This is a genomic window from Pseudomonas sp. 210_17 TE3656 (assembly GCF_054821965.1).
The window spans coordinates 5350126-5407796 of sequence record NZ_JBTRBC010000001.1; the positions used below are offsets into that span (position 1 = coordinate 5350126).

Here is a 57671-nt window from a genome sequence, read left to right on the forward strand (position 1 = left end):
GACTGGACTTCTCCCGCCTACCAGCCCTTCACGCCATGCATATCCGGCAGCCTGTGAGCGATGCCTTTGTGACAGTCGATACAGGTAGCCTCGCCTTTGGCCAGCGAGGTGGAGTGCATGGCCACAGCGCGCTTGCTCTGGCGGGTGAAGTCCATGAACTCGAAGTTGTGACAGTTTCGGCATTCGCGTGAATCGTTGGCCTTGAGCCTGGCCCATTCATGCTCGGCCAGCTCCCGACGCAGGGCGACGAACTTGTCGCGGGTGTCGATGGTGCCGAAGATCTTGCCCCAGACCTCCTTGGAGGCCTGCATCTTGCGCGCGATCTTGTGCGTCCATTCGTGCGGCACGTGACAATCCGGGCAACTGGCGCGCACGCCAGAGCGGTTGGTGTAGTGGATGGTTTCCTTGAGCTCGACGAAGACGTTGTCGCGCATTTCATGGCACGACACGCAGAACTTCTCGGTATTGGTCATTTCCAGCGCGGTGTTGAAGCCGCCCCAGAAAATGATCCCGGCAATGAAACCGCCAAGGGTCAAAAAGCCCAGGCTGAAATACACGCTCGGCCGACAGAGGATGCCCCAGTACTCCTTAAGCAGGGCGAACAGTGCTTTCATGGCGCCTCCTCAAGGTTTCTTCGCGGCGTTGGCGTCGTCTTGCAGGATTTTGTCGATGGTTTCGAAGCTGTTGCCCACCAGCGGCTGCACCTCTTTCTGCGGCACATGGCACTGGTTGCAGAAGTAGCGGCGCGGCGATACCGCCGCGAGGGCCTGGCCGTCGCGGTCCATGTAATGGGTGATGCTGATCATCGTCGCCTGGCTGCGGGCGCTGTTGGCGCGGCTGTGGCACGACAGGCACTTGTTGCCGTTCTTGTCGATCTGATAGCCGCGAATGCTGTGGGGAATGGTCGGCGGCTGGTCAGGGTAGTTGCGCTCGCGCTTGAGGTCCTTGTTTTCATCGTTGGCAATCGGTGGCGCCGGCATGCTTTGGGTCAGGGTACCGCCAGGTCGGCGACCGTCCGGGCCGGGGGCATCGAGCGGGTAGTCGATTTCGGCAGCGATCACCACGCCGATCGCAGCGAGCAGGCACAACGGCAGGATTCGAAAGGTCATGACGGTGCTCCTCAGGCGACGCTGATCAACTCGATGCGTATGGCGCATTTTTTGTAGTCGGTCTGCTTGGAGATCGGGTCGGTGGCATCGAGCGTGACCTTGTTGATCAGCTTGTTGGCATCGAAAAACGGCACGAACACCAAGCCTTGCGGCGGCTTGTTGCGCCCGCGGGTTTCGATGCGCGCGCGGATTTCGCCACGCCGGCTGATCAGTTTCACTTCGCTGCCGCGCCGTGCATTCAGGGCTTTGGCGTCGTCGGGGTGCATGTAGACCAAGGCATCGGGCACCGCCTTGTACAGCTCTTCGACCCGCTGAGTCATGCTCCCGGTGTGCCAGTGCTCAAGCACCCGGCCGGTGCTCAGCCAGAACGGGTAGTCGGCATCCGGGGCTTCGGCCGGCGGCTCATAGGGCAGGGCAAAGATAATCGCCTTTTTGTCCGGGTAGCCATAGAACTGCACGCCACTGCCGGCCTCGACGTAGGGGTCGGTGCCCTCGCGATAACGCCAGCGAGTCTCCTTGCCGTCGACCACCGGCCAGCGCAGTCCGCGCTCACTGTGGTAGCGATCAAACGGGGCGAGGTCGTGGCCGTGACCACGGCCGAACTGGGCGTACTCTTCGAACAGGCCTTTTTGCAGGTAGAAGCCAAACGCCTTGGCCTCATCGTTCTTGTATCCGGCTTCCAGTTGCTCGACCGGAAACTGATCGACCTGACCGTTCTTGAACAGCACTTCGAACAAGGTTTTGCCCTTGTATTCAGGCGCCTTGGCCAACAGTTCGGCAGGCCAGGTTTCATCGGTGGTGAAGCGCTTGGAAAACTCCACCAGTTGCCACAAGTCAGACTTGGCATCACCGGGCGCCGTGACCAATTGGTGCCAGAACTGGGTACGACGTTCAGCGTTGCCAAAGGCGCCTTCCTTTTCCACCCACATCGCGCTGGGCAGGATCAGGTCGGCGGCCTGGGCCGAGACGGTGGGGTACACATCCGAGACGATCACGAAGTTCTCGGGTTTACGCCAGCCGGGCAGCACCTCCTGCATGATATTGGGCCCGGCATGCATGTTGTTGCTGGCCTGGGTCCAGTACACATTGAGCACACCATCCTTGAGCATGCGACTTTGTTGCACCGCATGAAAACCGACCTTTTCCTCGATGGTTCCGGCCGGCAGCTTCCAGATTTTTTCCGCAGTGGCGCGGTGCTTGGGATTGGTCACCACCAGATCGGCGGGCAAGCGGTGCGAGAAGGTCCCGACTTCACGGGCGGTGCCGCAGGCGGAAGGCTGGCCGGTGAGGGAGAAGGGGCTGTTGCCCGGTTCGCTGATCTTGCCGGTAAGCAAGTGAATGTTGTAGATCAGGTTGTTGGCCCAGACCCCACGGGTATGTTGGTTGAAACCCATGGTCCAGAACGATACGACCTTGCGTTTCGGGTCGGCATAGAGTTCGGCCAGGGCCTTCAGGCGTTCCTCTGGCACGCCCGATTCCTTGGCGGTGCGTTCCAGGGTATAGGGGCGGACGAAGGCGGCGAACTGTTCGAAGTTGATGTCGCTCCAGGTGTTGGCCTTGTCGGCGTTCTTCGCCTTGGTCTCCAGCGGGTTGTCCGGGCGCAGGCCGTAACCGATGTCGTCGGCGCCCTGGGCGAAGCGAGTGTGCTTGCTGATGAAGTCCTTGTTGACCGCGCCGCTTTCAATGATGTGATTGGCGATGTAGTTGAGGATCAACAGATCGGTCTGTGGCTTGAACACCATGGGGATGTCGGCCAGTTCGAAGCTGCGGTGCTCGAAGGTAGACAGCACTGCGACCTTGACCTGTGGCTGACTCAGGCGCCGGTCAGTGACCCGGCTCCAGAGAATCGGGTGCATCTCGGCCATGTTCGAGCCCCAGAGCACGAAAGCATCGGTGGCCTCGATATCGTCGTAGCAGCCCATCGGTTCATCCATGCCGAAGGTGCGCATGAAGCCCATCACCGCCGAGGCCATGCAATGGCGGGCGTTCGGGTCGATGTTGTTGCTGCGAAAACCGGCCTTCATCAGTTTGTTGGCGGCGTAACCTTCCCACACCGTCCATTGCCCTGAGCCAAACATGCCGACCGAGCCTGGGCCTTTGTTCTTCAAGGCTTCCTTGAACTTCGCTTCCATGATGTCGAAGGCTTTCTCCCAGCTGACTGGCTGGAACTCGCCCTGCTTGTCGTACTGGCCGTTCTTCATGCGCAGCAGTGGCTGGGTCAGGCGGTCGTTGCCATACATGATCTTCGACAGGAAGTAGCCCTTGACGCAGTTCAAGCCGCGATTGACCTCGGCCTTGACGTCGCCATGGGTGGCTACCACGCGATTATCGCGGGTGGCGACCATCACACTGCAACCGGTGCCGCAGAAGCGGCAGGGTGCCTTGTTCCAGTCCAGGGTGACCATGTCCGCTTCGGTAATCAGGTTACTGGCGGTGGTATAGATCGGCAGGCCGGCCGCTGCCGCAGCAATAGCGGCGGCCTGGGCTTTGGCGAATTCACGGCGGGTCATGCTCATTCGATCTCTCCTGCAGGGTCGAGGAGTTCGTGATAGATCAACGCCGCATTGAGTACGCCCGGCAAATTGTTGATCTGGTCGATGCGCTGCAAAATCTGGTTTTCATCTACCGCCTCAAGCACCACCACCAACTTTCCGGCGCTACTTTCCTGATGCAACTCCAGGCCATCAAGCAGGCGCAAGTTGGCTTTGACTGCATCAAACAGTTCCGGGCGGGCAAGTACTACAAGGCTGGCAATATGTCGGGCTTCGTCCATGCAGTGGCTCCAATAGATAGCGTTGGCGGTCTATCAGTTGGGCGGCCCTGGCGGGCCGTAGAGCATTTGTAAAAACCAGATGATGAAGCCGTAGCCACCGACGATCGCCACCGATAGCAGGGGGAACAGGCAGGCGACAAGGAAGATGAACAGCAGGGCTTCCTTGCGCCGTACAGGTTTTTGTTCTTCAGCCGATGGCATTGGATGCTCTCCAAGCAGACTTGGGTTGAGCGTAGATCACCGCGGTGAAGTGGCTAAATCATTGCAGCTGAATTAGACCGGCGGCATTACTGTTGCAGGCCAATGATTTCGCCAGTTTGGCGAGCGCTCCAGTAATGCTATTAAGAATAATTATTGTTTATTGGCTGGCCCACGCTGCATTACTTCAGACTGCTCTTCAGGAATTGTTCTCGGTCTTGATGCATCTGCAAGTGGGTCTTTCCAGCGGCATACTCCAGACCGGCCAGGCCCATTTTCAGCGCAAGCTCGGGATGCCGCGCGGCATGAAGAATAGCCTCTGCCAAGCTGGATGAATTCCCCGTTTCGAAGATAAGCGCGGTGTCCTTGTCGGTAATATCCAGGATGCCGTAAGTGTCTGAGGCGATAACCGGGGTGCCTTGGCTGAACGCGTCGAAAATGATCCTCGGTTGCTCCTGCTTTAGCGTGGGAACCAGCACCCAGTCGTGGTGTGAGACGACCGTGAAGAATTCTTCTCCGTAATTGACGTTGTCTTGATACTTCACGGTGACGCCACCATGGCGTTCGCTTGCAAAGCGCCGGCAGTTTTCTTCCAGATCGCCCGAACCCATGATGGTGATGTTTATATTCACGTCGTGGGGCTTCAATTGTTCGATGGCGGCGAGCACAACAAGCACGCCTTTGTCGGCGACGAGGCGGGAGGGGAAGAGTATGTTCAGTTTGCCATCGGCTTTGTCATTGAATCTGCGCTTGACCGCTTCCGGATTCGAAAAATTGCTTTTATCCACCCAGGTTGCAGGGTTGATAAGTGTCCGGCGTTTCTCGTTGCCGAGAAAATAATCCCGGTAAAATGACTGGGTGAATATTCTCGAATTTGCCGCCCTCAAACAACATCTCAACAGGGTTTTGTGGGCGTAATGTTCAATTGTTTTTCGGGGGGTTTTAGCCTCGCCCTGACCCAGCATCCAGAACGACGACTCAATGACGATAATCCATTGAAAGGGCATGAACGGCTTGAGCAGTAACAAATAAAACGACAAGGGGAACGCCCAGCCGGCACCATCGGAATGAACGATTTTTGCTTGCTTGCAGGCCTTGATGACAGTGACAAAGTTTGGCAGGAAATTTTTTAGTACCGATAGAATGCCACGGTCATTTTTCAGCTCGAAAAGCCACTTTATATCCAGATCGCTAATGTCTTGCAGGCCCTCCAGGCTTCTGCTTTTGACAACCGGGCAGCAGATGCCGAAGTTTTGTATGTAGTTCAAGTGCAGTTTCAGGTCTTTAGCCCACAGAGGGTCGGTAAATATTCTTCCTTGGCTGTCTTTCTTTATCACTATCCTGGTGAACAGGATGTAGGGCTTTTTGATCATATTCCCCTCACATGGAGCTGCTGACTGCTGCAAGTGATCTTCCCTACGGTATCAACCACTTCATGTGATGAACAGGCTGTCAACGAGGACAGCAAAGATGCCATAAACACTGATTTACCTGAGTTTCGCGTCGACGAGCCAATCGTTTGTTTACCCATAAACCTGAAAGCCTGCGCCACCTGTTTGGCCAAATGTGTTCATCCCGACAGTGGGCGCAGGGAACGCAGTCCAGTGTCGTGTGCGGGCCAGCACAATGATGTCCAATTGTCATCGTGACAAACGAAAGGATAGCCATGCCCTACAAAATCGGGAGGGGCCGTCAGCTTTTTTTTAAACGGGACTGCCAGGCTCCCGGTGGGAGCGAGGCTTGCCCCGCGATGCGATATATCTGACAGTTCGCAATCGCGGGGCAAGCCCGCTCCCACCGGGAGCCTGTGAGGCTAGAACTTGACCTTGATCCCGATCATCCCTTCGTAGCCGTGGCTATCGTTATCCAGCCCTTTTTCGTAGCCGGCAGAGACGTGGATCGTAGTCTTCTCGCTGGCTTGGTAGTCCACACCAAGGTTTACCTCAGTCCAAGTGCCGCCCAGATCAGTAGTGAAGGGGACAAAGCCGTCATTGGACGAGAACTCGGTTTTCGGTGAGCTTTTGAACTCGTGCCAGATGCTTGGGCGCACCCAGATGTTGGTGCGGTGCAGTTTGCCTTTGTCGTCCTCACGGAACATGTCTTTGTCGATGCGTACCCCCAGACGGCCTGTCAGCGAATCGACGTCTTCGTAGCGCACCTCGGAGGCGGCGTCGTGGCTGTCATTGATCTTGATCTTGCTGACAATCACCTGGGCTTGTGGCTCGATCTTCAGCGATTCGTCCTTGTTCAGCTTGAACGGATAACCGGCTTCCAGCGACGCGGTGATGCCTTTGCCCTTGGTTTTGAAGCGCGGCAGGTCTTGCGGGTTGGCCTGGATATCGAAGTGGTTGAATTGCAGCACACCGTCCAGGTACCAGCCTGCCGGGCCAAAGTGCGTCCAGTAGCCACCCAGGCCAACGGCGCGGACCTTGGCGTCGCCAGCGGCACTGCCATCGGTGTGGTCGATGTCACCGGCGATCTTGCCGGCGGACAGCGAGATCCCGGCCTGATCGGTACTGCCATCGGTGTCTTCACCGTGGTACAGGTCGATACCGACCTGGAACGCTTGCTGGCTGTAGTCATAGCGGCTGCCGTTGCTCAGGTCCTGGTCGCCCTGGCCGTAGATCAGGCGGCCCCAGCCCAGCGATGGGCCATAGTCGCTTTGCGCTTCGGCCGGGAGCGGGTCGACCGAGTTACGTACTTCTTCGCCCATACGTTCGTGCAGGGTGTCGACCAGCATGCGGCTGTAGCGCAGGGTCATGCCGGGGATGGCGCTGTACAGCGAGGTTTCCGGGCGGTAGTTGGGCACCTGAGGTGAAGGTTGAGTCGGATTGACGACGGGCTTCGGTGCTGGATCGACGGGTGCAGGGTCAACTGGAGTCGGATCAACCGGGGTAGGGTCAACTGGAGTCGGGTCAACCGGGGTAGGGTCAACTGGAGTCGGGTCAACCGGAGTCGGATCGACCGGAGTGGCATCTTTGGTCGAACGCAGGTACCAGGCCTGGGCATTGCTGTCGTCCAGGCTGGCGCGGTGCAGGGTGTACTCATACGGGCCAGCCTTGACCCGGCTGAGCAGTCTGAACGCTTGCTCCTGGGTGGTGCCGCCGTTGATTGCATCGACGACCTGGATACCGTTGCCTTGAGTCAACGCGCCGGGGCCTCCGGCGTTCTTGATCTGCAGGTTGCTGCTGCCGCTTGCCTGGCCGCCATCGATGACCAGTTTGTCGGAGGGCGATTGATCGTCATACAGGTAGGTATTGAGGGCGATGGTACCGTTGTTGCCCTGGTATTGATTGGCCGTGAGGGTCTTGTAGCTGCCACCGGAGGGCGCGCTGAAGTCGATCAGGCTGTTGTCGTTGCTCAGGCTGCTGAGGTTCGAGTTGCCGGTGAGTTTCCACAGGCTGGTGTCACTCATGCTCAGGTTCGAGGTGCTGCCCGATGCGGTGGTGGCGGCACCGTTGACCTGGGAGCTTGCCAGGTTGATGGTGGCCAGGCCCGCCTGGTTTGCATTGGCATCGACGTGCAGCCATTGGCCGCTGCCGCCTGCGATCACGTCCTCGAAGTTGATGTCACCGATGCCGTCCACGGCGACGGTCGCGCCGTTCTGGTTATGCAGCACCGTGCTGCTCAGGTCGGCCTGGCTTGCTCCAGCGCTGCTGCCTTGCAGGTACAGGGCGGCGGCATTGCTGCCAGCGGCGCTTACCGTCGACTGCTCGGCGCTGAGCTGGCCGCCGTCTTTGACCAGCATGCCATGGGCGTCGGCGCCCTGGGTGATGACGCTGGCCTGTTTGAGAATTGCCGAGCTCGGGGCGCTGCTGACCAGTACGCCATGGGCGCCGATGCCGCTGGTGCTGGCAACGCTGTTGTCGGCTTGCAACTGGCCGCCGCGTTCGGCCTGCAAGGCGGCCGAGTTGTCGCCGTGGGTGCGGATGCTGGAGTCCTTGAGCTCCAGGGTGGCGCTCAGGCCGTCCTTGAAGTTGCGGCTCACCCGGGCACCACTGGCGTTGGCGCCGAGGGTTTCGATCGTCACGCTGTTGGCTTCAAGCGAGACGTTGCCGGGTTTTGGGCCGCCGATACCGGCGTACAGGCCAATCGAACGAACGCCTTCAGTCTTCACCGAAACGCCGTTGAGTTGCATGCTGCCGCCATCATCCACGGCGGCACCGTAGGCCTGCTGGCCCTTGGTCAGAAGATGAGTGCCGTTGGCGATCAGCAGGGCGCCTTCATTGCGTGAGGCCAGGGCATGCGGGAAGGTCAGGTTGGACTGCACGGGAGAGCCGTCGCCGGAGGTGGTCACGGTGCCACCATTGAGGATCACGGTGGCGTTCTGGTTGGCGACCACGCCCATGGCATTGTCGTTGCCGGAGGTATAGACGTTGACGTTGTCGGCGGTGATCGTTGCGTTCCCGGCACTGATCCCGGTCGAGTAGTTGCCTTCGGTGCTGACACTGCCGTTGCTGATCTTGATGTCTGCGCCAGCGCCTGCGCTGATGCCATAGCTGGTTCTCTGCGAGGTGCGTACCTGGCTGTCACTGAGCACCAGGGTCGAGCCTGCGCCGTCTACCAGCACACCAGGCGACCAAGGGCCGATGGCGTTGATAGCGTCGACGGCAATCTTGCTTTGACTCACCTGAGCCTGAGCGCCGCCGGTGATGTTCAGGCCGATCGAGCGGGCGCCGAGTACCGAGATATCGCTGTCGGACACCACGGCCTGGCTGCCGGCGCCTTCGACTGACACGCCGTGGCCATAGGTGCCCCGGGCGGCCAGGACGCTATTGTCGATCACCAGACTGCCGCCGGCCATGGCCCTGGCCGCTGCGGCAGGGTTGCTGACAACGCCGCTGCCAGTGACGCTGACGTGGCTGTCTTTCAACGAAATGCTACTCGCTTCGGCGCGGGCACCGCCGACGTAGTTACCGCTGGCATTCACGATCAGGCCGCTACCGCTGATCTGCGAACCGCCCAGGGCGTGCAGTACCGCCGTGGTCGTGGTGGTGGTCGCCGCATTGGTGGAATTGAAGGTGCTGTCGCTCAGGGAAATTTCACTGCCACCTTCGGCACGGGCACCGCTGGCTGCTGCGCCGCTGGTGTTGACAGTGATGTCACTGGCGCTGATATGGCTGGCGCCTTCGGCTTTCAGGCCATGGCTGAAGTTGCTGCCGCTGGCGGCGCCACTGGCGGTGACGGTGGTGCCTTTGCTCAAGGTAATGCTGCTTGCGTCCTTGGCCAGTACGCCTATCGATCCTTTGGCCAGGGTACTGATGGTGCCGCCACTGAAGTTGATCGCGCTGCCTGCACCGCTGGCCAGCAGCGCCACATTGTTGGTACCGGCAGGGCTACCCATGCTGACCTGGCTGTTATCGAGGCTGACCACACCGCCATTCTGCGCGGTGACGCCGGTCATGTTGCTAGCAGTCAAGGGCACCCCAGGGGCGGACTGCGGGAGCATCTCGATACGCACACCACTGCCGCTGATCTTGCCGGCGTCAGCCAGCAGGCCTTTCTGGCCGTTGGCGGTAGCACCGGTCACGGCACCGTTGACGACACTGCCTTGCTCGAAGCTGATCTGCACGCCAGCAGCGGCTTTCACCCCGATCGCATTGGCCGCTTTCAGTATGACGCTGGAGCTGTCCGCAGCACCGCTGCTGATGCCGATGCCATTGGCCACGGTGACAGTGATAGGTGCAGGCACACCGAGCAAGCCCATCAGGGCAACGCGGCCGATGCTCAAGCCGGCGGTGGATGGTTGTGGTTCTTCGCGAAGTTCGGTCGCTACCACCGTGTCTTCTGCTTGCGCATCCTCGATGGGCAGGTAGCACAGACTGCCGAGGATCAGGCTGATGGCCAGGGCCAGACGGTTGTGTGCCAGGTGGTCCAGAGGCAGTGCACTTTCGTTGATGTGTTTCATGGCAACCTCCAAAAATGTATGGAGGAAGTTTCTGCCTAGGCAGCTATTTACTCTGTAGGAGTGGCCTTAGCCGTTTGTAGGAACTTCACTGAAGGCCGCGCTGGTCTAGGCTTGTTGATCAGGCCGGCGTGGCCTGCAAGGAGGCGCCCAATGAGTCGGGTTATGATCGTCGAGCCGCTACCGTTGTTGCGTCTGGCCATTGGCCAGGTGCTGCAACGCCTGGGGCACCAGGTGGTGGCCGAAGTCGAAAACGGTCAGGATGCGCTGTTGCACGCGCGCACTGATGCCCCGCAGCTAATCGTGCTTGAACTGGCGATCAGCGGTCTCGGCGGTCTCGACCTGATCCGCCGCCTGAAGCTGCGCGACCCGGCGCTGCAGCTGCTGGTGTACACCGGACAAAGCAGTAGCCATTTCGCCCGGCTGTGCGTGCAGGCCGGGGCGGACGGGTTTGTCAGCAAGCACGATGAGCCGCTCGAGCTGGAACGGGCATTGAGCGCCGTGGTGCATGGGCGCCGCTACTTTCCCCGGGACGCGTTGAATACGCCGGCCCCGGTGGGTGGCAAAGAGCTCGACACGTTGTCGGCGCGGGAACTGACGGTGCTGGAGCTGATCAGCGAAGGGCGCTCCAATCAGGCCATCGCCGAGCAGCTGTCGATCAGTTACAAGACGGTCAGCACCTACAAAACCCGACTGCAGGAAAAGCTCCAGGTCGATTCGCGCCTGGCGTTGGCGACCATCGCGCAACGCAATGGCATCGGCCAGTCGGGCGTGATGACGCCGGTCGAACCTGAGCTGCAAGCTGAAATGCTGCATGAGCCGGCGCAACAAACACTGTTGCGGGCCATGCTGGACGCCTCACCCAATCCGATGTTCGTGCGTGACCGGGAGGGTCACTTGTTGATGTGCAATCAGCCGTTTCTGGCGCAGCACCATACTTCCCGGGAGCGGGTGCTGGGTGGGCGGCTGACGGACGCCTTCTGGTTCACGCCCGAGCAAGGCCGTACCCACCAGGCCCGGTATGAAGCGTTCATCGAAAAAGGTGAACCGTTCAGTTCGCAGAGAACCTTCGAGTTCCTTGGCGAGCCGCATTTTCTGCAGTACTGGGCTGAACCCTGGCGTGATGCCAGTGGCAACGTTGTGGGTATGGTGGGCAGTTTTGAAGACCTGACGGACCGGCAGATCCTCCTGGGTCAATTACGCGATGCCCACGAACAAGCCCGGGCCAGGTACCGGGAAATCACCGGTTTTGCCCGGGTGGTCCATGAGGATCTGAACGAACCGCTGCAGCGCCTGCAATCCGGCCTCGGCAGCGTGCAATTGCCGCTTTCCGGCCAGGTCGCCTTGCAGCGCTTGAGCCTGCGACTGCAACAATTGGAGCAGTTGGTCACTCTGGATCAGTTGCGCCCACCGCTGGTGCCGGTCCAGCTGGACATCGTTCAGTGGGTGGAAGCGCGACTTGCGGCTTTCAATGCGCAGTTGCCTGCCGGTGGGGCAATCTCGACGCTGGCCCTGGAAGGGGTGACGACCAGGCAGTTGTGGATCGATGGCGAGCGTCTTGGCATGTTGTTCGACAGCTTGATCCGGCACCTGAGTGAGGAAGCCGTGCAAGCCCCCCTGCGCATCAGCCTGGCCACGCGGATGCAGGTCACTGGCGTGGTCACCCTGAACCTTGCGGTAACGCTCTTTCAGCCCCTTGCCCACCGCCAAGGCATTGCCTTGCAACTGTGCCGAAATCTGACTCAGTCGATGGACGGCAGCTTTCGCGACGTCCACGAGAACGGCGAAACGGCGTTTCTGATCGAACTTGAATGCCCCGCAGCACTGCCAGCCTGAGTGCTGCGGGCAGTCCCTTCAGAATCCGCTCTCACGCAGCAGCACCGCCGCCACATGCACCAGTCCCTCGCCCAGCCAGCTGCGGCGCTCGCCGGCAATCTGCAACCTGCCGCGGGTTTCGCGCAGGGCAGGCGGGGCGCCGTCGAGCTGAATCAGCACATGAAACAAGGGCGGGGTGGGCAGTAACTCCTTGCCACGGCTGGCAACCGTCAACGGCCCGCCATAGCGTGAAGCGAGCATGGCGTGGTGCAACTGGCTCACGCGGGTGCTGCCGATGGCCAGTACGGTGCCGTTGATCGGGGTGGGTTGCCCTTCGGGGTAGAAACGCACGGCGCCGCCCTGTACCAGGTGTTGCACTTCATCCTGGTCAACGTAGGCATCCACCTGCCAGCGGCTGGGATCAATCAGAATGCCGATCGGCTCACGGCTGTGTATCCACTGGCCAGGTTGGCGGTTGCGGTCCAGGTCCAGCCATTGCCCGGCGAAAGGTGCCTGCAAGGTCAAGCGCTTGATCTCCGAACGCGCCGCACGGGCTTCTTCGAATTGCACATCGAGGCGCTGGCGTGTGGCGATGGCCTGGTCGGCCCCTGACGGGTCGGCAATCAAACCACCGAGCCGGGCCTGGTAACTCCTGGCGCTGGCTTCGCTGCTGGACAGCCGTGAGGCAATATCCGGCTCATCGAGCGTGACCAGGGTTGCCCCGGCCACCACCGGGCCTGCCGGATGCAGGGCCTGCAAGCGTGCCGGGTAGGGGGCGAAGACACGCAACTGGTGTTCGGCGCGGGCCACGCCCAATGCCTGGACCTGAGTGCGCCAGGGCACTGCCAGTAACAGCAACAGCAGCGCTGCGACTGCCCACCAGGTGCGTCGATGGCGGGTGTTGATGCCTTCACGATGGCTCCACCAGTACTTCAGCTCGCGCCAGACCGGCATGACAATGAACCAGGCCACCTCGACGGCAAACAGCAGGATCCCCAGCAGCTTGAAGAACAGCAGGTACACCGCCACGGCAATGCCCAGAAACAGCACCAGGCGATAGACCCAGGTGACCATGGCGAAGGCCACCAGTGCCCGGCGTTTGCCGGGGCTGAAGGCTTCCGGCCAGTCCTCGTCAAGGCCCAGCAGCACCCGGCGCAGGGTCACCCGGGCCAGGGCCGAGGAGCGTTCGTGCAGATTGGGGAAGTCGAGCAGGTCGGAGAGGATGAAGTAACCGTCGAACCGCATGAAGGGGCTGGCATTGAGCGCCAGTGACAGTACCCAGCTGGTGGTGGCCAGGTAGAGCAGGGCGTTGCGCAGCGGACCGGGGTCGGACAGCGCCCAGCCCAGCGTGGCCAGCCCGGCCAGGGCCAGTTCGGTGATGATGCCCGCCGAGGCGATTGCCAGGCGCTGCCTGGCACTGCGCAGCTTCCAGCTCTCGCCGGTGTCGGTATAGAGCATCGGCCACATCACCACGAAGGCGATGCCCATATGGCCTACGCGTAGCCCCAGGCGTGTCGCCACCAGGGCATGCCCCAGTTCATGCAGGGTCTTGGCCAGCGCCAGAGCGATGGCAAAGCTGACCAGGCCGGACGCTGAGAAAGACTCCACTACCGCGGTGGTGAAGCTATCCCACTGTTGCAATACCAGCAGCACGCCGGTGATTCCCAGTAGCAGCACCAGTACGCCAGTCAGAGGCTGGAACAGCCAGTCGAGCTTGTGCGCCAGCCACTGTAGATGCTGTTGCGGACGCAGCAGCGGCACACGGAAAAACAGGTAGTGGTGCAGCCACCAGCGCCAGCTCAACCAGGCATTGTCCTGGCTGCGAGCCGCCAGGCGGGCAAGGGCCTCGCGGCCGGGACGCAACAGTTGATGGTTTTCCAGAAACTGACGAAATTCGACGATTTGCTCGACGTCCGGGCGCAGGGGTGTTTCTGCGTGAATCGCCCGGCAGATGTCTTCAGGGCTGTGCTCCCAGCGCAGCAGACACTCGAACTCCAGCCAGCCAATGCGGTAAAAGCGGTTGACGACGGTGTCCTGGATTACCCAGGCCGGCTCGCCGTTGCTGTCCGGCGCGCTCTCCAGCAGGCGCAGGTCTTCGCGCAACGGTGGTGGCGGCAGCTCGGCCGCATTGGCGATCACAAGCCGCTCCATGCCCGCAGCGCGGCGAAGGGCCGGCGCAGCAGGTAATAACCCAACACCACACGTTCACCATACAGGCGCGCAGTACCGTGCAGGCCCAGCCGCGCGTGTTCGGGCTCGCCGTCAATGCTGGCGAGCAAACGGTAGGCCACCACACCTTCTTCATTGGCCTGTGCCTGGTAGCTGGTTTCCAGCACTTTGCCCTTGAGCGGGGTCAAGGGGTAGGCGGTGAGGAACAGGGTGACTTCGGCGCCCGGCTCCAGGGCGATGGCATCGGCCACCGGTAACTGGATGAGCATGGCCGGCTGTTTCGGTTCGGCAATCAACAGAATGCGTTCGCCGGTGGACACCGGTTTGCCCAGCCAGTCGTTGGGGTCGCTGTACACCGCCACACCTGCCCGCGGCGCACGTACCTGGGTGCGCTGCAATTGTGCTTTGACCGCTGCCAGTTCCGCGCGGCGTTGCTGCACCCGGCCATGCAGCAGGGTCAGTTCGCTTTTGCTTTGGGGGTTGTCGAAGGCCCGCTGGCTGGCCGCCATCAGTTCGGCGTCGGCGACCGCCACTTCCTTGCCTAGCACCTCGGCGCGGCTGTTGAGGGTAGTCTCGTCCAGGCTGAACAGCGGTGTGTCTTTTTCTACCGGCTGATTGGGCCGTACCTGCATGCTTTGAATCACCCCATCAATGGGCGAGCTGATGATCATCGCTTCGCGCGAGACGATCTCGGCCGGCGCCAGAGCGGTTTGCCGGACCGGCACCAGCAACAAGGCCACTGCCACCGCCAGGGCCAGCAGCAACTGGCGCTTGCCGGGCCGCCAGCGCAACAGTCGACGTTGCCTGGCAAAGCTTGCCCAGCAGTGCGCCCAGGTGCGCCACAGCCCTTCGAACAAGGGTTGCAGGGCAGGTGCCGGTGCGGCGTCGAGCAGAAACAGCACCAGGCCCAGGCGCTGACCGTCACGGTCATGCAGCGGAATACACCACAAGCCCTTGGGCCACCATTCGGCCCAGCCTTCGTCGATGTCCGCCGGCGGGGTGACCGCATCGCGGCCCAGCCAATGCGGTTGATCGCCATCGAGTTGCGTTGCAAGCCAGCGCACGGCGCGCTGCAGCCAGACCAGATAGGGCGAGTCTTCGCTGGGGCGGGCAAGCCCCGACACGCATAACAGCTCCAGGCTTTGCCCCTGTTGCTGGAGCACCAGGGCCTGGTGGTACTGCAACAGCGGATAAGGATCATTGGCGATGGAGAAACCCAGCGCATTCAGTGAGTCGGCGGCCAGGGCGCGGTCGCGCAGGGCTGCGATGGCCAACAGCAGCTGCGGGTGCGGTAGCGGCTCAGTCATGGGCGCGCGGGAATCGGGCAGTGCCGCTCATGCCGGCAATCAGCTCTGGATGAGCGGCATCCAGCCGGGCCTCCAGCTCCACGGTCTGGGCCACGGCGTCGACCCGGGCATTGATGGCGCTGACATGGGCCGGGTAGGCCTTGCCGGTTTCGAGGATATCGACCTCCAGCGCCTGGTTGTCCTTGAGCCTGGGCAACAGGTTTGAAGGTACGTTCAAGCGAACCTTCAGGGCGCCATCACTGACCAGGTCGAACAGCGGCGTGCCGGCCGCCACGGTCTGGAACGGCTTGGCATGCACCTTGGCCACACGCCCGGCAAAGGGCGCCTGCACCACACAGTAGCCGCTCTGTGCCTGGGCCAGCGCGCGGGCGCCGTCGGCTTTTTGCAGTTCGGTGTTGGCCATGGCCACCTCCAGATCACCGACGGCATCCAGTTTGCGTAAATTACGCTTGGCGTCGAGGTTCTGTCGGGCCATGGTCAGCTCGGCGGCGGCGACCCGCGAACGGGCCTGGGCCTCGGCACAGTCGAAACGGGCCAGTACGGCATCTTTGGCCACTGTCTGGCCAAGGCTGGCCTTGAACTCGCCGAGGGTGCCGCTCATCTGGCTGGAGAGGGTGGTTTCCAGGCCGGCGACCAGCAGCACACGGATCGTGCCGGGGTCATCGGCGTCATGGGCTGGCGCGGTGTCTTCGGCCAGGGCCGGGGTAAGAACCAGGGACAGGATCACTGCGAGCAAACGGCGCTCAGGGCTGTATGGCATTCTGCGTTCCTTGCGTGCTGACGAGTAGGTTGGCGTGTTCCTGTTCATCCAGGGTGCGCTGGATCTCCCGGGCCAGGGTCTGGATATCGTGTTGTTCGATCTGTTGCGGCAGCGTGTCCAGGCCTACCGAGTTGTACAGCCGGCCCCAGGCCGCCTGGGCGCTGGAGTAGGCAGCCTCGCGCTGGTAGCGCGAAAGCAGGTAGCGGCCTTCGGCGCGGATCACCTCAAGCTCCGAGCCGTAGGAGGTGGTGCGCGCTGCTTGAGCGTAGCTCAACAGACTCTGGTCGACCTGCAGGCTCTGGTCGGCAAACTCCACTTCCTGGCGCGCCAGTTGGTAGCGCAAGGTGCCCACCCGCACCTGGGTAAGAATCGCCATGGACAGTGCCACCCGGCGCATGTCGTCGGTCTTGGTCTGCGATTCGGCGGCGCTGTTGAGCGAGGGCAGCTGCAGCAGGCGCAACAGGTTCATTGACACTTGCAGTCCGGTTTCAGACCAGCCGCTGTTGTAGAGGAACTTGTTGGAGTCGTACTTGTAGCCGTAATCCAGGCTGACGTTAGGCCATAACTGCGCCTTGGCGATCTTCAAGTCATTCTCGTTGACCCGTTTGCGATACCACTCTTCCATGATTTCCGGGCGGTTTTTCAGCGACATCAGCTCAAGTTTGTCGATGTCCTGAGACACCTGCGGCAGCGTTGGTTCGACCTCGTCGGCCAGCACCAGACGCGAGCCCGGTGGCAGCGACATCAGCGCCGACAGTTCGGCGCGGGCAAACTCCAGGTCCTGGCGGCGCACGGTCAGCAGGTAAATGGAGTCGAGCAGGGCACGCTGATAGGCCAGAATCTCCTGGCGTGGCAACAGCCCTTTGCTCTCTGCCTGTCGCGCTGAGAGCAAGGCCTGGTGGGTGCGCACCAGCAGGTGATCGACCTGCGGCATCAGGCGCTGGGCGCTGAGGGCGCGCCAGTAGGCATTGCGCACATCCTGCAGAACGTTCTGCGCGACTTTGCGTCGGCGCTCCTCGGCCATGAGGATCTGATCGCTTTTCTGCTGGGTGCGGTAATAAGCCACGCCAAAATCCAGCAGGCTCCAGCTCAGACCCAGCCCATAGAGTTCGCGATAGCGTTCTTCGGAGGTGGACGCGCGCAAGCTTTCCTGGCGGTCCTCGATACCGATGGAGGTACCCCCGGAGTCATTGTTACGCCCGGCGTAACCCGCCGAGGCCACCAGCCGCGGCAGCATCTCGTGGCTGGAGACATCACGCAGGTCGCTGGCCAGCGCGCTTTCCATCAGTTTGAGGCGGTAGTCCAGGTTGTATTTCAGGGCCCGCGCGGCCGCTTCGTAGAAGGTGATGGGTTTGGTGACCGGCTCCTGATTGGCATACATCTGCGCCTGGTCGCGGATGATCCGCTGTCGGGTTTCATCCTCGGTGTACTCATGCGGTTTGGTCGCGGAACATGCGGCCAACAAGAAGGTGGAGGCGATGGCCGTACTGAACAACGTTTGCGGCAGTCTTGGCATAGTCAGTCCTTGGTCTTTGCTCATTCGCGGGTACGGTTATCGAGCGCGCGCAAGCGTTCGGCGGCTTCACGCAACTGAGCGCGGAAACCGGACGCGATGCGCGCTTCGGAAGGTGGCGGTAGCTGTGTATCTCCCTGGGTGAGGTGCGCGGCATCGGTGGCGAACACCGACGGGTCGGGCAGCAGGCCATCGGCACTGAGGTTGATGCGCGATTGGCGCCCGAGGATCCAGGCCATGTCGCTTTCACTGGCCTGACGACTGCCTTGTACCGCTCTGGCGACAAACTGGCCGGGAATCAGGCCAAGGCGCTGGTTCAAGGTTTCGCTGAGAATCTCGGGAGTGCGGCCGTAGCTCAGGTTACTGCCGTCGGCCTGCCAGCCGGAGAGTTCGAGGAGACGCTCCTGACGCTCGACCACCGGGCCGATGAACACCACCGGATCGACGTCGGGTAGCGGCAGGCGCTGGAACGGGTCATCGCTGTCACGGCCGAAGAAAGGCCCGGCCGGGGCCGGGATGAAGGGCGCGGCGATGTCCAGGGTGATGGTCAGTTGCGCAAGGTCAGTGGCGCCGGCGCGGTCGCTGAGGGTGTAGGTGAAGACATCCTGCAGGACCCGACCGAGTCCGGCAGCCGCCAGCACTTCAGGGTTGTTCAGGTCAATGCTGTAGGTGTAGCTGCCATCGGCGTTGATCACCAGGGTGCCGTAACGTCCGGCCAGCGGCTGGCCAACCGTACCCACGGTGCCGCTGCCGGTTTCAGCGCCGGTACGAATGCCGCTCACGCTCAGTTGCTCGTCGGCATCGACATCACTGTCATTGGGCAGGACGTTACCGGTGGCTTGTGGCGACGGAGTCTGGTCACTGGCGACGTTGCTGTCGTCGCGGGCGACAGGGGCATCGTCGGCGCCCTGGATCAGTACGTTCAGCCGCGCTTCGGACTCCGCCCCGGCGGTGTCGCGCATGCGGTAGGTGAACACTTCGCGCAAGGTTTGCCCAGCCGTGCGCAGGGCCTGCACCGTTGGATTGGCGTTATCCAGCAGGTAGCTGTAGCTGCCGTCGGCATTCAGTACCAGGCTGCCATAACGGCCGATCAGCACCTGGCCGGCCAAGGCGTTGTTGCCGGTTTCGCTGGTTACCGACAGCACCTGGCGGGTTTCGCCCAGGGCTGTGCTGTCGACGTCGGTGTCGTTGTCGAGGACATTGCCACCGGGGTTGAGCCCCGGAATGTTGTTACCGACGCCACCGGCTTCAATGGCAAGGGTGTCATCGTCGACGGCAATCGGCGTGTCGTTACGACCGTCGATGGTGATGCGCAGTTGCGCGGTGTCATCAGCCTGGTGGGGGTCGACGACGGTGTAGGTGAAAATGTCCACCAGCACCTGGCCACTGGTGCGCAGGGCCTGGACCGCTGCCAGGCTGTTATCGACGGTGTAGGTCCAGCTACCGTCGGCGTTCATTACCAGGTCCCCGTACAGCCCGCGCAACGTGGTGCCCAGGGTGCCACTGGTACCGGTGCCTGTCTCGCTACCGGTGCGGATGGCCGACACCCTCAGCACATCGTTCTCAAGGTCGCCATCGTTGCTCAGCACATTGCCACTGGGGTTCAGGCCCGGTGTGGCGTTGTTCAGGCCGCCGGCCTCGATGGCCGTGACGTTATCGTCAAGGCCATCGGGTGCATCGTTGCGGCCAATGATGATGATCGACAGCTGGGCAAGGTCGGTCAGGCCGCCAAGGTCGGTGACTTCATAGGTGAAGTGCTCGACCAGGGTCTGCAACACGTCCAGGGCCAGTATCGCCGGATTACTGGTGTCGATGGTGTAGGTGTAACTGCCGTCGGCATTGAGCACCAGCGTGCCATACAGGCCCTGAAGGACATTGCCGACCGTACCGGCAACCCCGGTGCCGACTTCGGGGCCGGTGCGGATAGCTGTGACCGTGAGTTGATCGCCCTGGTCGACATCGCTGTCGTTGGGCAGCACGTTGCCGCTGGGGTTGAGCACCAGACCGTCGCCGTTGTCGGCTACGCCGATATTGACGTTGTCGCGGGCCACCGGTGCGTCCCAGGCTCCCTGGATGATCAAGTTGAACTGCGCGGCATCCTCGGCGCCAGCAGCGTCGCGCATACGGTAGGTGAAGGTTTCCTGGAGCGTATCACCGGGCTTGAGGGCCTGGACCACGGCCAGGGTATTGTCGACCTGGTACTGATAGTCGCCATTGGCGAACACCGTCAAGGTGCCGTAAGTACCACGGATAACCTGGCTGCCATTGACCGCAGTGAAGGTGCCGCCAGCCGCTTCGCTACCGGCGCGGATACCGTTGAGCGTCTTGCTGTCGCCGGCGTCGACGTCGCGATCATTGCTCAACAGGTTACCGGTCGGATCTATGCCTGCCGTGCCGTTGTTGGTGCCGCCGGCTTCCACCGCCACTGCACTGTCGTTGACAGCATGCGGGTTGTCGTTACGGCCCTGGATGGTGATGGTCAGGGTCGCGGTACTGGTTGCCCCGGCCAGGTCGCGAATGGTGTAGGTGAACGATTCGCGCAGGGTGTTGTTGGCCGTGCGCAGGGCTTGCACCAGCGGGTCATCGTTATCGACCAGGTAGGTGTAGCTGCCATCGGCATTGAGGATCAGGCTGCCGTACTGTCCGGCAAAGCTGCTACCCACAGTGCCGCTGCTCGGACCCTGAGCCACACCGATAACGCTCAGGGTTTCGCCGAAGCGGTCGACATCAATGTCGTTGCTCAGCACATTGCCGCTCGGGTTACTGCCGGGGGAGCCGTTGTTCAGGCCTCCGGCCTCTACCGCGAGGGCGTTATCGTTGTTGGCCACCGGCGCATCATTGCTGCCGCGGATGGTGATGGTCAGTAGCGCGGTGTCGATGGCACCGGCGGTATCGATAATGCTGTAGTTGAACGTCTCGATCAGACTGTTGCCTGGCCGTAGCGCCTGAACCTGCGGCATGCTGTTGTCCAGGCGGTAGCTGTAGCTGCCGTCGGCATTGAGCGTCAGCCAGCCATAGGTGCCGCGCAATTCGCTGCCCAGGGTACCTGCGGTACCGGCGTTCTCGATGGCACCGGTGCGTACCGAGACCACCGCCTTGGTTTCGCCGTAGTCGACCGGATCGCCGGCACCGCCGTCGACATCGCTGTCATCGTCGAGCACATTGCCGGTCGGGTCGACGCCGCCGCTGCTGTTGTTCACGCCGCCGGCTTCGAACGCTTCAGCGCTGTTGTCAGTGGCCACCGGATTGTCATTCTGGCCACGAATGACGATCACGATCTGCGCATCGTCGAACTCGCCATTGCTGTCGGTGACCCGGTAGGTGAAAACCTCGACCAGCAAATCGTCCACCCCGCGCAGGGCTTGCACCTCGGCGTTGTCGTTGTCGATTACATAGCTGTAGGTGCCATCGCTGTTGATGGTCAGCGCACCGTATTGGCCATTCAACGGCGTGCCGACCGTCCCGGCCTGGCCGGTGCCACCTTCAGGGCCTGTCCGTATCGACGTTACGTTGACCGGGTCGCCGTCAGGATCGACAAACGTCACTTGCCGCCCCGGGGCCGGCGGTACGCCGGGGTCCACACCCGGGGTGCCGTTATCGATGCCGCCTTTTTCGGTCGCCAGCGAGACCGAGTCCTGGGCATGCGGCGGGTTGTTGGCGCCGCGGACGATGATCACCAGCTGGGCGGTGTCGGTCAGCCCGGCCGAGTCGACGATCTGGTAGGTGAAGATGACATTCATCGTCGCCCCGCGCGCCAGGGCAATGATGGCGGGGTTGTCGCTGTTGACGTCAAAGCTGAATGAGCCGTCGGGGTTGATGGTCAGGGTGCCATAGCTCACCGGGCTGGTTACTGGCGTGCCATCGCTGAACTGGGCAAAGGTTGCATCCAGCACAACTGCACCGCCGCTCACCGTGGTCAGTACGCCACCGGCAGTTTCGGGGCCGTTGCGCACGCCGTTGACCAGCAGCACGCTGCTGGGACGGTCGGCACGGTCCACATCAAGGTCGACGCCGTTGCCGCCTGGCTGATTGATACTGCCCGGGCGGCTGGGAAACAGAATCACGTTGCCGACCGGATTGCTCTCAGGGTCGGCATTGCTGGCCCCGGCCTGGGCAGTAGCCTGGTCGTCGCTGGCCACCGGGTTGTCGTAGTTGCCGACAATGGTGATGCGCAACTCGGCCAGATCGTTGAGCCCCAGCGCATCCGAGACCTGATAACTGAAAAACTCGGTCAGGGTGTCATTCGGGCCAAGGCGCTGCACTGCTGTATTGCTGTCATCAATGACGTAGGTGTAGGTGCCATCGGAGGATATGGTCAGTGTGCCGTAGGTACCAATGACGTTGACGCTGCCACCCGCAGGTACAGGGGTCAGTGCGCCGCTGGCCAGTTCACGCAAAGGCCGTATACCGGTTACCGATATGCGCTCGCCATAGTCGATCAAGTCGCCCGGGCCGCCATCGACATCATTGTCGTTGGCTAGCACATTGCCGCTGGCGTCAGCCCCAGGTACCGGGAATCCGTTGGGCGGGTTGTCGCCGGGGTTAGCATTGCCAGTGTTGTTGACGCCGCCTTTTTCTCTCGCAGTGGCGGTGTCGTTCTCGGCGTCCGGGGCGTCGTTGGCGCCCTGGATAACCACGGTCAGGATGGCGTTGGACTGCAGCGGGTCGCCACCCAGGCCAATGTCGGCGATGGTGTAGTTGAAAATCTCTTGCAACCGGTCGCTGTTCTGGCGCAGCGCCTGCACCTCGGCGTTGGTGTTATCGACAATGTACTGGTAGGTACCATTGGCCTGGATCACCAGTTTGCCGTACTTGCCGATCACTTCGATCGAGCCCAGCGCTGGCACCCCCATCACCACGCCCAGCGGTGAGGTAACCGACACGACGTTGAGAATGTCGTTATTGCTGGCGATGTCGACATCGGTGTCGTTGTCCAGCAGGTTGCCTCGTGGGTCAACACCCTGCAGGCGGTTGTCGGTACCACCGGCCTCGACCGCGGTGGCGCTGTCAGGCTGCGCCTGTGGAGCGTCGTTGACCGGGGCGAGGTTGATGACCAGAAAGTCCCGGTCGGTACGCGCATCGCTAGGCTCTCCCGGCACACCGTTGCCATCGAAATCGCCATAGTTGCCCTGGTCATCGCTGATGACTTCGAGGAAATCGCTGCCGTTGAAGTCCTGATTACCCAGGTAGCTCAGTCCGGCCAGTGCTGCATTGATGTCGGCGATTCGCCCCTCTAGCTCAAGCGTTGGGGAGCCTGCGCCGGTCACCAGGACCCCGGTGGTCGGGCCGGTGAGTGTCAAGGTGCCGTGGGTGACCGTGAGGGTCACCTTGATGATGCGGCCGGCGACGTTCGGATTACGTTCGGCATCGACATCACTGACGCTGATCCCGGGGATCGCCAGCGGCGTGTCCTCAAAGCCGGGCTGAAAGCCGGGAAGGCTGTTGACCGGAGCGTCATTGACCTCGACATAGCCTGAGTTTGCCTGTTGAGTGGCGCCTTCGCCCAAGGTCACGCTGACCTGGCCGAGCGTCCCGTTATCAGTATCGATGCGCATGCGCAGCTCGCCGAACTGGCTGATGCTGTTGACCGTGGTCGGCGCATCCAGGCGGTACAGGCCCGAGGGCAGTACGCCAAAGGTGAAGCGGCCGTTGCTGTCGGTGGTGGTGGAGAAGGTCTTGTCGTCGGCATTGCCGAGCACGCCATCGTTGCCGGCCCAGATCAGGTTGATCGTCTGGTTTGGCACCGCCAGTTCGTAGGCGGGTGTGCCGGGCAGAGGGTCCGGGTCGGGGGTGGCGTCATTGGGGGCCGTGGCGGCCGTGCCGGTATCGTTCCACAAGGTGCCGCTGATAATTCCAAGGCCGGCACCTTCACGCAGGACGTAATTGTTCAGGGTACTGGCGTCCGGACCTGGGCCATCGACACCGGTTCGTTCGCCGCTGTTGCCACTGTCCGCGCCGACGATGCTACCGCCCCAGCTGGTGAAGGTTTCCGGCAGGCTGCTCCAGGTCAGGCTGGCATCGCTGCTGGCGATGCTGGTGCCATTGGGCACGTCGACCGAATACACCACGCTGACCTGGGTGCCGACATCGATCCGGGCGATATCCACACTCAGGCCGCCGCTGGTACTGAAGGTCACACCGGCTGGCAGGTTGCCTGGGCCATAGGTGGTGCCGCCAATGGTGATGCTGATCAGGTTGTAGTTGCTGCCAGTGGGGAAGCCATCAGTCAGGTGCACGTCATACGCCGGCAGGCCGCCGCTGGCGGTAAAACTGACGGTGACCGTGGCGTTGCCCAGCGCACCGCCCGGGTTGGGGGTGAAGTCGGTGACCTGTTTGTTCAAACCGCTGAAGCCAGCTTCGACGATGCGCTCGGTGAGGATGTCGCTGGTGGCGCGTATGTTGCCGTTGACGCGGTCCTGGATGCTGGCGCCAAGCACAACGCCCGCCTGGTTCTGGACGATGTTGCCGACCCGGGCACTGAATTCCAGCACAATGCCTTCCAGGTCGTCATCGTTACCATCGTCACCACTGCCGTGGGGGCCGTTGGTGATGTCGCCCAAGATGAGGGTGACGGTCTGGTTGCCGTTACCATCGGTGCCCAGTTGCACATACTTAGCGTTGAGCACCCCGGTGGGGGCAGCACCGGAAAGATCCGGGCTGATGAACTGGGCTTCGGGGCTGTTTTCGTTGCCGATGATCTGCAGGGTTCCGCTGGTGATCAGGTCGGTCAGGCTGGTCAGCAGCCCGCCATCGGAAATAAAACCGATGCGCAGGGTGCTCAGGTCTGCCAGGGTCAGGCCTTGGCCGAGGGTGATCACCAGTTGGTAATTGGGGTTGTTGCCCTCGGGCACCAGCACAGTGGCGCGATAGCGGATGATTTCACCGATAGCGACTGTCTCTTGCAGGGCATTGGTCGGGTTGGGGGCGCTGGTGTCGGACAGGCCGCCGACGCGGGAAAACTTGATGCCTTGTGCCACCGGGATGACCAGCAGGCTGTCGCGGCGGTAATCGTTGAGCACGCCGCTGTTGAGCCGGCCGTCCTCGCCGGTGCGCTCGCCGGCCGGATCGGCGCCGCCGCTGCTGGTGCCGTTGAGGCTGGTCCAGCGGACTTCGGCCTGGTTGTCGAACTGCGCCACCGAAGCCCCGCTGGCATTGACCACGCCGGAAATCCGTATGACCACGGTGCCACCTTTGGCAATGTCGACGTTGCCGGTGTTGACCAGGGTGCGGTCGTTCGGATCCAGGCTGAAACTGCCGGTGATATTGGTGCTGACGCCATTGACCGTGTAGATCACGCTGACCAGGGTCAGCTGGTCCAGCTCGCTCGGCAGCACGCTGTTGAAGGCAATGTCGAAGGCGTCGTAGTCGCTGCTGGCCGAGCCGTTGCTGATGGTGATGCTGTAGTCGACCGGGTCACCCAGGTCGAAGCCCAGTCCCGGCGGGGTGATTAACTGCTGATCCAGCTGCAGGGTCGGCTCCTGGATGGTCACGCTGGGCTTGCTGCCGGTCACGGCTACGTCGCGGTTGATCGGCGTGCTGCCGTTGGGGGTGTCACCGTCAGGGTCGCTGTAGCTTAGCGTGGCGTCATTGAGGCGCACGGCGCTGGTCTGGTTGCTGGCGACGTTGCTGGCCACCAGGCGCAGACGAATCACGAAGCTGTTGTTGCCGGTGTTGTTGTCACCGCTGGTGCTGGCGACGGTGAAGACAAACCGCGCATCGACACCATCGGCCCCGAGGGTGCCGGACGGTGCGCTCAGGCTGCCAACCGTAATCGTACCGCCGAAATTCTGCGCCAGAACGCCACCGGCGGTGGTAATCAGCAGGTAGCCCTGGTTGTTGAAGGTGGTATCAAGGCGCATGCCCGGTGGGATCAGGTCATCAATGCGCAGGTTCTGCGTGGTGCCCTCGGGCAGGGTGACGACGATGTCATAGAGCATGCTTTCGCCCACCACCAGGTTTGCACCGGTGGTGTGGCTGGCGCTGGAGTCGCTGTCGTCGAGGCTGCCCCCGGCATAGGTCTTGGTGATGCCGGGGGCGGCTACCTGCTGGTTGGCCAGGTCGCTCAATGGCGTGGCGCCGAGGAAGTTCTGCCCGCCCTCGGCACTGGCGTAGGCGGTCAGCTCGGCATTGCTCTGCAGGGTTGCGCTGGCGGCAATGGCCGAGGCGACGGTGACGTCATAGGTGATCACCACAAGGTTGGCGCCGCTGTTGTCGGCAGCGGTGCCCGGACGGCCGGCGAGCAGGGCGCCGACACCTGGGGCATCGATGAAGGTAATGGTGTTGGTGGCATTGTCGACGGTGTAATGCGTGCCTGCGATCAGCCGTGTGCCATCGCCACGGTAGATCAGCAGGTTGGCCGCGGACAGGCTGCCGCCGACAAAGGAAAGGCCAGGGGGCAGGGTGATGCGCGTGCTGACGTCATAGGCGTTGCCGCCACCGTGGTTCTCGATGGCGGTCGCCAGGCGCAGGCGATCATTGGCATCGATTCCGCTGACATTGCCGTTGACGGCATTGATGTCAGTGATGCTGCCGTTGAACGGCACGCCGGTGCCACCGGGCGCGTTCCAGCTGCCGGTGGTGCCGGTCACCGTACCGTGGCTGGTGGAGACCACACCATGGCTGATGGTCAGCACCGGCTCGGCGACCGAGGCGATCAGGGTCACGTCATCGGTGGTCAGCAGTACGCTTTTGTCCAGGGTGCGGGTCTGGCTCGACTCACCGAGGACGTTGAAGGCACGCTGGTCGGCGAACGGTTGGTCGCTGACTTTGAGGGTGAAGTCTATGGCGATACGGCTGCCATCGACGCCCGGATTGACATAGTCGGCGAAGGTGAACACCAGCGAGTTGCCGGGGCCGAGGGTGACTGAAATCGGGCTGTTGGGGTTGGTGTTGCCGGTGGCCAGGCGCCAGATGCTGTTGAGGTCGACACCGCTGAGGTCGAACAACGGCAGTGGCAGGTAGGCGGTGAGCTTGAAGTTCTCGTAGTCGCCGGTTATCAGGTCATAGCTCAGGCGGAAGGTGACGCTGTCACCCGGACGCAACTCGGTGCCGGGGGCAGGGGCGCCATTGCCGTTGAGGTCGGCCAGGTCGATCTGCACCTGGCTGGTGGGCACGCGCGAGAGCGTGCTGGAGCTATCGCTCTGGTCGAAACCGCTGAGGTTAAGCGGGTCGAGCAGCACGGTCGCAGTGGTGGTGGCATTGTTACCGAGCGGGTCGCCTTCGTTGATTTCACTGTGCGGAGCACCAGCCGGCGGCCTATAGCTCTGGCCGACCGTGGCCTGGTAACTGATGACCGCCATGGTGGCACCTTGAAGCAGATCATCGAAGGCCAGGTCGCCATTGAGCCAGCCACGGCCGGAGAAGGCATCGCGCATAGTCTGGGCAATGTCGAGGACCATCGGGGTGCTGCCATCGGGAGCGGTGTTGCCAACGCTGATCGTCAAAGGGATGGTCTGAGTGAAGCCGTTAACAGTGATGGTCAGGGTCGCGGTGCGGCCGACCAGGGTCTGACCGTCGGTCAAGCTGTCGGCGATGACGAAACTGCCGTTGCCAAGGAATGTCTTGCCATAGGCGAAGTAGTCCGACAGGGCGATGTTCAGGGTGTAGGTGAGCGTGTCACCGGGGGTTATTCCGGCTGCACCGCCGTCAACGGTGACGGTGACCTGTTTTTGCAGGGTGATGGATTTGGCCACGAAGCTGACATCCTGCCCCTGGCCATCGAACTGGATCTGGCCGCTGGTGGCATCGCGCGGGTCTAGCGGTTGCCAGTTGCCCGTCGCGCTGGGGCCGTCAAAGGTGATGGTGACATCATCGCCCGTTATCGGGTTGAGGATAGGCGTACCGGTGGAATCGTCATCGGGTACGAAGAACTGCACATTGGTGCTGGTCGGGGCGGTAAGCGTCGGGTAGCGGACGCTGAACTCGCGGATATACAGGTCGTTGCTCAGGTCGCTGTCGTTGTTGCGCGCGAGGATGGCCTGGATCAGGGCCGGATCGCTCACCGCACGGCCATCGTAAAGGGTGATAGAGGCCAGGGTGCCACCACCACCGGGGGTGATGGCGGTGACGATGACATTATTGGGCACTGGTTGAACGATCACCACATTGGTCAGGGTCTGCGAGTCGGCCGGAGTAATGGTGACGTCCAGGTCACGCTTGAAGTTCGGGCCAGTTGCTGTTTCACCTTCCGGCGTCGTGACCACTTGATCGACAATAATGACTGTCGGGTGCACCACGTAGCTGTCGGCATTGGCCGAAGGTTCCAGGATGCTCGGGTCGGTGGCCGGGTTGTTCAGCGAGTCATTGCCATACTGGAAGCCGCTGCGGGCGCGGATGGTCAGGTCCGGGGTCGATCCGGTAAACGAAAAATCGGTGTCGGCCAGGTTGCTCAGCGTCGCCGTGACTTGAATCGGGATTGCCGGCTGGCCTTGGCTGACACTGGCAAATGGCAGTTCCACCACCACCATCTGATCACCGGCCCGCATGCCGAAGTCGGCCGCATTGATGATCAACGGCTTGCCATCGCTACCGACGGCCAGCGGGTGGCTGGCCTGGCCATTGGCGTCGAACGTCAAGACATGGGCGGTCAGCGTCTGCCCCAGGTACGTGGCTGAAACAAAGGTAATGCCGTCATCTATCTCGGCCCCGGCACCGTCCTTGCCGGTGGCCGGAAAGAACAGGTCGACAAAGGGCGCATAGCCGGTGTCGCTGCTGCTGTTGGTGAAGGTCACGGTAAATGTGAAGGTATTGCCCAGCAACACCTCGGTACCGCCGGACAGCTCGGTGCTTGGGCCGGCAGCCAGCAGTCGGTCGTAACCGGCCATGGCTGTGGCAGACAACGCCGTGGCTTTGTCGATCGTGCCGCGGGTCACTTCCAGGGTCCAGTCGCCGCCGGCGCGGGCACTGCCGGTATCGTCGCTGGAGGCGCCGACATCGGCACCGGTCCAGCGTGACAGTTCGTCGACCAGGGTACGACCGTCGCTGCCTGCGCCCACCTTGCAGCCGTACAGCTGAATGTCGGCGCCCTCGCTCAAGGATTGGCCCCACTGGCTCAGCGGTTGGGAAAACTGGCCGATGTTGTCGGCGCTAAGGGTGGTCTTGCCGAGGGTGAACTCGCCGGAGGCACCGTGGGAGAGAATCTGGATCGAATCGACCTGACCAAGTTGGGCCAACGCAGCAGAAATCGCCGCCAGACCATCCTGGTTGGCCTCCACTACCAGCACCTGAACGTTGCCCGGCAGGTTTGCGGTGAGCTGCTCACGGCCTTCGATGCGACTGTCGAGCACCAGCAGGTGCCGGGCGGCAGAGGGCTGTTGGCCGGGTTCGCTGCGGGCATCGGCGGGGGTGGCGTGCGCGGCATTGGCATCGGCGCTGTCGCCATTGTCCTGATGCTGCTGATCTGCCGCAGCGGCGGCAGCGCCGTCAAACAGGATGCGCGGTTCCAGCGCCAGTGCCTGACGCTGGGGTTTGAATGCGGTAGGTACAGCAGAACGGGTCTGGGTCGTCATGTCCACATCATCACTCTGAGCCCTTGGCGAGGGCGGACCGTCATAGTGTTAGCCATGCAAATACCAGCCCCTGGAACCTGTCCCTGGGTGGGCTGACATCGCTGGATAATAAAAATAGCCTAGTTGTTTTTTTTGTCACTGTAGGGAGTAGCTGAAAGAACCGTCCTACAGCGGTTTGCTGAACAACAGGTACAAGCGCAGAACCACGTCTACCCTGACTGAGGGATTCAGGCAGGAGCAAGGGACATGTGGAAAAGGGTAAAGCGCTATTTGGGTGTTTTGTTCCTGCTATGGACGGTTGTTCACTACCCCGCCAATGCCGCGCAGGATACTGCCGAAAACCTGGCGCCAGCGGCCGAGCTGAAAGTTGCCAACCGCAGCATTATTACCTTTCACGCAAGCCTGCTCGGCGAAGCGCCTGCGGCGCGGGCACAGCGTGCGCAGGCCGTGATCAACGAAATGCTCAACGGCACCGAAGACCCGCTCGTGCGCCTCGATACCATTCAGGACAGCTACCTGGTGCTGCTGGGTGAACGCCGTGCGTTTATCGTCACGCCCAAGGATACCGACCCTGAAACATCGGTTGCCGACGCCGCCGCGCAAGCGGCGCAACGCCTGAAAAAAGTGGTAGAGGAGTCGCAACAGGCCCGCAGCGTACGCTTTCTGTTGACCGCCGGGGGCATGAGTGCGGTGGCAACCTTGCTGTTTATGGGTCTGCTGCGTCTTGCCGGCTTCGTTCATCGCAAACTGCTCTCACAGTTACCCAAACGCATACGCCGTCATCACGATGTGCTCAAAGTAGGTGAAACCCCGCTACTGGATACCAGCAACCTGTTTCCGCTGATCAGGCGCCTGCTGGCACTGGTGTACTGGACCGTGGTGCTGCTGCTCACCTACGAGTGGCTGACCTTTGTTCTGCAGCGCTTTCCTTACACCCGACCCTGGGGTGAAAGCCTTGATCACTACTTGCTGAACCTGCTCCGGTACGTGCTTGACGCCATCGTCAGCGCGATTCCGGGGCTGGTCATCGCCCTGATGATCTTTTTTATCGCACGCGGGATCAGCGCCTTCAGCAAGCGCGTGCTGGAACGACTGTCGCGGCCCGGGACCATCACCTGGCTCAATCATGAAACCTTGCAGCCGACTACGCGCTTGACGTCGCTGGCCATCTGGCTGTTTGCCCTGGCGATGGCCTATCCCTACCTGCCGGGCGCTGGCACCGACGCATTCAAGGGGTTGTCGGTGCTGGTCGGCCTGATGATTTCCCTCGGTGCTTCGAGTGTGGTCGGGCAAGCGGCGGCAGGGTTGATCCTGACCTACACCCGGACCTTGCGTCCCGGCGAGTTTGTGCGCATTGGCGAGCATGAAGGCACGGTGACCGAGCTTGGGATGTTTACCACCAGTATCCGCACCGGCCTGGGCGAGGTCTTGACCATTCCCAATTCGATGATCACCGGGGCGGTGACCAAGAACTACTCGCGGGTGGTGCAAGGCGCCGGGTATGTGGTCGATACCGTTGTCACCATTGGCTACGACACGCCCTGGCGCCAGGTTGAAGCCATGTTGCTGGAAGCTGCGCAGCGCACCCCGGGGATTGTGCCAATTCCTGCCCCTCAGGTGTTTCAGACGGCACTTTCGGACTTTTATCCAGAATATCGCCTGGTCGCCCAGGCCGTGCCCAGCGAGCCACGGCCACGTGCCGAGTTGTTGAGCATGCTGCATGCCAATGTCCAGGATGTCTTCAATGAGTACGGTGTGCAGATCATGTCGCCGCACTACCTCGGTGATCCGGAGCATGAGAAACGCGTACCCAAGGAGCGCTGGTTCAGCGCCCCCGCGCAGGAGCCCAGTGAGAAAGGAGATCGGCAATGATCGATTTTGTCCTCCATGCACTGCGCTCCAACCCCGAAATAGCGGTATTCCTGGCCATCGGCCTGGGTGTGCTGATTGGCCGCATCCAGCTAGGCAGTTTCCATCTTGGGTCGGTTGCCGGGGCGCTGCTGATGGGGCTGGTCATTGGTCAGATCGGACTGGATGTGCCCCATGAGCTGAAATCGGTGTTTTTTGTGCTGTTCATCTATGCCGTTGGCTTCAAGAGTGGTCCCGAGTTCTTTAGCTGCCTGAACAGCAACAGCTTGAAGTTGGTGCTGTTCTCCGTGGTGCTGTGTGCCACCGCGCTGGGGGCGATCCTGATGATGAATGCGATTTTTCATTTCGACGCAGGGTTTACCGCAGGCCTGGGGGCGGGAGCCCTGACCGATACCGCGATCATGGGTACTGCCAGTAGTGCCATCGCCCAGCTGCCGCTGGACGATGGCGCGAAGAATCAGCTGTACAGCCATATGGCGATTGCCTACGCAATCACCTATCTGTTCGGCACCATTGGTTTGATTGTCTTCGTTGGCACCATTGCCCCGAAGCTGCTCGGTGTAGATCTACGCACTGCTGCCCGGGAGCTGGAACTGGAGCTGGGTATTGCCAGCAACGAAGACATCATCAGTGTTCCCTACACCCGTATCGTGGCCCGCGCCCATCGTGTGACGGAGCGGACGCACGGCGTGTCGGTCGCGGAGTTCGAGCAGTGCCACGCCAACCTCAGTATCGAACGCGTGGTACGCGGTGACCAGATCCATGAGCGCGACACCGGCATGTTGCTGCGCCAGGGCGATATTGTCGGGGTCTATGCCTTGCGTGAAGACGTCGGTTCGCTGACTCAGTGGCTGGGGCCGGAAATCGATCACCCCGAGTCGTTGTCATTTCCTACACGTACGGCCGACATTGTGCTGACCAGTGACGCCCTGGCCGGCAAGACGATTCACCACATCAAGTCAGCGCTGATCGGCTCCGATCGCATGGGCTGTTTCATCAATACCATTACACGACAGGGCCTGGAGCTGCCGTTGTTGCCCAATACGGTGTTGCGCAAAGGGGATGTCATCTCCCTGACCGGGCGCACATCGGGCGTCGTCGCGCTGGCGCAGCAACTGGGGCGGATCCGCGAACGTAGCTACAAGAGCGATATTGCCGTGCACAGCCTGGGCATGGTGGTTGGCGCATTGCTGGGCATGCTGTCGACGCACGTGGGGATGATTCCGGTTGAGCTGGGTGTGGGTGGCGGAGTGTTGCTGGTGGCCTTGCTGATCGGCTGGTACAACTCCCGGCATCCAGAATTCGGTGCCTTGCCGCCAGCGGCCCAGTGGGCGTTTTCAGAGTTCGGGCTGACCGCATTCGGTGCCGTGGTAGGGCTATTGGCGGGGCCGGCCGCCATTGCTGCAATGCAAAGCCAGGGAATGGCCTTACTGGTCTCGGGCGTCGTCGTGACCTTGTTGCCGCCGCTGGTCTCGCTGTACTTCGGGCGTTATGTCCTGCGCTTGCACCCGATGGTGCTGTTCGGCGCATTGGCTGGTGCGCAGACCGAAGCTGCGTCGATGAACAAGATCATCGAACAGTCCGGGAGCAATACGCCGGTCATCGGTTTTACCGTCTGCTACGCCATTTCCAACGTGCTGCTGGCCGTTTGCGGCCCGATCATCGTCTATGTGGCAAGCTGATTCGCTGCAGGACATAAGGCGAGACAGGGGGACGCCTGATGTCCTGCAGCGTATCGATTATGCCTTGATGTCGAAGCGGATGTGCTCACCCAAGCCACACACCATCAAGCTGGCATGCACTGTAAGAGGACTATGTCTGCGGCTCTGCTTAAGCAGTTCCTGAATGATTTTTTTTACTTCGCGCTCTGCTTGTTTACGCTTTTCATTCACGATGCCGTGAAGTGGAAGCTGGCCGATAAGCGTCGTATCGATTTCATCGACTGTTTGCCAGTCTTGGAGGTTGCGCAGTTTGTCCCGGGCAATAGCAGAACTTCCGTCAATCGTCTCGGGAATCGAATAGGTTAGCTGAAAGTCATGATTGGACATGGCACGAGGTCCTTGTGGCGTATGAGTTTGGCGCCAGCTTCGATAGCCGGCGCGTTCTCAGGCGTTACACATCCTTGTTGACGCACTGATAACTTATGTTTGAGATTCAAAGTTCAATGTAAGAATGTTCTTACAGCTCTCCAGATTCTCGTAACTATCGAGATGTATATCTTCCGAAAGTTGTTGCTGAACATAACTTATTGAACTTTTCTCGTCCACTCGCACGCGCCGCCTCGGCGCCAATCAGCTGCTGTTTTTGGAATAAATCTTAGGCCTTTTTGGAATTTCGCTCGGCTGCTGGCGCAAAGATGCACTAGCCTAAAGCCCGCAGACGCTAAAGCGCCCGGCACAGGGCGAGATCGAATCGACCGTGGAGCAGTGAATGGGGCACGACAAGGCTAGGGACAGTTGGCTGTCCGGATTTCGGCACGGATTGCGTTCAGGTGTGATGCTGATGGTGTTGTCGGCGCTGGTGCCGGCCTGGGCCAACACGGCGCCCGCCGCATCGCCCGCACAGGCCGCTTCGGCCCAAGGTTATGTAGCCACTGCCACCTGCCTTAGCTGTCACGCCGAGCAAGCCAAACAGTGGCAAGACTCCGACCATGGCTGGGCGATGCGCGACGCCACGGCCGCCAATGTACTGGGCAACTTCAAGAACGCGCAGTTCGATGAGGCCGGGGTCAAGGCCAGGTTCTTTTCCAAGGGCAAGCGCTTTTTCGTCAACACCGAGGGCGAGGAGGGCAAGCCTGCGGATTTCGAAATCCTCTATACCTTCGGGCACTACCCGCTACAGCAGTATCTGGTGGCCTTGCCCCGTGGCCGGCTGCAGGCGTTGACCATTGCCTGGGACAGTCGCAGCCAGGAAGAGGGCGGGCAACGCTGGTTCTCGCTGTACCCCGGCCAGCGCTTTGCCCCCAACGATCCCTTGCACTGGACCGGCCGTTACCAGAACTGGAATGGCATGTGCGCGGACTGCCATTCAACGCGGCTGATGAAAAACTACAACGACCGCGAAGACAGTTTTGCCAGTACCTGGCAGGAAAAGAATGTCGGCTGCCAAAGCTGCCATGGACCTGGTCAGGCGCATGTCGACTGGGCAAAAGCGGCAAAATCCACCGAGAAAACCTATTCCTCGGCAACCGAAGCTGGGCTGGCGGTGGATTACAAAGCGCTCGGCAGCCAGGGACAGGTCGAACAATGCGCATTTTGCCACAGCCGTCGGCAAACCCTTGGCGTCGGTCAGATGCCGGGGCACCCACAATTGGACCAGAGCCTGCCGGCGACCTTGCGCAGGGATCTCTACCACGCCGATGGCCAGATTGATGGCGAAGTCTACGAATATGGCTCGTTTACCCAGAGCAAGATGTATGCAGCGGGGGTAGGCTGCACCGATTGCCATAACCCGCACACCAGCAAAGTGAAGGTCGAAGGCAATGGCCTCTGCCTGCAGTGCCACAATAGCCAGCCGCCGGTCGCCCGTTTTCCTAGCCTGCAGGCCAAGGACTACGACAGCGAGGCGCACCATCACCACCCGGCTGGCACGCCCGGCGCCCAATGCGTCAATTGCCACATGCCGACGAAAACCTACATGGTGGTCGATCCCCGGCGTGACCACAGCCTGCGTATCCCGCGGCCAGACCTGGCGAGCAAGGATGGCAGCCCGGACGCCTGTACGGCCTGTCATCAGCAGCAAACGCCGCAATGGGCGGCCAAGGCCATCGAAGGCTGGTACGGGCAGCCGCAGCGTCCGCCGCACTATGGCGAGAACTTCCACGCAGTGCGCAGCGGCGAGGGGATCGCCTTCAGCGAACTCAACGCGGTACTGGCCGACAAAGGCAAACCGGCGATTGTCCGGGCTTCGGCCGCGGAGCAGATGGCCGATCTCGGTGCCCGCTCGGTCATCAGCCTGGGCTGGGCGCTGCAGGACAGCAGTGCGCTGGTACGTGCCTATGCCGTTTCGGGCTTTGCCAGCGTTCCCCCGGCGCAACGCCTGCAGCCGTTGTTGCCGCTACTCAAGGACCCGACCCTGGCGGTGCGCGATGAAGCCGTCCGGGCGTTGGCCGATGTACCGGTAGAGCAGTTGCCGGCCGAGTCGCGCGAGTCGTTCAAGACCCTGCTGGCTGACTACGAGCAACGCTTGCGCGGCAACGCCGACCTGCCCGGTGGCCGCCTCAATCTGGCGGTGCTGTTGAGCCGCCAGGGGCGCGATGGCGAAGCGCTGGACGAGTATCGCCAGGCCTTGAAACTGGACCCGTATTTCGTTCCCGCCCGGGTCAACCTGGTAACCCTGCTCAGTGCCGCGCAGCAGCTGGATCAAGCCGAGCAGGTGCTGCGCGAAGGGCTCGCGCTGGGAAAAATGCCGGCGGCTGACCATGGCAACCTGGCGTACATGCTCGCCTTGCTGCTGGTCGAACAGGGCAAGGCCGAGCAAGCGCTGGAGTGGATGCAAGCCGCAGCCGTTGCGCTGCCGGGGAACACCCGGATTCGCTACAACCAGGGCTTGCTGCTGTCGCGCCTGAACCGTCGCGATGACGCCATCAACGCGCTGCGCAGCGGTCTTGAGCAGTCACCGAACGATCCTGACCTGCTGTATTCGCTGATCTATCTGCATGCCCTGGCGGGTGAGCGCAGCGAGGCTTTCGAGTATGTGCAGCGCATGCGCAAGGTCGCCCCCGATGATCCACGCTTGCAGGGGATCGAACCTTACTGGCAGCAGCAGTAATCGAGTACCGGCCCCAGTTGCGCCGATGCGCGTGGGGCCGGCTCGATCAGGCCTGCGCCGTCAGAAGCGCCACACCGCACCACCGCCAATCACGTGCAGGGCAGTATTCTTGTAGGTACCTGACACCGTCGTGCCTGAACGCGCCTTGGTCTGTTGTTCATCCAGATCACCGACCCAGATCAGGGTATAGGCCAGGTGCAGGTCGAGACCTTCGTCGACCTGGTAGTTCACCCCGGTAGCGAAGCGCCAGGTATCTCCGGCCGGGTTGTCCACGGTACGGTCGCGGTCGTCGACCATGGAGCTGTCAAAACCCACACCCATGCTCCAGCGCACTTTCGGCGACGCCTGGTATTGTGCGCCCAGCGACGCATGCCAGGTGTCCTTGTACTTGCGGTCGGCAGTGATGCTGGTGCCGGCGTTATCGGTATCGACTTCCACACCGATCTCGCCGAACTTGCTCCATTGTTGCCAACCGAGGCTGGTGAGCAGCTTCCATTGTGCGTCCAGGTCATAAGAGGCACTTGCCAGCACCGTCTGCGGCACTTGCATGTCAAGCTTCAGGTCATCGATGTTCAAGCGGTTCAACGCCACGTTGAGCAACGGATTGCTGACATCATCGATGCGCGGGCGATCCTTGAAGTGCAGGTCGATCTTGCTGGTGTAGGCAAGGCCGAGCATGACCTTGGGATTGAGCCGGTAAAGCACGCCGACGTTGACCCCAGTACCGACATCGGTGTCCTTGTATTCCAGCTGACCGTCAGGCCGGTCTGCCAGTCCCAGCAAGTTGTTGTTGATTGCAGCTTCGGTGCGGTAATAGGCGTACATCAACCGCGGGCCGATGCCCACCGACAGGTCGTCGGTCAGCTTGTAGGCATAGGTCGGCTGCATCGACACGCCGATGATGGCGGCTTCCTGGGTGAAATAGCGACCGGCCCAGTCATCGTCATAGTCCAGGGCCAGCCCGAAGTTGCCATACATGCCAAAACCGATACTCGAACGCTCATCCAGCTGGTGGCTGATGAAGAAACTGGTGCCTGGCAGATATTCCAGCGCGTTGCCGCCTTCGTTGCCGTCGAACTGGTTGCCGCTATCGCGTGAAAAACGGATATGGCCGAGCATCAACAGGCCGTTGGCATTGACTTGAGTGCCCGGCAGCTGAGTCAGTCCCGCCGGGTTGTTCATCAACACGCTGGGGTCGGTGGCCAGCACTGCCGCGCCGGCGTTAGCCAGACCGGAGCCTTCCTGGCCTGCTTCATACATGGTGATGCCACCGGCCCAGCTGGTTCCGTGTACAAGCCACAGGGCCGAACACAGAGTGGAAATTTTCAGGGCACGCAGTCGCTGGCTGGCTGTAATGGTCATGACAGACTCTTTATGGTCAGTGAACGCCTGAAGGGTTGACGTAATCCAGCCTAGCCGCTCAGCCATTGCCTGCAACGTTGGTCGGACGCTGGCGCATACATAACTCACTGCTAGGATTTACCCATACCAGCCAGATCAGGGAACGACACAGTGAGCATACGTGAGCAGATAGCCACGCTGGAGGCGAGTGTTGCGCAGCAGGTGCTGGGGCAGGCCGAAACCATTCGGCATGTGCTGTTGGGGCTGTTGGCCAATGGTCATGTACTGCTCGAAAGCTTGCCGGGGCTGGCCAAGACCCGCACGGTCAAAGCCTTGGCAACCCACCTGGACGCAAAGATGCAGCGGATCCAGTTCACCCCTGATCTGCTGCCCTCCGATATCACCGGCGGGGAGATTCTTCAGCAGACTGCCGAAGGCAACCAGATCAAGTTCCAGCCGGGGCCGTTGTTCGGCAACGTGATTCTTGCCGACGAGATCAACCGCGCACCGGCCAAGGTCCAGGCGGCCCTGCTCGAAGCCATGGAGGAGCGGCAGATCACGGTGGCCGGGCAGAGCTATCCGATGTCAGCATTGTTCATGGTGCTGGCGACCCAGAACCCCATCGAGCAGGAAGGCACTTACCCGTTGCCGGAAGCGCAGATGGACCGCTTTCTGATGAAGCTGCACCTGGATTACCCCAAGGTCGAAGATGAAACTCTGGTGCTGCGCCTGGTGCGTGGCGAAGACCAGCAGGCGAATAATGCCAGCCAGGCGCCGGCGCGTTTGCCTCAAGAGATCGTCTTCGCAGCGCGTAGCGAAGTGGCCGGCATCCATGTCGCCGAGGCCATTGACCGGTACCTGATCGACTTGATCAACGCCACCCGCAAACCGGGTGACTACGATGAGGACCTGGCCCGCTGGATCAAGATTGGCGCCAGCCCGCGCGGGGGGATCAGCCTGGACCGGGTGTCGCGGGCCCATGCCTGGCTGTCGGGCAATGATTTCGTCTCACCGGATGATGTGCGTGCCGTTGTGCACCCGGTGCTTCGCCATCGACTGCAGCTTACCTACGATGCTGTCGCCGATGGAGTCAGCGCCGATCAAGTGCTTGACCGGCTGCTCGATCGCGTCGCGATCCCGGCCTGATCTCATGCCTGACTTGCAGCCGGATGGCTTCGTCTATGCCTCGCTCAGCCAACTGATGGCACTGGAGCACCGCGTCCGCGGCCTGAGCTTTCTTGCGCGCCAGCCGTTGTCGAGCATTCTTTCCGGCAACCATGCTTCACGCCTGCGTGGCCGTGGCTTGAGCTTCGATGAACTGCGCCGCTACATTCCCGGTGACGATCTGCGCCACCTCGACTGGCGCGCCTCGTTGCGTTACGGCAAGCCCTTCGTGCGCACCTTCACTGAAGAGCGTGACCGGCCAACCCTGATTCTGGTCGATCAGCGCATGAGCATGTTCTTCGGCTCACAACGCAGTTTCAAATCGGTCGCCGCCGCTGAACTGGCAGCCCTGTCGGCGTGGATTGCCTTTCATGCCGGTGACCGCGTTGGTGGCCTGGTGTTTGACGATCAAGGAATACAGCACATTCGCCCGCTACGCAGCCGGGCACGGGTTGAAGCGCTGTGCGCCGCGGTGATACGCAGCAATCAGAAACTATCGGCCACCGGGCCCGATAGCGAGAGCGAGCACCAGCTCGATACCGTGCTGCGCAGCTGCATTGCGACTGCAGGTCACGACAGCCTGGTGTGCATCATCAGCGACTTTTCCGGGGTTTCGGCGCAGACCCTGCAACTGCTGCAGCAACTCGGTGCCCACAACGATGTGATCGCCATGCAGGTGTACGACCCACTCGCCCTGGAGCTCCCGCAGCAGGGGCGCTTGACCGTGACCCAGGGTCAATTGCAGGTGGAGCTGGAAGTCGGTCAGCGCCAGGTCAACCGGCCATTGGCGGCGTTTCTTTCCGGGCGCCTGCAGGATGTCGCGCAGATGCTGCGCCGCAGCCAGGTGCCGGTGATGATGCTCAGCACCGGCGAAGATCCGCTGCTGCAAGTGCGTCGTGAGCTGGGGCGCCTGACGGACCGGGCGCGATGAGCAGGCCATCGCCACCGTCCATCGACCAGCTCCAGGAGCTGCCGTTGCCGACACCTGCATTCAGCTATTTGCCGCAGACCTGGGGTTGGCTGGCGGTGTTGCTGGTCGTCGTGGCCCTTGCCTCCTGGTGGGCCATCTGGCGCTGGCGGCGCTGGCAGCGCGATCGTTACCGCCGAGAAGCGCTGGAGCAGCTTGATCGGCTGGAGCAGGGGTTGAGCGATCCGCCTCAGCGCTTGCAGGCGTTGCGCGAACTACCGGTACTGCTCAAACGGGTAGCACTGTCACTCAGTGATTCGGCCACAGCGGCAGCGCTCAGTGGTGCGCAGTGGCAACGTTTCTTGCAGGACCACGGTCGAGCGCCGCTGCCGGATGATTTCGCCGCCCGGATGTTTACCCTGGCCTATGCGCCGGACGCCGCAGTGCAGGGCATGACGGACACCGAGATCAAGGCGCTTTTTGCCGCCAGCAGGCACTGGATCGAGGCTCACCATGTGGCAGTTTGACTATCCCTGGGTGGTATTGCTGTTACCGTTGCCCTGGCTGGCTTATCGCTACCTGGGCGCTTATCGGGAAGCACACAGTGCGCTGCGCGTGCCATTCTTTGCCGCCATGAGTCGCGCCATCGGCCAGCAACCTGGCAGCCCCGGTGCCGGCGGCGGGCGTTGGCAGTTGCTGCTCAATCTGCTGGTCTGGGCGCTGGTCATAGCCGCCTGCGCGCGGCCGGTCTGGGTAGAGCAAGCCATAGAACATGAGCAGCCGATCCGCGACATGATGCTGGCCATCGACATCTCACAGTCCATGCAAACGCAAGATTACACCGACGCCAACGGCGCTCAGAGCGATCGTCTGACCGCGGTGAAGGGGGTTGTGCGTGATTTCATCGCACAGCGCAAGGATGACCGCATTGGCCTGATCGTGTTCGGCACGGGCGCCTATCCTCAGGCGCCCTTTACCCTGGATCACGCCAGTCTTGAGGTGCTGCTGGATGAAGTCGGCATCGGTATGGCCGGCCCGAATACGGCATTGGGTGATGCCATTGGCCTGAGCATCAAATTGTTCGAAAAGGCCAAGGAGCAGGAAAAAGTCCTGATCCTGCTCACGGACGGCAATGATACCGCTAGTGCCATCACCCCGGCCCATGCCGCGCAACTGGCCAGACAGCAGGGCGTCGTGGTGCATACCATCGGTATCGGCGACCCGCAGGCCAGCGGCGAGGCCAAGGTTGACCTGGCGGCGCTGCAGGGCATCGCCAAGGCCACCGGCGGGCGCTTCTTCCGCGCTGATGATCGCCAGGCCCTGCAAGCGGTCTATGCGACCCTGGACCAGATCACGCCACACAAGGTGAAAACCTTGAGCCACCAGCCCAAGCGGGACCTGTTCTGGTTACCCTTGGGCGCGGCGCTGCTGTTGTTAGTGTTGAGTCATACCCTGGCAGCGCTGTTCAGTCGTTTTTCACCTCAGCGCCAACCCTCCGTGCAGTCAGGACACTGATATGGATATCGACTTCAGTGCCTTCCACTTCCTGCGCCCTCTGTGGCTGCTGCTGATCGTGCCCGCACTCCTGCTGCCATGGGCCTGGCTGCGCCGCCATGATCTCCGGCGTCAGCTCAAGGGCCTGATTGCACCGCACCTGGTTGAACCGCTGCTGATCACCCCGGACGATCAGCAACGCCTGCGCCCGGTGCACCTGCTGGCCTTGCTGCTGGGGCTGGGTGCGGTGGCTGCTGCCGGGCCGACCTGGACTCAGGATACCCCCGACTTCGTCGACAACCGCGCACCGTTGATACTGGCCATCGACCTGTCGCCGTCGATGGATGCTGATGACGTGCCGCCGTCGCGCCTGTCTGCGGCCAAGCACAAACTGCATGACCTGATCCAGCGCCGTGCCGGCGCGCGCACGGCGTTGATTGCCTATGCCGGCGGCGCGCACCTGGTATTGCCGGCCACCGAAGACCCGGAGCTGCTCGACACCTTCCTGCAGGCACTGTCGACTGACCTGATCGGGCAAGCTGGCAAGGATGTTGTCGGTGTGATCGAGCTGGCGCGCAAACTGCTCGATGCCGAGAAAATGCCCGGAACCCTGCTGCTGGTCACCGATGGCGCTGCGCCGGAACAGTTCGAGGAAATTCCCAAGCGCTTGTCCGGCAGTGATCTGCAAGTTCTGGTGCTGGCCGTTGGCAGCCAGGACGGCGGTGTGTTGCTCGATGCCAAAGGGCGCCCGCGGATTGCCGATGATGGCCGGCCCTTGCAAGCGACATTCGATAGCCAGGCACTCAAGCAATTGGCGCAGGCGGCGGACGCGCCTCTGGGTAGCCTGACGCTCAATGACGATGATCTGGACTGGATCACGCTGCACGCTCAGCAGCACTTTCAGGCGGTTCAAGGCAATGAGCAGCAAGTGCACTGGAAGGACGCCGGCTATTGGCTGTGCTGGCCATTGGCGCTGATCGCGCTGTTCTGTGTGCGTCGCGGTTGGCGGGTGAACTGGCTGGGGTTGCTGCTGATAGTCATGCTCAGTGCGCCTTCGGAGCCGGCACGAGCAGGTGCATTGGCCGATGCCTTTTTCACCCCGGACCAGCAAGGCCGCTGGGCCTTTGAACATGGCCATTTTCCACAGGCCGCAGAGCACTTCCACGATCCATACTGGAAAGGTGTCGCAGCCTACAACGCTGCGGACTACCCGGCGGCACTGGCCAGCTTCGCCCGCCTTGACAGTGCCTCGGCGCACTTTTACCTGGGCAATATCTACGTGCGCCTGTTCAAGTTCCCCCAGGCCATCAGCGCCTACCAGCAAGCGCTGCAAAAGCAGGCGGATTTCCCCCAGGCCAAAGCCAACCTGGCCTTGGCCCAAGCCTTGCTGAAGGATTACGAGGACCAGCAAGAGGCCGGTACACCGGATGAAAAAGCCGACAAGGTGGTGGAGGACCAGACCCCCAGCCAGGGCGGGCAGCAAAAACAGGTGAGCACACCACAAGCAGCTTCTGACCAGCTGTGGTTGAACAACCTGACGACTTCGCCTGCGCAGTTTCTCAAACGCAAGTTCATGCTCCAGAACGCCGCCCGCCAGCCTGCCGGAGGTACGCAATGAAACGCCTGCTGTGGGTTCTACTGGCGTGTGCACCAGTGTTTGCCAGCGCAGCGCCAGAAGTGCGGATACAGAGCCGCCTGATACCGGAAACCGGCGTGGTAGTGGGCGGCACGCTGAGCATGGAGGTCGACCTGCTGGTGGACACCTGGTACACCGCAGCGCCAATCCTGCCCGCGCTGGAACTGCCGGGCGCGGTGGTGACGCCACCCGGTGGCGAAGCACAACACCTGAACGAAAAGCAGGACGGCAAGACCTTCTTCGGCTTGCGCTACACCTACCAGATCACCCCGCAAGTGGCGCAACCATTCACCATCCCGGCGCTGACCTTCCAGGTTCAGCCAGGGCAGGGCAGTGGCGCCGTTACACTCAACAGCCAGCCATTGACCTTTGTCGCCAAAGCCCTGGCGGGTGCAAGCGATCAACATCGCCTGGTCGCCAACTCGCTCACCCTCACGCAAACGCTGCAGCGCTCGCATGACCCTTTACGGGTTGGCGACAGCATTACCCGGCATCTGACAATTCAGGCGCAGGGCGCTCAGGCCATGCTGATTCCGCCACCATCCTTTGCTCAGGTACAGGGTTTGAAACGGTATCTGCAGACGCCCAACGTCAGCGCATTGAGTGATGGCCGCGGAGGGGTTTCCGGTGGTGTGCGTGAAGACAGCGTGACCTATGTGATCGAGCAGGAAGGGCCGCTCAGCCTGCCGGCCATTGTTTTCGATTGGTGGGATGCCAGCAGCGGTGAAGCTCGTAGCACGGTGGTCGATGCCGTGAGCTTCGAAGCAGGCAAAGGCAATTACAGCGCGCCGTTCTCCATCAATGACGACCTGCGCGCGCTCGGGCGGCAGGCCCATGTTCGCCTTTCCGGGCATTGGCTGTTGCTGTCGGCGGCGTTGCTGGCCGGTGCTTGCCTGATCTACTTCGGGCGCCCATGGGCCAAGGCCAGCCTGGCCCGACTGCGGCGCTGGCAGAGCAAACGCCGCGACACCTGGCTGGCTTCTGCGGACTACGCCTGGCAGTTACTGCGTAAACAGTTAAGTGCCCGCCCACTGCGATTGGACGGGCTCTATCTGTGGGTACGGCGTAGCACTGGTAAACGGACGCTGTCGGCATTTTCTGGGGAAGTGTCCGACGCAACTGCAAATCGCTCACTGGATTTGTTGAGATTTTGCTATGCCCCTACCGCTGAGGGTGTTGATGTGCCAGCGGAACTGCTTCAAACACTGCAGTCATCAAAGCGGCAGTTGACGAAACATAAGGTCGAGCGTTGGCGCAGTGGATTGAAGCCGTTGAATCCCTGACGAGTGTTAGGCAGGGGCTACAAGTATAGTATCAGCCGAACTCCGCGCAACTGACAAAAATGCCAGTTGTATCGTTTAGGTGTTTGGGGTTTTCTGAGAGGGGCGATGATTTTATTTAAGTCGATACCCTCAACCATACAAAGGAAAATTCTCATGAATCAGGATGTCAAGGCACGTCTGAACGGCTTTAGTTTGGAGGTACGGGACCGCTTCAAGACCGGGGCAGTTCCGAGTCAGGACGATTTCAAACTTCTGATTGACTATATACATACGCTACATCAGTTACTAGGGCTGGAAACTGCTGATGGCGCACCGGGGTCGGGGCCTGGGGCCGGGCTGAAAGTAGTTGGTGGAAAGGTTGCTGTTGACACGGCGGTGACTAATCCAACGGCGGGCCAAGGCATTAGTGTCGAAGGTAGAAAAGTGAGTGTGGATGCGGGGGCCGGGCTCACATTTTCCGGGAATAAGTTGGTGGTTAACACCGCGGAGGTCTATCCAACAGCGGGCAAAGGTACTACTGCCAATGGTAGAGCAGTGAGTGTGGATGCGGGGGCCGGTCTCACATTTTCCGGGAATAAGTTGGTGGTTAACACCGCGGAGGTCTATCCAACAGCGGGCAAAGGTACTACTGCCAATGGTAGAGCAGTGAGTGTGGATGCGGGGGCCGGTCTCACATTTTCCGGAAATAAGTTGGTGGTTGACACGGCAGTGACCAACCCAACAGCGGGTAGCGGAATTCATGTCGCGGGCAAGACCGTGAGTTTGAGAGATGACTCGTGGATTAAGCTCCTGGGCAATCTCCATGGCGCAAACTATTATTGCTCAAATGATCATTTGCGGTGCTTTTTTTCTCAGCAAAGTGAAAATGTCGTCGCAAGGTTCTATTATTATGGTTCCGGTAAAATAAACAATGCGCTGAGTCACTTTCAGCTCAATGGCGTAAATGCAGCCCAGCTGAGCATTGAGACATCTACTATGGTGTTCCCGGGTAGTTTGTTTGAAGGGGTGATATTTAAATCTAGATGTTATCGCTATAAGGGTGATCAAAATATGCCTTTTGTAGAAAGTGTGCCCCTGCGAAAAATATAGCTTCCATAAAGCTGATTCTCGCAGATGGCGCCGAGTGATACCAACTGCGGGAACCGTTTCAGCATCAACGACACCCGGCTTTAGGCTTTGAACGGAAAAGGTGTCGCATACCACCGAATAGAACAAGTCAGCGAGATCATCGCGACAGTAGCCTGAGCGAGAAGCGGAGTGGCCAGACCTTTTTAGGCCCTGTGCTACTCCTGCGAAATTCACGTCACTAAGAAGTCAGTGCGTCGAGTGATCGTTGCGGCAGCACTTCTTGGGCGTCCACTGCTACGGCGTGAAGCTATCGACATTTTCTGATGAATTATCCGACGCAGCTGTAAATCGTTCACTAGACTTGCTGAGAATTCGCTATTCCCCAGTCGCCAATGATGCTCATGTGCCAGCCAGGTAACTGTTCAAGGATGTGCTATGCCTCAAGTCCACCCGATGCGTTGGCTGATCAGTCTGCTCTTGCTGCTACCGCTGCTGGTACAGGCTGCCGACCCGCTGCCGTCCTGGTACAACGGCGCCTCGCGCCAGGCGATCGAGCAGTTTGTCGCTGCCGTGACCACAGAGGGCAGCAAGGACTACGTCGCGCCGGCCGAGCGCATCGCCGTGTTCGACAATGACGGCACCTTGTGGAGCGAGCAGCCGATGTACTTCGAGGTGTTGTTTGCCCTGGATGAAGTCAAGCGCCTGGCCCCGCAGCACCCTGAGTGGAAAACCCAGCAACCGTTCAAGGCAGTGCTCGACGGCGACCAGAAAGCCCTGGCCGCCAGCGGTACGGACGGAATGATGAAAATCATTGTGGCCACCCATGCGGGAGTCAGCACCGAAGACTTCATTGCCCAGACCCGGCGCTGGCTCGCCACCGCAGTGCATCCAAAAACCCGCAAGCCCTACACCGAGATGGTCTACCAGCCAATGCTGGAGTTGCTGCAGTACCTGCGGGCCAATGGCTTCAAAACATACATAGTTTCGGGTGGCGAAGTTGCTTTCATGCGCGCTTTCGCCGAAGAGGTCTATGGCATTCCCCCGGAACAGGTCATCGGCACCACCCTGGACACCCGCTTTGAAGACCGCAACGGCAACCTGTCGATCCAGCGCCTGCCCAAGTTGGCACATAACGATGACGGGCCGGGCAAACCTGTGAGTATCGATTCGATCATCGGGCGCCGTCCGATCCTGGCCTTCGGCAACTCCGATGGCGACCTGCAAATGCTGCAATGGACCAAAGCCGGACCCGGCAAGCGTTTCGCCGGGCTGGTGCACCACACCGACGCGAAGCGCGAATGGGCCTATGACCGCGACAGCAAAGTCGGGCGTCTGGACAAGGCGCTGACATCCGCCACCAGCAATGGCTGGACCGTGGTCGATATGGCCCGCGAGTGGCAGCGCGTTTATCCCTTCGACAGTATTGATAGCCAGTGAACAAAAACCGCAGGCGCACAGGGACCAGTGGATACTCGGTATCTCTCGTGCACGTAGTCGTGGCCAACGCCAGTAACGTGAGACGGAGAACAGGCCATATGAAGCTCAGTAGAAGGTGGATAACGACAATGACCCTTGCCGCCGGCGTGGCGATGGGGATGAACGCCGTGCACGCCGCAGACAAACCCAACATTCTGGTGATCTTCGGCGATGACATCGGCCAGACCAACATCAGTGCCTATGGCAAGGGCGTGGTGGGCTATCAGACGCCCAACATCGACCGGATTGCCAAAGAAGGCATGATGTTCACCGATTATTATGCGGAGAACAGCTGCACCGCTGGCCGCTCGACCTTTATTACCGGGCAATCGGCATTGCGTACTGGCCTGTCCAAGGTCGGCATGCCCGGCGTGCCGGTCGGCTTGCAGGCACGTGACGTGACCATTGCCCAGGCCCTCAAGGCCCAGGGTTATGCCACTGGCCAGTTCGGCAAGAACCACCTTGGCGACCGTGATGAATATCTGCCGACCAACCACGGTTTTGACGAGTTCTTCGGCAACCTCTACCACTTGAACGCCGAAGAAGAACCGGAACGGCCCTACTGGCCCAAGGATGATGCAGAGTTTGTCAAAGCGGCTTCGCCGCGTGGCGTGATCAAGTCCAGTGCCGACGGCAAGATCGAAGACACCGGCGCGCTGACCAAAAAACGCATGGAAACCATCGACGACGAAACCACCCAGGCGGCGATCAACTTCATCGACAAGCAGGTCAAGGCCGACAAACCGTTCTTCGTGTGGATGAACACCACGCGCATGCACGCCTTCACCCACATTCGCGAGTCGATGCAGGGGCAAAGCGGCATGGTCGGTAACGACTACGCCGATGGCATGCTGGAACACGATGGTGATGTCGGCAAGTTGCTCAAGACCCTCGATGACCTGAAGGTTACCGACAACACCATTGTCGTCTACACCACGGACAACGGACCGAACCAGTGGTCCTGGCCGGATGCCGCCACCACGCCGTTCCGTAACGAGAAGAACTCCAACTGGGAAGGCGCTTACCGGGTGCCGGCAATCGTCCGTTGGCCTGGCAAGGTCAAGCCTGACACCATTTCTACCCAGATGTTCTCGGGTCTGGACTGGTTCCCGACCTTGCTCGCTGCGGCGGGTGACACCGATATCAAGGACCGCTTGCTCAAAGGTACTGATGTCGGAGGCAAGAGCTTCAAAGTGCACCTGGACGGTTACAACCAGCTCGATTACCTGACTGGCAAGGCCAACAAGAGTGCGCGTGACGAGTTTTACTACTTCAATGACGACGGCGAGCTGGTCTCCATGCGCTTTGGCGACTGGAAACTGGTGTTCTGTGAGCAGCGTGCACCGGGCGGTTTCAAAGTATGGAGCGAGCCCTTTACCTGCTTGCGGGTGCCGAAAATGTTCAATCTGCGTATGGACCCGTATGAACGCGCAGATGTCGTCTCCGACCAGTACTTCGATTGGCTGGCCAAGAACGACTACCTGATCTTCCAGGGGACCCGCAAGGCGGCAGTATTCCTGCAGACCTTCGTCGACTATCCGCCGAGCCAGCGCCCGGCCAGCTTCAGCATTGACCAGGTCCGTGAGGAAGTGGACAAGAAGATTGCAGAGAAGATGAAGCAGTAAGGCTAACGCTGCTCCCTCAGGTGGGAGCAGCTTCTTGAGGTGGGAGCGGGCTTGCCCCGCGATTGCGGGCTATCAGCCACATCGTATCGCGGGGCAAGCCCGCTCCCACAATGTACCGATAAGGTCAATCGATGCCCTCAGCTGTCAGTTCCCCTCAAGTGCGCTCATCTGTTCCTGATCAGGCCGGTCAACGCTTACCCCTGCATATGCGGGTGCCGGCACTGCTGCTGTGCGTGTCCGGTGCAGCGGCGCTGGTGTATCAGGTGTTGTGGGTCAAACAACTGTCGCTGGTCGTCGGGGTGGAGGTGTATGCCATCACAGCTGGCATCAGCGCTTTTTTCGCCGGGCTGGCATTGGGTGGCCTGGTGTTCGGTCGCTGGGCCGATCGCCTGCGCCGTCCGGTCAGGCTGTATGCCGGCCTGGAGCTGGCCGTGGCGGTATTGGGTGTCTTGAGCACCCTGGCACTGGCCAATTCAGCCGGTTTGTTCGCCCGCCTGGAAAGCCACGTCGGTCTGCTGGCCTGGCTGGTCCCTTTCATCCTCGTGGGCGTGCCAGCGTTCCTGATGGGCGGCACGCTTCCGGTTCTGGTGCGGGCATTGACCCCCACCCAAGGCCAGTTGGCCGAAGCCGGCGGGCGACTTTATGCGGCCAACACCGCAGGTGCCATTGGCGGCACGCTGCTGGCCGCTTTTGTGTTGCTGCCTCAATTCGGTGTCACTGGCAGCGCGCTGGTGGCCGCGTCACTGAACCTGCTGGCTGCAGCGGGTGCCTGGCTGGCACGTCGGCGCGATGAACAGCTCCCTTGCGAAACGCAGATCAGCATGGCACCGCGCTCACCGGCGGCGCGTCTGGCGATTGCCTTGTACTGCGTGGCCGGTGGGGTAGCACTGGGTTACGAGGTGGTGTGGACCCAGTCGATCGTACAGTTCATGAGCACTCGCACATTTGCCTTCTCCGTGGTGCTGGCCACTTATCTGGCGGGGCTGGTGCTGGGCAGCGCGCTTTACGCCCGCCGTGCTGACCGGATTCGAGACCCCTGGGGCCTGTTCGGCCTGTTGATCGCGCTGGCCGGTTTGCTGGCACTGGTGCAGATCGCCGGACTGGGCCGTTGGCTGATCATGGCCCAGACCGAGGTCGAAGCGCTGGTGCTGCACCTCACCGGCAATGAGCTGGCCGGAATGTGTGCGCGCTTCGCCACTGCGGCGCTGTGTGTGGTGTTTCTGCCCACTACCGTCCTCGGCGCCGCTTTCCCGTTGGCCTTGCGCTTAAGCGTGGACAGCACGCAGGTCGGCCGGGATGTCGGCGCGGTAGTCGCCTTGAACACCGTGGGCGGTATCATTGGCGTCATGCTCACCGGTTTCGTGCTGGTTCCCGGCATTGGCCTGGTGCGTACCTTGGTGGTGCTGGCCCTGGTTGCTGCCGCAGTCGGTTGCTGGGTGGTCTGGCGCGGCAAAGCACTGCACAGAGGGATGCGCGCAGCAATCCTCGGCGTGACGCTGGCGACGGTGGTGGTGGGGGTGTTGACGCCGCCGCAACGCCTGGCGGAGCTGCTGCCCGGTGCACGCAACGGGCGCATCACCTTTTATGAAGAGGGCCGGGGCGGCACCGTTGCCGTGGTAGCCCAGCAGCGTCAGGAGCGCAGCTTCAACCGCCTGTACATCCAGGGTGTATCCAACACGGGCGATGCCATGCCGTCGTTGCGCTACATGCGCTTGCAGGCACTGCTGCCGCTGTTGATTCATCGCCAGGAACCGCGCTCGGCCATGGTGATCGGCTTCGGCACCGGGATTACCGCCGGGGCGATGTTGCGCTATCAGGGCCTGCAGCGCCCGGTGGTGGCCGAGCTGCTGCCTGAGGTGCTGGCGGCCGCGCCGTTGTTCAAGGGTAATTACAATGCCGTCAATGACCCGCGCCTGGACATCCGTCTGCGCGATGGCCGTCGTGAGTTGCTGCGCAGTGCCGAGCGCTACGACCTGATCACCCTCGAACCGCCACCGCCTTCCGCCGCCGGGGTGGTGAATCTCTACTCGCAGGACTTTTATGAGCTGGCGGCGTCGCGGCTGGAGGAGGGTGGCATTGTTGCCCAATGGCTGCCTTTGCCGACCCAGAACCTTGACGACAGCCGTTCGCTGGTGCGCAGCTTTCTGAACGTGTTTCCCCATGCCTCGCTGTGGACCACGGAGTTCCATGAAATGCTCCTGATCGGCTCGCCTGCGCCGCTGGAGCTCGACGCGGCGCGGATCAGCCAGCGCTTTTCGCAACCTGAAGTGGCTGCTGCGCTGGCTGAAGTCGGGGTCGACTCGGTGAGCGCCTTGCTGGCTACCTGGATCACCGACCGCCAGGGTCTTGAGCGTTTTGCCGGGGATGCCGAGGCGGTGACTGACGATCATCCACGGATCGAGTACGCACCCTGGGTACGCTCCAGGGAAATCACCCGGGTATTGCCGGAGTTGCTGGCGCTGCGCAGCGCGCCGCCGTTGGTCAATGCCGACACGGGGTTACAGGCCTCCGTTGAGGACGAATGGCAGGTGTTGCGGGGCTTTTATGGGTTGACCCTGCTGGCCTATAACGGTAACCGCCAGGCCTGGGCGCGGGAGGTTCGACAATTGATGCAGACGGACGGGCGCAATCCCTATTTCCGCTGGTTCATCGGGGGTGGGCAGTAACCACCACCGGTGGGAGCAGGCTTGCCCCGCGATGAGGCCCTCGGGTTTGAGTACATATCCATTGGCGGAGGTGGCGCTGAATCACCTTTCCGCCCTTACGGCGGCTTACTTTTTTTCAGTCGAAAAAAAAAGTAAGCAAAAAATTCTCGCCCCACCGGGGGCCCTACGCTGCGCTCCGGGTCCCTTCGCTCCGGTGCCGCTACGGGGCATTGCGAGCTACGAGTTGCATGCAACTCTACGCTTCGCAACTTCGGCTACGCCGAAGGCGCTGCGCGCTAGCCCCTCCACGACACCTCCACTCAGCCCTACTGGTTAACGGGGCAGGTGGATCAAGATCAAAAGCACAATTCGCTTCGCTCTTGCTCGATCGAGTTGCGCCGGCCAGCTTAGCTGGCTAACGCGTTGAGGGGCCTCGCACTCGCACTCGCACTCGCACTCGCACTTGAAATTGTTCTTGATCTTGATCTTCTTGCGCGTGAGTTCAGGCGCTGCGGACTGCGACTTCAGGAGGCTGAGTGGAGGTGCCTGTAGGGGCCAGTGCGTAGCACCTTCGGCGTAGCCGAAGAGCGCGAGCCGTAGACTTGGCGTAGCAAGTCGTAGGCCGCGTGGCCCCGGAAGGTGCCGGAGGGAAGGGACCCGGAGCGTAGCGTAGGGCCGGATGCAGGAGCGAGCGGTTTTGCCTACTTTTTCCAAGAAAAAAGTAGGCCGCCGTAAGGGCGGAAGGGGCCGTCAGCGGCGCCACAGCGAACGGACAAGCTCGCAGCTCCAGCACCCCAGCCCAGGGTTTAGCCGCATTCATACTCTTGAAGTATAGTGGAATATTCAATTGATATTGGACGTAATCTCGGTGATGTGCAAAGCTGGTCAAAGCTAATAAAAACAACAGTCCACCCCGTCACCCGACGACCGGACGCTTTGCCTTTGGAAGCTTGCAATGACACATGCCGTGATCGAACGCATAGAAACCCTCATTGTCGACCTACCGACCATACGCCCGCACAAACTGGCCATGCACACCATGCAATCGCAAACCCTGGTCATCATCAGGGTGCGTTGTAGCGATGGGGTAGAGGGCATCGGTGAGTCCACCACCATCGGTGGTCTGGCCTATGGCTACGAAAGCCCGGAAAGCATCAAGCAGAACATCGACACCCACCTTGCCCCGGCGTTGATCGGCCTGGACGCCGGCAATATCAACGCGGCGATGCTCAAGCTGGACAAGATCGCCAAGGGCAATACCTTCGCTAAATCCGGTCTCGAGACGGCGCTGCTCGATGCCCATGGCAAACGCCTCGGACTGCCGGTCAGCGAGCTGCTCGGCGGTCGGGTACGTGACAGCCTGGAAGTGGCCTGGACCCTGGCCTCCGGCGATACCGCCCGGGATATCGCCGAGGCAGAACAGATGCTGGAGCTGCGCCGCCATCGCATTTTCAAACTGAAGATCGGCGCCAATCCGGTCGACACCGACCTCGCCCATGTGATCGCGATCAAGAAGGCCCTGGGCAATCGGGCCAGCGTGCGCGTGGACGTCAATCAGTACTGGAATGTTTCACAAGCGGTGCGCGCCTGTCGGGTACTGGGCGACAACGGTATCGATCTGATCGAGCAACCGATTTCGCGAAACAACCGGGCAGGGCAGGTGCACCTGAACCAGATCAGCACGGCACCGCTGATGGCCGATGAGTCCATTGAATGCGTCGATGATGCCCTGAACCTGGTAATCGATGGCGCCGCCAGCGTGTTCGCCCTGAAGATCGCCAAAAACGGCGGACCACGTGCGGTATTGCGCACTGCACAGATTGCCGAAGCCGCAGGCATCGCGCTGTACGGCGGCACCATGCTGGAAGGCAGCGTTGGCACCCTGGCCTCGGCGCACGCCTTTATCACGCTCAATGAGTTGACCTGGGGTACCGAACTGTTCGGGCCTTTGCTGTTGACCGAAGAAATTGTCACCGAGCCGCCGGTCTATCGCGATTTCCACCTGCATGTACCCCGTACCCCAGGCCTGGGGCTCACTCTGGACGAGGCGCGGCTGGCGCACTTCGTTCGCCGTTGATAGAGGTAATCCCTATGCTTTTCCATGTGAAGATGACGGTAAAACTCCCTCCCGACATGGCGCCGGACACCGCAGCCAAGCTCAAGGCGGATGAAAAGGAACTGGCGCAGCGCCTGCAGCAGCAAGGCACCTGGCGGCACCTGTGGCGCATTGCTGGCCACTATGCCAACTACAGCGTGTTCGATGTACCCAGTGTTGAAGCACTGCATGACACGCTGATGCAGTTGCCGCTGTTTCCCTACATGGATATCGAGATAGACGGGTTGTGTCGTCACCCGTCTTCGATTCATGCCGACGATCGTTGATCCATTCAATAACAATAAAATCGGGTAACAACCATGACCGTGAAAATCTCCCACACTGCTGACGTCCAGAATTTTTTCAATGAAGTGGCCGGGGTCGATAATGACCAGGGCAACCGTCGTTTCAAGCAGATCATCCTGCGCATTATCCAGGACACCGCGCGGCTGATTGAGGATCTTGAAATCAGTGACGACGAATTCTGGAAAGCCGTGGACTACCTCAATCGCATGGGCACCAACCAGGAAGCCGGTTTGCTGGTGGCAGGCCTGGGTATCGAGCATTTTCTGGATCTGCTGCAAGACGCCAAAGATGCTCAGGCCGGTCTGACCGGCGGCACGCCGCGGACCATTGAAGGGCCGTTGTACGTGGCCGGCGCGCCGCTGTCCGAGGGCGAAGCGCGGATGGACGACGGCACCGATCCAGGCACGGTGATGTTTCTTCACGGGCGTGTCGTCGATGCGCAAGGCGCGCCGGTTGCCGGTGCCACGGTTGACGTTTGGCATGCCAGTACCCAGGGTACCTATTCGTACTTCGACTCAAGCCAGTCGCCATACAACCTGCGCCGCCGCATCCTCACCGATGCGCAGGGTTGCTATCGTGCACGCAGCATTGTGCCCTGCGGTTACGGCTGCCCACCAAGCGGGACCACGCAAGAAGTCCTCAATCAGCTCGGCCGTCACGGGCAGCGCCCGGCGCATATTCACTTCTTCATCTCCGCGCCCGGTTATCGTCACCTGACCACGCAAATCAACTTCGAGGGTGATCAGTACCTCTGGGACGATTTCGCCTACGCCACGCGCGACGGTTTGGTCGGGCGCCTGGATTTCATTGATGACGCGCAAGCTTCGAAGGCTCGCGGTCTGGAAGGCAAGCCGTTTGCCGATCTGCAGTTCAGTTTTCAGTTGCAGGATGCACAGGACGCCAGTGCTACCGAACGCAGCCAGCGCCCGCGTGCATTGCAAGAGCGCTGATATAGCCCGGACTGAATCCCCCTCATAGCGCGACAAACCCAAAGCAGGCGGTGCACTAAGCACCGCCTGCTTTGTGCTGTCAGCGCTCTAGCAAAGTGGCGAAAACGCGGCGGGCAGGTAAACCACCGAATGCATGTCCTGCAGTTGCGGGGCCGAGTTTTCCGGTGGCCAGACGCCGTCCTTGACCGCGCGCGTGCGTACATCCAGACGCTGCTCCAGGCTTGCGTACGGCCAGATATGCAGGTAACGAGGCACCCGGCCGCTGGTCGCATAGAAAGCGCCGTACACCGCTGAGTAGGCTTGCGCGGTGCGTGGCCCGACGGCGCTTTTCCAGCCCTGCAGGGTCGGGCTGAGGCCACCCGGCACCAGGTTGTACTCGCGCAGCTCATAGAAAGGGCCGTGCTTGCCTGGCGGCAGCGCTTGCAGAAACGGAAACAGGCAGTAGTCATCAATGTGCTGATGCAGCAAGTACTCTGCCACGCCAAAACCGTCCGCTGCCAGTAACAGCCGCGCGCGTTCAGCGTCTTTGACGTCGTTCGAGGCGAAGCTGCGCAAAATCGCAATGGTGTTCTGCGGGCCTATCTCAGAGACCCAGCAGCCGACCAGTTCCACGCCTTCCAGCGCTTGTGCCAGGGCTGCCTGTAACCGCGGCAGGGCGAGGGGAGGCGTGCGAACACGCAGGGTCAGGCGGATCAACTCGAACAGCTGGTGGGGCATGGGGGCTTCCTCAAGGACAGTGGCTGGCAGTACGCGTATCAACGGCAATCCAGACTCCGGGGTATGCCGTTGATCAGCGGATCCAATAAGAATCGCAAAAAAATACACCTGGCTGTCTCTGTTCAGAAGCCAGAAACCAGCCAAGAAATCAGATAAATATCCTTATAAAACAATCTTTTAATATTGTTATCTGATGCTTGTTCGACCTTTTTTTGCCTGAATTTGCATCGGGATAATACGTGAATAATCCATTGACTATTCACGTAAACAAATGCACATTTACCCCACGGCACCAAAACAAAAAAGGTAATCGATCATGCCGACCCATCCAGCTTGTCCAGTCTTGCCTGGCTGCTTTTTGCGAGCGCCAGCGCCAGCAGCACCGTCCGCGGTCACGCTGCTATCCCGAGGGGTTTCTCTCTCGTTTGCCCATTGCTCATTGCCCTTAAACCGTGACTGAAGACGGAGTTTCTCTATGAATCCGCTTAGCGTGCCGGACGTATTGCCTGCGTCTGCGCTTTCCAGTGGTCCTGCCTTCGAAGCGCTGCTTGACGGTGTTCGGGATCGTGCTCGACTTGGTGAGTTTGATCGGCAGCGTCATATCTCGCGGGATGTCATCGACGCCTTCAAGGCCCACGGTGTGTATCGCGCACTGGTCCCGCGGCGCTTCGGCGGCAATGAATGCTCGCCAGCCGAGTTTTGCGAAATGATCGAGCGCATTTCCCATGCCGACGGTTCTGCCGGCTGGGTAGCCAGTTTCGGCATGAGCCCGGTGTACCTGGCGGCACTGCCGCTGGAAACCATCGCGCAGGTTTATGCCAACGGCCCGGATGTGGTTTTTGCCGGCGGGATTTTCCCTCCACAGCCTGCCCAGGTTGTGCCGGGCGGGTTCCAGGTCAAGGGGCGCTGGAAGTATTCCAGCGGTTCCATGGGCGCAGACATCGTCGGCGTCGGCATTGCCCCGAAGAACGGTGACTCGTTCGACCTGCCGCGGATCGCCGTGATGCCGCAATCGCAAGTGCGCATTGACCAGACCTGGGACACCGTAGGGCTGCTGGGTACCGGCAGTCATGACCTGGTGATCGATGACGTGGTGGTACCCGAGCAATGGACGTTCGTACGCGGTGGTGCGGCCAACCTCGATGAGCCGTTCTTCCGCTACCCGTCGCTGTCTTTTGCCACCCAGGTGCTGTCGGTGGTGGGTCTGGGCGTAGCACGCGCCGCCCTCGACGAACTGGCGGCAATGGCCAGCGGCAGGATCTCGGTAACCGGCGCACCGGCATTGGCTGACCGCCCGCTGGCGCAGGTCGACATTGCCAAGGCTGAAGCGGCGCTACGCTCGGCACGGGCGTTCTTTTACGAGTCGATCGAGCAGGCGTGGAGTCATGTGCTGGCCGGCAATCCGGTGCCGGCTGAAGCGACCAATCTGCTGCGGCTGTCTTCGACCCACGCTACCCGTGTCGCGGCCGACGTAGCGCGTACCGCGCAAATGCTCTCCGGCATGACCGGCGTTTACAACGAGAGCCCGCTGGCGCGCTGCGTCAATGACGCGCAAGTGGTGACCCAGCACGCCTTCATGGGCGATGTCACTTATCAGAATGCCGGGGCGATCTTCTTCGGCAAACAACCGCTTCCCGGCTACATCTAATTAGCGAGCACTTATCATGAGCGATAAAAAAGCATTGCGCGTGCTGTTTTGCATGGGCATCAACCAGAACTTCTTTGATGCGCCGCGTGAAGAGCAACTTCAAGTATGGGCAGCATTCAGCGAGATGTGGAACGGCATCCACGATCTGCCAGGCGTGGAAGTGATCGGCAACATGGATGACGACAAAAGCATGGTCGGTCCTTCCGATGGTTTTCCCTGGACCACTTACCTGCTGGCCGATGTCGCCGACATCGAAACGGTGCATGCGGCGTGCAATCTGTTCCGCACTACGCCGGTGGGGGAGACGCCCTACAAGTTGTGGCGCTACGCCAAAGTCGAAGCACGGGTCGGTCGCGAACTGATTATCCAGCGTGCTTGATTGACGGCACCGTCGCCGCGAATAACGCAATAAACCACTTACAAAAACAAAGTCCCACTGTTGCGTCTTGCGATCGCAGCAGGTGGTGAAGTGTTGCCGGCTTACAGGCCGGCAAGGAGATACCGTGAGCAATCTGATTCCCGCCGTTAACCTGGCAGTCGATCCTGCCGAGTTGGTGCAGGCCGACCGTGTCCACACCTCGCTGTATACCGATCCTGCGCTGTTTGATGCCGAACTGCAGAAGATTTTCTATAGCACCTGGGTATGGGTCGCACACGAAAGCGAGGTGCCTGAAGCAGGCAACTACAAGACCACCTTTGTCGGCAAACAGCCGGTGATCGTGGTGCGCGATCGTAAAAAGAACATCAACGTACTGCTCAACCGTTGCCGTCACCGCGGTGCCACCGTGTGCGAGCACAAAAAGGGCAAGACCAACAGCTTCGTCTGCCCGTACCACGGCTGGGGTTACGCCCTGGACGGCTCGTTGCGCGGTATCCCGCACCCGGAAAGTTACGCCGACTGCATCGACAAGGCGGAACTGCCGCTGGTGAGCCTGCGTGTGGAAAGTTACGCCGGGATGATTTTTGCCACCTTCAAAGACGACATCGAGCCGCTTGAGGACTTCCTCGGTGCGGCGAAAAAGTGGATCGACCTGTTCATGAAACAGGGCGCTGGCTACGGCATCAAGGTCCCGGGCGAGCATCGTTTCCGCTTCCCGGGCAACTGGAAGATCCAGTTGGAAAACACCACCGATGCCTACCACTTCCCGCTGGTGCACAAGAGCTTCCTGTCCTCGGTCGACGAACAGACCCTGGAGCTGTTCGATTTCGTCCAGGGCCCGGGGTATGTCGAAGACCTGGGTAACGGCCACAGCGTCATGGTGATGATCCCCGACCTGGTCGACCTCGAAGCCGATCTCGACAAGCCGATCCCCGAGCGCTTCGAGGCGCTGGCGGCCGAACTGCGCGACGAAGGCATCGAAGAGCAGCAAGTGCGCCGCATCGTTCGTGCCGTGGGTGGTTCGGGCTTCAACCTCAACCTGTTCCCCAACATTGCCTGCTCGATGGCGTTCTTCCGCGTGCTGCAGCCGATTTCGGTCAACGAAACCGAGATCCACCATTCGGTCATCACCATGGATGGCGGCCCGGCCGTGGCCAACCGCTACCGCCTGCGCCTGCATGAACACTTCCAGGGGCCGATGGGCTTCGGCACGCCGGACGATTCCGAAGCCTGGGAACGCGT

General features: G+C 61.1%; 35 protein-coding genes (1 of these 35 running past the window's edge). 20 read left to right on the plus strand and 15 right to left on the minus strand.

From position 1 onward, the window contains the following. Positions 1-17: 17 nt before the first annotated feature. From ACVI9W_RS24610 to ACVI9W_RS24640, 7 genes are all read right to left on the minus strand, one after another. The gene (locus ACVI9W_RS24610; RefSeq protein ID WP_461531580.1) at positions 18-614 is read right to left on the minus strand and encodes a cytochrome c3 family protein; all 597 of its coding nucleotides are present in this window, start codon (positions 612-614) and stop codon (positions 18-20) included. A 9-nt stretch (positions 615-623) separates the two neighbouring features. Beyond that, on the minus strand, positions 624-1109 hold the full coding sequence (locus ACVI9W_RS24615) for a nitrate reductase cytochrome c-type subunit (protein WP_038610644.1): 486 nt from the start codon (positions 1107-1109) through the stop codon (positions 624-626). An 11-nt stretch (positions 1110-1120) separates the two neighbouring features. Beyond that, the gene (gene napA, locus ACVI9W_RS24620) at positions 1121-3625 is read right to left on the minus strand and encodes a nitrate reductase catalytic subunit NapA (protein WP_461531581.1); all 2505 of its coding nucleotides are present in this window, start codon (positions 3623-3625) and stop codon (positions 1121-1123) included. Next, on the minus strand, positions 3622-3882 hold the full coding sequence (locus tag ACVI9W_RS24625) for a chaperone NapD (protein ID WP_461531582.1): 261 nt from the start codon (positions 3880-3882) through the stop codon (positions 3622-3624). The genes napA and ACVI9W_RS24625 overlap by 4 nt, the downstream gene beginning before the upstream one ends. Positions 3883-3915: 33 nt before the next feature. Then, positions 3916-4083 (minus strand): periplasmic nitrate reductase, NapE protein, encoded by a 168-nt coding sequence (napE, locus tag ACVI9W_RS24630; protein WP_038610650.1) that lies wholly within the window; start codon positions 4081-4083, stop codon positions 3916-3918. 179 nt (positions 4084-4262) lie between these two features. Beyond that, complete coding sequence (locus ACVI9W_RS24635; RefSeq protein ID WP_461531583.1) at positions 4263-5453, minus strand: glycosyltransferase family 4 protein; 1191 nt, start codon at positions 5451-5453, stop codon at positions 4263-4265. 440 nt (positions 5454-5893) lie between these two features. Next, positions 5894-9988: an autotransporter outer membrane beta-barrel domain-containing protein gene (locus ACVI9W_RS24640; RefSeq protein ID WP_461531584.1), complete on the minus strand. Its 4095-nt coding sequence runs from the start codon at positions 9986-9988 to the stop codon at positions 5894-5896. 150 nt (positions 9989-10138) lie between these two features. Between ACVI9W_RS24640 and ACVI9W_RS24645 the strand changes: the two genes are divergently transcribed. Continuing rightward, positions 10139-11821 (plus strand): LuxR C-terminal-related transcriptional regulator, encoded by a 1683-nt coding sequence (locus tag ACVI9W_RS24645; protein WP_461531585.1) that lies wholly within the window; start codon positions 10139-10141, stop codon positions 11819-11821. 18 nt (positions 11822-11839) lie between these two features. Here the strand turns inward: ACVI9W_RS24645 and ACVI9W_RS24650 are convergent, their stop codons facing one another. Genes ACVI9W_RS24650 through ACVI9W_RS24670 form a run of 5 tightly spaced genes read right to left on the minus strand, consistent with a single transcriptional unit; the run spans position 11840 to position 29056 of the window. Then, on the minus strand, positions 11840-13936 hold the full coding sequence (locus tag ACVI9W_RS24650) for an HlyD family efflux transporter periplasmic adaptor subunit (protein ID WP_461531868.1): 2097 nt from the start codon (positions 13934-13936) through the stop codon (positions 11840-11842). Continuing rightward, on the minus strand, positions 13936-15276 hold the full coding sequence (locus ACVI9W_RS24655) for an efflux RND transporter periplasmic adaptor subunit (protein WP_461531586.1): 1341 nt from the start codon (positions 15274-15276) through the stop codon (positions 13936-13938). The genes ACVI9W_RS24650 and ACVI9W_RS24655 overlap by 1 nt, the downstream gene beginning before the upstream one ends. Next, positions 15269-16036, minus strand: coding sequence for an efflux RND transporter periplasmic adaptor subunit (locus ACVI9W_RS24660; RefSeq protein WP_157192627.1), 768 nt, complete (start codon positions 16034-16036; stop codon positions 15269-15271). The genes ACVI9W_RS24655 and ACVI9W_RS24660 overlap by 8 nt, the downstream gene beginning before the upstream one ends. Beyond that, entirely contained in the window at positions 16020-17552 is a 1533-nt protein-coding gene (locus ACVI9W_RS24665) for a TolC family protein (protein ID WP_461531587.1), read from the minus strand. The genes ACVI9W_RS24660 and ACVI9W_RS24665 overlap by 17 nt, the downstream gene beginning before the upstream one ends. A gap of 20 nt (positions 17553-17572) precedes the next feature. Then, entirely contained in the window at positions 17573-29056 is an 11484-nt protein-coding gene (locus ACVI9W_RS24670; protein ID WP_461531588.1) for a VCBS domain-containing protein, read from the minus strand. Positions 29057-29302: 246 nt separating this feature from the next. Between ACVI9W_RS24670 and ACVI9W_RS24675 the strand changes: the two genes are divergently transcribed. After that, positions 29303-30928, plus strand: a complete 1626-nt coding sequence (locus ACVI9W_RS24675; protein ID WP_461531589.1) for a mechanosensitive ion channel family protein — start codon at positions 29303-29305, stop codon at positions 30926-30928. After that, on the plus strand, positions 30925-32607 hold the full coding sequence (gene aspT / locus ACVI9W_RS24680; RefSeq protein ID WP_461531590.1) for an aspartate-alanine antiporter: 1683 nt from the start codon (positions 30925-30927) through the stop codon (positions 32605-32607). Before ACVI9W_RS24675 ends, aspT begins: the two co-directional genes overlap by 4 nt. A gap of 57 nt (positions 32608-32664) precedes the next feature. On the opposite strand, the gene ACVI9W_RS24685 is transcribed toward aspT, so the two are convergent. Further along, positions 32665-32973: a hypothetical protein gene (locus ACVI9W_RS24685; RefSeq protein WP_461531591.1), complete on the minus strand. Its 309-nt coding sequence runs from the start codon at positions 32971-32973 to the stop codon at positions 32665-32667. Between the two features lie 448 nt (positions 32974-33421). On the opposite strand from ACVI9W_RS24685, the gene ACVI9W_RS24690 reads away from it, so the two are divergent. Further along, on the plus strand, positions 33422-35695 hold the full coding sequence (locus ACVI9W_RS24690) for a tetratricopeptide repeat protein (protein ID WP_461531869.1): 2274 nt from the start codon (positions 33422-33424) through the stop codon (positions 35693-35695). 60 nt (positions 35696-35755) lie between these two features. On the opposite strand, the gene ACVI9W_RS24695 is transcribed toward ACVI9W_RS24690, so the two are convergent. Next, the gene (locus tag ACVI9W_RS24695; RefSeq protein WP_461531592.1) at positions 35756-37057 is read right to left on the minus strand and encodes an OmpP1/FadL family transporter; all 1302 of its coding nucleotides are present in this window, start codon (positions 37055-37057) and stop codon (positions 35756-35758) included. Between the two features lie 150 nt (positions 37058-37207). Here ACVI9W_RS24695 and ACVI9W_RS24700 point away from each other — a divergent pair, with 150 nt between their 5' ends. The 13 genes from ACVI9W_RS24700 (at position 37208) to catA (ending at position 53685) form a co-directional block, all read left to right on the plus strand. After that, positions 37208-38182, plus strand: a complete 975-nt coding sequence (locus ACVI9W_RS24700) for an AAA family ATPase (RefSeq protein ID WP_461531593.1) — start codon at positions 37208-37210, stop codon at positions 38180-38182. A gap of 4 nt (positions 38183-38186) precedes the next feature. Next, positions 38187-39131 (plus strand): DUF58 domain-containing protein, encoded by a 945-nt coding sequence (locus ACVI9W_RS24705; protein ID WP_461531594.1) that lies wholly within the window; start codon positions 38187-38189, stop codon positions 39129-39131. Beyond that, entirely contained in the window at positions 39128-39634 is a 507-nt protein-coding gene (locus ACVI9W_RS24710; RefSeq protein WP_461531595.1) for a DUF4381 domain-containing protein, read from the plus strand. The genes ACVI9W_RS24705 and ACVI9W_RS24710 overlap by 4 nt, the downstream gene beginning before the upstream one ends. Next, positions 39621-40622: a vWA domain-containing protein gene (locus ACVI9W_RS24715; protein WP_461531596.1), complete on the plus strand. Its 1002-nt coding sequence runs from the start codon at positions 39621-39623 to the stop codon at positions 40620-40622. The genes ACVI9W_RS24710 and ACVI9W_RS24715 overlap by 14 nt, the downstream gene beginning before the upstream one ends. Position 40623: 1 nt before the next feature. Beyond that, positions 40624-42219: a VWA domain-containing protein gene (locus ACVI9W_RS24720; protein WP_461531597.1), complete on the plus strand. Its 1596-nt coding sequence runs from the start codon at positions 40624-40626 to the stop codon at positions 42217-42219. Then, a complete protein-coding gene (locus ACVI9W_RS24725; RefSeq protein WP_461531598.1) occupies positions 42216-43520 on the plus strand; it encodes a hypothetical protein in 1305 nt (434 codons plus the stop codon). The genes ACVI9W_RS24720 and ACVI9W_RS24725 overlap by 4 nt, the downstream gene beginning before the upstream one ends. A gap of 153 nt (positions 43521-43673) precedes the next feature. After that, a complete protein-coding gene (locus ACVI9W_RS24730) occupies positions 43674-44609 on the plus strand; it encodes a hypothetical protein (RefSeq protein ID WP_461531599.1) in 936 nt (311 codons plus the stop codon). A 414-nt stretch (positions 44610-45023) separates the two neighbouring features. Next, positions 45024-46025, plus strand: coding sequence for an HAD family hydrolase (locus ACVI9W_RS24735; RefSeq protein WP_461531600.1), 1002 nt, complete (start codon positions 45024-45026; stop codon positions 46023-46025). A gap of 98 nt (positions 46026-46123) precedes the next feature. After that, positions 46124-47689 (plus strand): arylsulfatase, encoded by a 1566-nt coding sequence (locus ACVI9W_RS24740; RefSeq protein WP_461531601.1) that lies wholly within the window; start codon positions 46124-46126, stop codon positions 47687-47689. Positions 47690-47820: 131 nt separating this feature from the next. Further along, positions 47821-50355 carry a spermidine synthase gene (locus tag ACVI9W_RS24745; protein ID WP_461531602.1) on the plus strand — a complete coding sequence of 845 codons (2535 nt, stop codon included), beginning with the start codon at positions 47821-47823 and terminating at the stop codon, positions 50353-50355. A 934-nt stretch (positions 50356-51289) separates the two neighbouring features. After that, positions 51290-52411, plus strand: coding sequence for a muconate cycloisomerase family protein (locus tag ACVI9W_RS24750; RefSeq protein WP_461531603.1), 1122 nt, complete (start codon positions 51290-51292; stop codon positions 52409-52411). Positions 52412-52425: 14 nt separating this feature from the next. Further along, on the plus strand, positions 52426-52716 hold the full coding sequence (gene catC / locus ACVI9W_RS24755) for a muconolactone Delta-isomerase (protein WP_342622170.1): 291 nt from the start codon (positions 52426-52428) through the stop codon (positions 52714-52716). A gap of 33 nt (positions 52717-52749) precedes the next feature. Next, positions 52750-53685, plus strand: a complete 936-nt coding sequence (gene catA / locus ACVI9W_RS24760) for a catechol 1,2-dioxygenase (RefSeq protein ID WP_461531604.1) — start codon at positions 52750-52752, stop codon at positions 53683-53685. Positions 53686-53772: 87 nt separating this feature from the next. On the opposite strand, the gene ACVI9W_RS24765 is transcribed toward catA, so the two are convergent. Further along, on the minus strand, positions 53773-54402 hold the full coding sequence (locus ACVI9W_RS24765) for an NIPSNAP family protein (RefSeq protein ID WP_461531605.1): 630 nt from the start codon (positions 54400-54402) through the stop codon (positions 53773-53775). Between the two features lie 475 nt (positions 54403-54877). On the opposite strand from ACVI9W_RS24765, the gene iacA reads away from it, so the two are divergent. The 3 genes from iacA to ACVI9W_RS24780 form a co-directional block, all read left to right on the plus strand. Further along, on the plus strand, positions 54878-56050 hold the full coding sequence (gene iacA, locus ACVI9W_RS24770) for an indole-3-acetate monooxygenase (protein ID WP_157192607.1): 1173 nt from the start codon (positions 54878-54880) through the stop codon (positions 56048-56050). A 16-nt stretch (positions 56051-56066) separates the two neighbouring features. Then, positions 56067-56429, plus strand: coding sequence for an IacB protein (locus ACVI9W_RS24775; protein ID WP_157192606.1), 363 nt, complete (start codon positions 56067-56069; stop codon positions 56427-56429). A gap of 124 nt (positions 56430-56553) precedes the next feature. Further along, positions 56554-57671: the 5' portion of an aromatic ring-hydroxylating oxygenase subunit alpha gene (locus ACVI9W_RS24780; RefSeq protein ID WP_461531606.1), read on the plus strand. Its footprint extends 157 nt past the window's final position; only the first 1118 of its 1275 coding nucleotides appear in the window; it begins with the start codon at positions 56554-56556; its stop codon lies beyond the right edge, outside the window.

What these genes read in the sequence shown, in the direction of transcription:
- ACVI9W_RS24675 (WP_461531589.1), top strand. Translation starts at nt 29,303, where the DNA reads ATGTGGAAAAGGGTAAAGCGCTATTTGGGTGTTTTGTTCCTGCTATGG.
- catA (WP_461531604.1), top strand. Translation starts at nt 52,750, where the DNA reads ATGACCGTGAAAATCTCCCACACTGCTGACGTCCAGAATTTTTTCAAT.
- ACVI9W_RS24640 (WP_461531584.1), bottom strand. Translation starts at nt 9,988, where the DNA reads ATGAAACACATCAACGAAAGTGCACTGCCTCTGGACCACCTGGCACAC.
- aspT (WP_461531590.1), top strand. Translation starts at nt 30,925, where the DNA reads ATGATCGATTTTGTCCTCCATGCACTGCGCTCCAACCCCGAAATAGCG.
- ACVI9W_RS24725 (WP_461531598.1), top strand. Translation starts at nt 42,216, where the DNA reads ATGAAACGCCTGCTGTGGGTTCTACTGGCGTGTGCACCAGTGTTTGCC.
- ACVI9W_RS24685 (WP_461531591.1), bottom strand. Translation starts at nt 32,973, where the DNA reads ATGTCCAATCATGACTTTCAGCTAACCTATTCGATTCCCGAGACGATT.
- ACVI9W_RS24635 (WP_461531583.1), bottom strand. Translation starts at nt 5,453, where the DNA reads ATGATCAAAAAGCCCTACATCCTGTTCACCAGGATAGTGATAAAGAAA.
- ACVI9W_RS24735 (WP_461531600.1), top strand. Translation starts at nt 45,024, where the DNA reads ATGCCTCAAGTCCACCCGATGCGTTGGCTGATCAGTCTGCTCTTGCTG.
- ACVI9W_RS24690 (WP_461531869.1), top strand. Translation starts at nt 33,422, where the DNA reads ATGCTGATGGTGTTGTCGGCGCTGGTGCCGGCCTGGGCCAACACGGCG.
- ACVI9W_RS24670 (WP_461531588.1), bottom strand. Translation starts at nt 29,056, where the DNA reads ATGACGACCCAGACCCGTTCTGCTGTACCTACCGCATTCAAACCCCAG.
- ACVI9W_RS24655 (WP_461531586.1), bottom strand. Translation starts at nt 15,276, where the DNA reads ATGACTGAGCCGCTACCGCACCCGCAGCTGCTGTTGGCCATCGCAGCC.
- napA (WP_461531581.1), bottom strand. Translation starts at nt 3,625, where the DNA reads ATGAGCATGACCCGCCGTGAATTCGCCAAAGCCCAGGCCGCCGCTATT.
- ACVI9W_RS24720 (WP_461531597.1), top strand. Translation starts at nt 40,624, where the DNA reads ATGGATATCGACTTCAGTGCCTTCCACTTCCTGCGCCCTCTGTGGCTG.
- ACVI9W_RS24665 (WP_461531587.1), bottom strand. Translation starts at nt 17,552, where the DNA reads ATGCCAAGACTGCCGCAAACGTTGTTCAGTACGGCCATCGCCTCCACC.
- ACVI9W_RS24615 (WP_038610644.1), bottom strand. Translation starts at nt 1,109, where the DNA reads ATGACCTTTCGAATCCTGCCGTTGTGCCTGCTCGCTGCGATCGGCGTG.
- catC (WP_342622170.1), top strand. Translation starts at nt 52,426, where the DNA reads ATGCTTTTCCATGTGAAGATGACGGTAAAACTCCCTCCCGACATGGCG.
- iacA (WP_157192607.1), top strand. Translation starts at nt 54,878, where the DNA reads ATGAATCCGCTTAGCGTGCCGGACGTATTGCCTGCGTCTGCGCTTTCC.
- ACVI9W_RS24745 (WP_461531602.1), top strand. Translation starts at nt 47,821, where the DNA reads ATGCCCTCAGCTGTCAGTTCCCCTCAAGTGCGCTCATCTGTTCCTGAT.
- ACVI9W_RS24695 (WP_461531592.1), bottom strand. Translation starts at nt 37,057, where the DNA reads ATGACCATTACAGCCAGCCAGCGACTGCGTGCCCTGAAAATTTCCACT.
- ACVI9W_RS24730 (WP_461531599.1), top strand. Translation starts at nt 43,674, where the DNA reads ATGAATCAGGATGTCAAGGCACGTCTGAACGGCTTTAGTTTGGAGGTA.
- ACVI9W_RS24660 (WP_157192627.1), bottom strand. Translation starts at nt 16,036, where the DNA reads ATGCCATACAGCCCTGAGCGCCGTTTGCTCGCAGTGATCCTGTCCCTG.
- napE (WP_038610650.1), bottom strand. Translation starts at nt 4,083, where the DNA reads ATGCCATCGGCTGAAGAACAAAAACCTGTACGGCGCAAGGAAGCCCTG.
- ACVI9W_RS24715 (WP_461531596.1), top strand. Translation starts at nt 39,621, where the DNA reads ATGTGGCAGTTTGACTATCCCTGGGTGGTATTGCTGTTACCGTTGCCC.
- ACVI9W_RS24750 (WP_461531603.1), top strand. Translation starts at nt 51,290, where the DNA reads ATGACACATGCCGTGATCGAACGCATAGAAACCCTCATTGTCGACCTA.
- ACVI9W_RS24625 (WP_461531582.1), bottom strand. Translation starts at nt 3,882, where the DNA reads ATGGACGAAGCCCGACATATTGCCAGCCTTGTAGTACTTGCCCGCCCG.
- ACVI9W_RS24705 (WP_461531594.1), top strand. Translation starts at nt 38,187, where the DNA reads ATGCCTGACTTGCAGCCGGATGGCTTCGTCTATGCCTCGCTCAGCCAA.
- ACVI9W_RS24775 (WP_157192606.1), top strand. Translation starts at nt 56,067, where the DNA reads ATGAGCGATAAAAAAGCATTGCGCGTGCTGTTTTGCATGGGCATCAAC.
- ACVI9W_RS24765 (WP_461531605.1), bottom strand. Translation starts at nt 54,402, where the DNA reads ATGCCCCACCAGCTGTTCGAGTTGATCCGCCTGACCCTGCGTGTTCGC.
- ACVI9W_RS24710 (WP_461531595.1), top strand. Translation starts at nt 39,128, where the DNA reads ATGAGCAGGCCATCGCCACCGTCCATCGACCAGCTCCAGGAGCTGCCG.
- ACVI9W_RS24610 (WP_461531580.1), bottom strand. Translation starts at nt 614, where the DNA reads ATGAAAGCACTGTTCGCCCTGCTTAAGGAGTACTGGGGCATCCTCTGT.
- ACVI9W_RS24645 (WP_461531585.1), top strand. Translation starts at nt 10,139, where the DNA reads ATGAGTCGGGTTATGATCGTCGAGCCGCTACCGTTGTTGCGTCTGGCC.
- ACVI9W_RS24740 (WP_461531601.1), top strand. Translation starts at nt 46,124, where the DNA reads ATGAAGCTCAGTAGAAGGTGGATAACGACAATGACCCTTGCCGCCGGC.